Origin of the sequence: Cupriavidus necator, assembly GCF_040578825.1 — a bacterium.
Classification (GTDB): Bacteria; Pseudomonadota; Gammaproteobacteria; order Burkholderiales; family Burkholderiaceae; genus Cupriavidus; species Cupriavidus necator_E.
Genome location: NZ_JBEFLI010000033.1, coordinates 1 through 56,819 on the forward strand (window position 1 = coordinate 1; position 56,819 = coordinate 56,819).

Annotated in this window: 49 protein-coding genes (1 of these 49 running past the window's edge); 30 read left to right on the plus strand and 19 right to left on the minus strand. The window is 67.2% G+C overall.

Going from position 1 to position 56,819, the window contains the following annotated elements:
* Window positions 1-191: 191 nt before the first annotated feature.
* Complete coding sequence (locus AB1I47_RS17425; RefSeq protein ID WP_354684991.1) at window positions 192-1,286, minus strand: alkene reductase; 1,095 nt, start codon at window positions 1,284-1,286, stop codon at window positions 192-194.
* A 128-nt stretch (window positions 1,287-1,414) separates the two neighbouring features.
* Between AB1I47_RS17425 and AB1I47_RS17430 the strand changes: the two genes are divergently transcribed.
* Window positions 1,415-2,332: a LysR family transcriptional regulator gene (locus tag AB1I47_RS17430; RefSeq protein ID WP_354684992.1), complete on the plus strand. Its 918-nt coding sequence runs from the start codon at window positions 1,415-1,417 to the stop codon at window positions 2,330-2,332.
* Here the strand turns inward: AB1I47_RS17430 and AB1I47_RS17435 are convergent.
* Window positions 2,317-2,571, minus strand: coding sequence for a hypothetical protein (locus AB1I47_RS17435; protein WP_354684993.1), 255 nt, complete (start codon window positions 2,569-2,571; stop codon window positions 2,317-2,319). The two genes, AB1I47_RS17430 and AB1I47_RS17435, sit on opposite strands and share 16 nt — an antisense overlap.
* Window positions 2,572-2,650: 79 nt before the next feature.
* On the minus strand, window positions 2,651-3,271 hold the full coding sequence (locus AB1I47_RS17440; RefSeq protein WP_354684994.1) for a flavodoxin family protein: 621 nt from the start codon (window positions 3,269-3,271) through the stop codon (window positions 2,651-2,653).
* 324 nt (window positions 3,272-3,595) lie between these two features.
* Between AB1I47_RS17440 and AB1I47_RS17445 the strand changes: the two genes are divergently transcribed.
* A complete protein-coding gene (locus AB1I47_RS17445) occupies window positions 3,596-5,785 on the plus strand; it encodes a TonB-dependent receptor family protein (protein WP_354684995.1) in 2,190 nt (729 codons plus the stop codon).
* A 28-nt stretch (window positions 5,786-5,813) separates the two neighbouring features.
* On the opposite strand, the gene AB1I47_RS17450 is transcribed toward AB1I47_RS17445, so the two are convergent.
* The 3 genes from AB1I47_RS17450 to AB1I47_RS17460 all read right to left on the minus strand — a co-directional run bounded on the left by AB1I47_RS17450 (window position 5,814) and on the right by AB1I47_RS17460 (window position 10,216).
* Window positions 5,814-6,239: a universal stress protein gene (locus AB1I47_RS17450; protein ID WP_354684996.1), complete on the minus strand. Its 426-nt coding sequence runs from the start codon at window positions 6,237-6,239 to the stop codon at window positions 5,814-5,816.
* 11 nt (window positions 6,240-6,250) lie between these two features.
* Complete coding sequence (locus AB1I47_RS17455; RefSeq protein ID WP_354684997.1) at window positions 6,251-7,270, minus strand: TerC family protein; 1,020 nt, start codon at window positions 7,268-7,270, stop codon at window positions 6,251-6,253.
* 87 nt (window positions 7,271-7,357) lie between these two features.
* On the minus strand, window positions 7,358-10,216 hold the full coding sequence (locus AB1I47_RS17460) for an AMP-binding protein (RefSeq protein ID WP_354684998.1): 2,859 nt from the start codon (window positions 10,214-10,216) through the stop codon (window positions 7,358-7,360).
* Between the two features lie 220 nt (window positions 10,217-10,436).
* Between AB1I47_RS17460 and AB1I47_RS17465 the strand changes: the two genes are divergently transcribed.
* From AB1I47_RS17465 to treF, 4 genes are all read left to right on the plus strand, one after another.
* The gene (locus AB1I47_RS17465) at window positions 10,437-11,069 is read left to right on the plus strand and encodes a TetR family transcriptional regulator (protein ID WP_354684999.1); all 633 of its coding nucleotides are present in this window, start codon (window positions 10,437-10,439) and stop codon (window positions 11,067-11,069) included.
* Complete coding sequence (locus tag AB1I47_RS17470; RefSeq protein ID WP_354685000.1) at window positions 11,045-12,124, plus strand: metal-dependent hydrolase; 1,080 nt, start codon at window positions 11,045-11,047, stop codon at window positions 12,122-12,124. The genes AB1I47_RS17465 and AB1I47_RS17470 overlap by 25 nt, the downstream gene beginning before the upstream one ends.
* Window positions 12,125-12,495: 371 nt before the next feature.
* Window positions 12,496-13,257, plus strand: coding sequence for an SDR family NAD(P)-dependent oxidoreductase (locus AB1I47_RS17475; protein ID WP_354685001.1), 762 nt, complete (start codon window positions 12,496-12,498; stop codon window positions 13,255-13,257).
* 7 nt (window positions 13,258-13,264) lie between these two features.
* Window positions 13,265-15,040, plus strand: coding sequence for an alpha,alpha-trehalase TreF (gene treF, locus AB1I47_RS17480; RefSeq protein WP_354685002.1), 1,776 nt, complete (start codon window positions 13,265-13,267; stop codon window positions 15,038-15,040).
* A 204-nt stretch (window positions 15,041-15,244) separates the two neighbouring features.
* Here the strand turns inward: treF and AB1I47_RS17485 are convergent, their stop codons facing one another.
* Window positions 15,245-15,913, minus strand: a complete 669-nt coding sequence (locus AB1I47_RS17485) for a GntR family transcriptional regulator (RefSeq protein ID WP_354685003.1) — start codon at window positions 15,911-15,913, stop codon at window positions 15,245-15,247.
* Window positions 15,914-16,247: 334 nt separating this feature from the next.
* On the opposite strand from AB1I47_RS17485, the gene AB1I47_RS17490 reads away from it, so the two are divergent.
* From AB1I47_RS17490 to AB1I47_RS17510, 5 genes are read left to right on the plus strand one after another with little or no spacing between them, the layout of a single operon-like run.
* Window positions 16,248-17,534, plus strand: coding sequence for an MFS transporter (locus AB1I47_RS17490; protein WP_354685004.1), 1,287 nt, complete (start codon window positions 16,248-16,250; stop codon window positions 17,532-17,534).
* 4 nt (window positions 17,535-17,538) lie between these two features.
* Window positions 17,539-18,294 carry a LamB/YcsF family protein gene (locus tag AB1I47_RS17495; protein ID WP_354685005.1) on the plus strand — a complete coding sequence of 252 codons (756 nt, stop codon included), beginning with the start codon at window positions 17,539-17,541 and terminating at the stop codon, window positions 18,292-18,294.
* A 38-nt stretch (window positions 18,295-18,332) separates the two neighbouring features.
* Window positions 18,333-19,151, plus strand: a complete 819-nt coding sequence (locus AB1I47_RS17500; protein WP_354685006.1) for a putative hydro-lyase — start codon at window positions 18,333-18,335, stop codon at window positions 19,149-19,151.
* A 27-nt stretch (window positions 19,152-19,178) separates the two neighbouring features.
* Window positions 19,179-20,819, plus strand: coding sequence for a 5-oxoprolinase subunit PxpB (gene pxpB, locus AB1I47_RS17505; RefSeq protein ID WP_354685007.1), 1,641 nt, complete (start codon window positions 19,179-19,181; stop codon window positions 20,817-20,819).
* 29 nt (window positions 20,820-20,848) lie between these two features.
* Entirely contained in the window at window positions 20,849-22,579 is a 1,731-nt protein-coding gene (locus AB1I47_RS17510; protein WP_354685008.1) for an acetyl/propionyl/methylcrotonyl-CoA carboxylase subunit alpha, read from the plus strand.
* A 2-nt stretch (window positions 22,580-22,581) separates the two neighbouring features.
* Here AB1I47_RS17510 and AB1I47_RS17515 read toward each other — a convergent pair whose 3' ends face one another.
* A complete protein-coding gene (locus tag AB1I47_RS17515) occupies window positions 22,582-23,385 on the minus strand; it encodes a BPL-N domain-containing protein (RefSeq protein ID WP_354685009.1) in 804 nt (267 codons plus the stop codon).
* An 11-nt stretch (window positions 23,386-23,396) separates the two neighbouring features.
* Between AB1I47_RS17515 and AB1I47_RS17520 the strand changes: the two genes are divergently transcribed.
* The 3 genes from AB1I47_RS17520 (at window position 23,397) to AB1I47_RS17530 (ending at window position 25,923) form a co-directional block, all read left to right on the plus strand.
* Complete coding sequence (locus AB1I47_RS17520) at window positions 23,397-23,663, plus strand: hypothetical protein (RefSeq protein ID WP_354685010.1); 267 nt, start codon at window positions 23,397-23,399, stop codon at window positions 23,661-23,663.
* A 160-nt stretch (window positions 23,664-23,823) separates the two neighbouring features.
* Window positions 23,824-25,419, plus strand: a complete 1,596-nt coding sequence (locus AB1I47_RS17525) for an MDR family MFS transporter (protein WP_354685011.1) — start codon at window positions 23,824-23,826, stop codon at window positions 25,417-25,419.
* Window positions 25,420-25,452: 33 nt separating this feature from the next.
* Entirely contained in the window at window positions 25,453-25,923 is a 471-nt protein-coding gene (locus AB1I47_RS17530; RefSeq protein WP_354685012.1) for a MarR family winged helix-turn-helix transcriptional regulator, read from the plus strand.
* Window positions 25,924-25,945: 22 nt separating this feature from the next.
* Here AB1I47_RS17530 and AB1I47_RS17535 read toward each other — a convergent pair whose 3' ends face one another.
* Window positions 25,946-26,611 carry a response regulator gene (locus AB1I47_RS17535; protein ID WP_354685013.1) on the minus strand — a complete coding sequence of 222 codons (666 nt, stop codon included), beginning with the start codon at window positions 26,609-26,611 and terminating at the stop codon, window positions 25,946-25,948.
* Between the two features lie 392 nt (window positions 26,612-27,003).
* Window positions 27,004-27,975 (minus strand): LysR family transcriptional regulator, encoded by a 972-nt coding sequence (locus AB1I47_RS17540; protein WP_354685014.1) that lies wholly within the window; start codon window positions 27,973-27,975, stop codon window positions 27,004-27,006.
* A 710-nt stretch (window positions 27,976-28,685) separates the two neighbouring features.
* On the opposite strand from AB1I47_RS17540, the gene AB1I47_RS17545 reads away from it, so the two are divergent.
* From AB1I47_RS17545 to AB1I47_RS17565, 5 genes are all read left to right on the plus strand, one after another.
* Complete coding sequence (locus AB1I47_RS17545) at window positions 28,686-28,976, plus strand: transposase (protein ID WP_354685015.1); 291 nt, start codon at window positions 28,686-28,688, stop codon at window positions 28,974-28,976.
* 77 nt (window positions 28,977-29,053) lie between these two features.
* A complete protein-coding gene (locus tag AB1I47_RS17550; protein ID WP_354685016.1) occupies window positions 29,054-29,440 on the plus strand; it encodes a hypothetical protein in 387 nt (128 codons plus the stop codon).
* 52 nt (window positions 29,441-29,492) lie between these two features.
* Window positions 29,493-30,824, plus strand: coding sequence for a DUF3300 domain-containing protein (locus AB1I47_RS17555; protein ID WP_354685017.1), 1,332 nt, complete (start codon window positions 29,493-29,495; stop codon window positions 30,822-30,824).
* A 3-nt stretch (window positions 30,825-30,827) separates the two neighbouring features.
* The gene (locus AB1I47_RS17560; RefSeq protein WP_354685018.1) at window positions 30,828-31,694 is read left to right on the plus strand and encodes a DUF2950 family protein; all 867 of its coding nucleotides are present in this window, start codon (window positions 30,828-30,830) and stop codon (window positions 31,692-31,694) included.
* A gap of 432 nt (window positions 31,695-32,126) precedes the next feature.
* Window positions 32,127-33,233 (plus strand): extracellular catalytic domain type 1 short-chain-length polyhydroxyalkanoate depolymerase, encoded by a 1,107-nt coding sequence (locus tag AB1I47_RS17565; RefSeq protein WP_354685019.1) that lies wholly within the window; start codon window positions 32,127-32,129, stop codon window positions 33,231-33,233.
* 76 nt (window positions 33,234-33,309) lie between these two features.
* On the opposite strand, the gene AB1I47_RS17570 is transcribed toward AB1I47_RS17565, so the two are convergent.
* Entirely contained in the window at window positions 33,310-34,629 is a 1,320-nt protein-coding gene (locus tag AB1I47_RS17570) for an MFS transporter (RefSeq protein WP_354685020.1), read from the minus strand.
* A 313-nt stretch (window positions 34,630-34,942) separates the two neighbouring features.
* On the opposite strand from AB1I47_RS17570, the gene AB1I47_RS17575 reads away from it, so the two are divergent.
* Together AB1I47_RS17575 and AB1I47_RS17580 are read left to right on the plus strand one after the other, a co-directional pair.
* Window positions 34,943-38,896 (plus strand): DUF748 domain-containing protein, encoded by a 3,954-nt coding sequence (locus AB1I47_RS17575; RefSeq protein ID WP_354685021.1) that lies wholly within the window; start codon window positions 34,943-34,945, stop codon window positions 38,894-38,896.
* Window positions 38,897-39,445: 549 nt separating this feature from the next.
* Window positions 39,446-39,628 (plus strand): rubredoxin, encoded by a 183-nt coding sequence (locus AB1I47_RS17580; protein ID WP_010811065.1) that lies wholly within the window; start codon window positions 39,446-39,448, stop codon window positions 39,626-39,628.
* 61 nt (window positions 39,629-39,689) lie between these two features.
* Here the strand turns inward: AB1I47_RS17580 and AB1I47_RS17585 are convergent, their stop codons facing one another.
* Both AB1I47_RS17585 and AB1I47_RS17590 read right to left on the minus strand, forming a co-directional pair.
* Complete coding sequence (locus AB1I47_RS17585) at window positions 39,690-39,860, minus strand: hypothetical protein (protein WP_354685022.1); 171 nt, start codon at window positions 39,858-39,860, stop codon at window positions 39,690-39,692.
* A gap of 53 nt (window positions 39,861-39,913) precedes the next feature.
* Complete coding sequence (locus AB1I47_RS17590) at window positions 39,914-40,096, minus strand: hypothetical protein (RefSeq protein ID WP_354685023.1); 183 nt, start codon at window positions 40,094-40,096, stop codon at window positions 39,914-39,916.
* Window positions 40,097-40,388: 292 nt separating this feature from the next.
* Between AB1I47_RS17590 and AB1I47_RS17595 the strand changes: the two genes are divergently transcribed.
* From AB1I47_RS17595 to AB1I47_RS17620, 6 genes are all read left to right on the plus strand, one after another.
* Window positions 40,389-40,892, plus strand: a complete 504-nt coding sequence (locus AB1I47_RS17595; protein ID WP_354685024.1) for a hypothetical protein — start codon at window positions 40,389-40,391, stop codon at window positions 40,890-40,892.
* Window positions 40,893-41,216: 324 nt separating this feature from the next.
* Window positions 41,217-42,575, plus strand: a complete 1,359-nt coding sequence (locus AB1I47_RS17600) for a cytochrome c oxidase subunit II (RefSeq protein ID WP_354685025.1) — start codon at window positions 41,217-41,219, stop codon at window positions 42,573-42,575.
* A 13-nt stretch (window positions 42,576-42,588) separates the two neighbouring features.
* Window positions 42,589-44,346: a cytochrome c oxidase subunit I gene (gene ctaD / locus AB1I47_RS17605; protein WP_354685026.1), complete on the plus strand. Its 1,758-nt coding sequence runs from the start codon at window positions 42,589-42,591 to the stop codon at window positions 44,344-44,346.
* Entirely contained in the window at window positions 44,343-44,990 is a 648-nt protein-coding gene (locus tag AB1I47_RS17610; RefSeq protein ID WP_354685027.1) for a cytochrome c oxidase subunit 3 family protein, read from the plus strand. Before ctaD ends, AB1I47_RS17610 begins: the two co-directional genes overlap by 4 nt.
* A 27-nt stretch (window positions 44,991-45,017) precedes the next feature.
* Window positions 45,018-45,725, plus strand: coding sequence for a heme-copper oxidase subunit III family protein (locus AB1I47_RS17615; protein ID WP_354685028.1), 708 nt, complete (start codon window positions 45,018-45,020; stop codon window positions 45,723-45,725).
* Window positions 45,726-45,733: 8 nt separating this feature from the next.
* Window positions 45,734-46,135, plus strand: coding sequence for a cytochrome C oxidase subunit IV family protein (locus tag AB1I47_RS17620; RefSeq protein WP_354685029.1), 402 nt, complete (start codon window positions 45,734-45,736; stop codon window positions 46,133-46,135).
* A gap of 90 nt (window positions 46,136-46,225) precedes the next feature.
* Here AB1I47_RS17620 and AB1I47_RS17625 read toward each other — a convergent pair whose 3' ends face one another.
* Both AB1I47_RS17625 and AB1I47_RS17630 read right to left on the minus strand, forming a co-directional pair.
* Complete coding sequence (locus AB1I47_RS17625) at window positions 46,226-47,653, minus strand: NAD-dependent succinate-semialdehyde dehydrogenase (RefSeq protein WP_354685030.1); 1,428 nt, start codon at window positions 47,651-47,653, stop codon at window positions 46,226-46,228.
* 206 nt (window positions 47,654-47,859) lie between these two features.
* Entirely contained in the window at window positions 47,860-48,642 is a 783-nt protein-coding gene (locus AB1I47_RS17630) for an MHYT domain-containing protein (protein ID WP_354685031.1), read from the minus strand.
* 300 nt (window positions 48,643-48,942) lie between these two features.
* On the opposite strand from AB1I47_RS17630, the gene AB1I47_RS17635 reads away from it, so the two are divergent.
* From AB1I47_RS17635 to AB1I47_RS17645, 3 genes are all read left to right on the plus strand, one after another.
* Entirely contained in the window at window positions 48,943-50,421 is a 1,479-nt protein-coding gene (locus tag AB1I47_RS17635; protein ID WP_354685032.1) for an MATE family efflux transporter, read from the plus strand.
* A 563-nt stretch (window positions 50,422-50,984) separates the two neighbouring features.
* Window positions 50,985-51,446, plus strand: a complete 462-nt coding sequence (locus AB1I47_RS17640) for a tripartite tricarboxylate transporter TctB family protein (protein WP_354685033.1) — start codon at window positions 50,985-50,987, stop codon at window positions 51,444-51,446.
* Between the two features lie 12 nt (window positions 51,447-51,458).
* Complete coding sequence (locus AB1I47_RS17645; protein WP_354685034.1) at window positions 51,459-52,961, plus strand: tripartite tricarboxylate transporter permease; 1,503 nt, start codon at window positions 51,459-51,461, stop codon at window positions 52,959-52,961.
* Between the two features lie 170 nt (window positions 52,962-53,131).
* Here the strand turns inward: AB1I47_RS17645 and AB1I47_RS17650 are convergent, their stop codons facing one another.
* From AB1I47_RS17650 to AB1I47_RS17665, 4 genes are all read right to left on the minus strand, one after another.
* On the minus strand, window positions 53,132-53,911 hold the full coding sequence (locus AB1I47_RS17650; RefSeq protein WP_354685035.1) for a DUF4397 domain-containing protein: 780 nt from the start codon (window positions 53,909-53,911) through the stop codon (window positions 53,132-53,134).
* Between the two features lie 379 nt (window positions 53,912-54,290).
* Window positions 54,291-55,328 carry a PleD family two-component system response regulator gene (locus tag AB1I47_RS17655; protein ID WP_354685036.1) on the minus strand — a complete coding sequence of 346 codons (1,038 nt, stop codon included), beginning with the start codon at window positions 55,326-55,328 and terminating at the stop codon, window positions 54,291-54,293.
* Window positions 55,329-55,382: 54 nt separating this feature from the next.
* Window positions 55,383-56,402, minus strand: coding sequence for a chemotaxis response regulator protein-glutamate methylesterase (gene cheB, locus AB1I47_RS17660; RefSeq protein ID WP_354685037.1), 1,020 nt, complete (start codon window positions 56,400-56,402; stop codon window positions 55,383-55,385).
* Window positions 56,399-56,819 carry the end of a hybrid sensor histidine kinase/response regulator gene (locus AB1I47_RS17665; protein WP_354685038.1) on the minus strand. Its footprint extends 1,898 nt past the window's final position, so the window shows 421 of its 2,319 coding nt (coding positions 1,899-2,319); its start codon lies off the right edge, out of view; its stop codon occupies window positions 56,399-56,401. The genes cheB and AB1I47_RS17665 overlap by 4 nt, the downstream gene beginning before the upstream one ends.

The window sequence follows — 56,819 nt, forward strand, 5'->3', positions numbered from 1 at the left end:
GAACTCTGAGGGGTTTCAGGTTTGGCGCACCAACCACGAAAAACAAGCAATCCTACATTGACGACTCTGCCGGTCGCTATCCCTCTGCATTGTCTTCAGAACAACGTTCCGAGAACATACAAGGGGAGCGTACGCGTGGGCTCGTGGACTTGTTCAGATGCGCGAGCGTCCGATGCGCGGTTGTTGGCTCCTTATGCCGCCACCGCGTAGTCGGTATAACCCCGCTCATCCCCACCAAACAAACTCCGACTATCAAACGCCGCCAACGGCACACCAGCCGCATAGCGCGCCGGCAGGTCGGGATTGGCGATAAACGGCCGCCCGAACGCCACCAGATCCGCCAGCCCCTGCGCCAGGATGCGCTCTGCGCGCGGCTGGTCATACTTCCCCGCGACGATCACGCGGCCGCTGTACGCCTCGCGCAGCGCATGGCGGAAGCCCTCCGGAATCTGCGGCGCGTCGTCCCAGTCGGCTTCGGACAGGTGCAGATACGCCAGCCCCAGCCGATCAAGCCGCTGCGCGAGCTGCAGGATGGTCGGGATGATCTCGGGGCAGTTCATATTGCGCTGCGTGATAAACGGCGCCAGCCGCATGCCGGTGCGCGCCGGGCCGGCTTCGCCCGCGACCGCCGCGGCCACTTCCTCGGCAAAGCGGATGCGGTGCGCCGTCGAGCCGCCGTAGGCATCGGTGCGATGGTTGGAAGTGGTGCGCAGGAACTGGTCGACCAGGTAGCCGTTGGCGCCATGGATCTCCACACCGTCGAAGCCGGCGCGCATCGCGTTGGCCGCGCCGCGGCGGAAGTCCTCGATCACGCCGCGGATATCGGCTTCGGTCAGCGCGCGCGGCAGCGGGCAGTCGACCATGCGGCCGACGCCATCGGCGCCAGCGACCCAGACCTGCGCATCCGGCGACAGCGCCGACGGCGCCACTGGCAAACCATCGGCATGGAAGCTCCCATGCGACATGCGGCCCACGTGCCAGAGCTGCAGCACGATGCGGCCGCCGGCGCGGTGGACGGCGTCGGTCACCAGGCGCCAGCCCTGCACCTGCGCCTCGGTGTAGATGCCCGGCGTAAAGCTGTAGCCCTGGCCCTGGCGCGAGACCTGGGTGGCTTCGCTGACGATCAGTCCGGCGCTGGCGCGCTGCGCGTAATACGACGCCATCAGCGCGTTGGGCACGTCGCCGGGCTGGGTGGTGCGGCAGCGGGTCATCGGCGCCATCACCATGCGGTTGGGCAAGGCCAGCGGGCCGAGGGACAGCGGATGGAACAGCAGGCTTGAGGTCATGGCGGGATCTGGATTGTGACGATGCGCCATCGTCGCACCTGCCTTCTGTTTGAAAAAGCCTGACTCGTTGGCTGCCGCTATCAATTAGTATTTGAAAATCCGATCCGCCCCCCCCCGAGAACCGACCGATGAAGGCCCTGCAAGACCTGGACATCTTCGTGCGCACCGCCGACAGCGGCAGCCTGTCCGCCGCCGCGCGCGCACTGGACCTGACCCCCGCCGCCGCCAGCGCCGCGCTCAAGCGGCTGGAGGCGGAACTGGGCGTGCCGCTGTTCGTACGCTCCACGCGCACCATGCGGCTGACCCAGCATGGCGAACTGCTGCTGGCGCAGGGCCGCCCGGCGCTGGAGGCGCTGCAGCAGATCGGCCAGCAACTGGCGACCGGTGTGCAGGAATTCCGCGGCGCGCTGAAGCTGTCGGCAACGTCGGACCTGGGCCGCAACCTGTTGCTGCCATGGCTCGATGCGTTCCAGGCGCTGCATCCGCAGGTGGAAATCCGGCTGCACCTGTCGGACCGCGTGGCCAATATCTACAGCGAGCCGGTGGACGCCGCCTTTCGCTACGGCGAGCCGCCCGATTCGAACCTGGTGGCGCTGCCGGTCGCACCGGACAATCGCCGCGTGCTGTGCGCGGCGCCGCAATACCTGGCGCAGCACGGCATCCCGGAGACGCCGCATGCGCTGTCGGAGCACAACTGCCTGTGCTACATGTTCGGCGACGAAGTCCACGACCGCTGGCGCTTCTCGCGCGACGGGGCCGAGCCGCTGACGGTGCGCGTCAGGGCCTTCAATGTCTCCAACGACGGCGACGCGGTGCGCCGCTGGGCGCTGCTTGGAAAGGGCATCGCCTACAAGGCTCGCCTCGATGTGGCCGGCGACCTCGCCGCGGGGCGGCTGCGGGCGTTATGCACGGACTGGGGCACCGAGCCCTCGCCGCTGTATATGGTGGTGCCGGGGCGGCGCCAGCTGACACCGTTGCTGCGGGCGCTAAGGGATTTCGTGGCGGAACGCACGGCGCAACTGGCGGCACTTCAGGCCTCGCGGTAGGCAAAGGTGTCGAACCATGAAGCGAGCGTGGCTTGTGCCGGCGCGCTGAGGCTTGCGGCGCCTGGCACCGCCACCGTGCCAGTCCGGCACGCCTGCACGGCGTAGTGCCGCACGCCTTGTGCGGCGAGATCGCGCGCCAGCGCGAGCAGCCGCGCTTCACTGAGCCTGGCAGGATCCCAGGTGGTGCGGCATTCAAACGGGCACGAGGCGCGCAGCAGCAAGGCAAGGCTTGCCTGCACCCGTGGATGGCCGCCAGGCCGGCCGACCAGCGCGTCTGGAAAAACGCCTGCGCGCCCGCCCATAGGGGAGAAAACACTCTCAGGCCGCCTGCTTCAGCGTTTCCAGCGCGCGCCGCCCCGCAGCCAGTTGCTGCGCCACTTCCGCGACACGCGCGCCAAGATGCTCGGCAGTGCGCAGGTCAGCCAGCGGCGGCACCACGTCCGCGCTTTCATCGGCGTTGGATTGCGCGGCCGCACCCAGGAAGAAGCCGTGGCGGTTCAGCGTATCTTCGGTCGACTTGGAGTTGTTGTGGCCCGGGGGCAGGCCCAGGTTGACCCAGTGCATGCCGTGCTGCGCGGCGAAGATCGCCATCTGCTGCAGCGTGGCCAGCTTGTCGCCCGAACGCGAGGCGGCGTTGGTAAAGCCGGCCGCGACCTTGTTGGCCCACTTGCCGCCCTTGGCGAACACATTGCGCGAGGTGGCGTCCATAAAGCCCTTGAACTGCGCCGAGGCGCTGCCCATGTAGGTCGGCGCGCCGAAGATGATGGCATCGACCTGTTCCAGCGTGTCCCAGTGCTGGTCGATGTCTTCCACCGGGATCAGCAGGCTTTGCGCACCGGCGACGCTGCCGGCGCCGCGGGCAACGGCCTGGGCTTGCCTGGCGGTGTGGCCATAGCCGCTGTGGAAGACAATGGCAACGCGGGTGGATTCGGTGTTCATGGTGTCGGCTCCGGTGATGGTTTCAAAAATCTGAATACCCTTATGCTGCATCGCGTAATGGGTTGGTACGGGTGCGGCGGGTGATGAATGCAGTGTAGGGAGTCCGCGGGTCGGTTGCGTAGACGTTCCCACAACTAGTTGTTGAAATTTTCTGAATATAGGCCCGGCGAGTGCCGCAGCGCTTGGAGGCGCGGGTTTTCCCCGCCGCGCCACGCGTGGCAATGACGTTCCGGACACGCTAAAGTTGCGACACATCCACCCGTGCCTGGCGTCCCGTCGCGATTCCCACGGGGGCGCCAGGACCCGCAACCGCTTCCGACAACCATGAGACCAGGCGGCACGCAGCGTTCGGCGGTCCGGCAGCAGCACCGTCCGCTTGTCCCGAACCCGATCGCGATCCCGGCGCGGCAGGCGCTGGCGCTGGCCGTCCTGGCGCTGGCCGGTCCCGGCGCGCATGCCGCGGACGCCTCAGAAGCCGCGGCCACCGCCGAAACCCTGCCCGATGTCGTGGTCAGCGCCACCCGCAGCGAGCAGCGCCGCTTCGACGCGCCCGCCGCGGTGGACAGCGTACCGGTCGACCCGCTGCGCAGTGCCTCGCCGCTGGTGAACCTGTCCGAGGTGCTGGCCGGCGTGCCCGGCGTGGCGGTGCGCGACCGACAGAACTACTCGCAGGACCTGCAGCTCGCGGTGCGCGGCTTCGGCACGCGTTCGACCTTCGGCGAGCGTGGCGTGCGGCTCTATGTCGATGGCATCCCGGCGACCATGCCCGACGGGCAGGGGCAGGCTTCCACCGCCGACCTCGCCAACGCCAGCCGCGTGGAAGTGCTGCGTGGCCCGTTCGCGCAGATGTACGGCAACGCCTCCGGCGGCGTGGTGCAGGTGTTCACGCCGGATCCGCCCAAGGACGGCTTCACCGGCCGCGCCTCGACCGGCTTCGGCTCGGACGGCCAGTGGCAGGCCGGCGTGGCGCTCGCCGGCGGCAATGACCGGCTCGGCGCCACGCTCGATGCCTGGACTTACCAGACCGACGGCTACCGCGACCACAGCGCAGCGCGCCGCTACCAGCTCAATGCGAGGGTGGTCGCGCAGCCCGCGAGCGGCACGCGCGTGTCTGGCCAGTTCAACTACTTCAACCAGCCGCTGGCACAGGACCCGCTCGGCCTCACGCGCGCGCAGGCCGCTGCCAACCCGCGCCAGGCGGTCGCCGCCGCGACCCAGTTCGATACCGGCAAGAACGTCGAACAGGCCCAGGCCGGTGTGGTGGTCGATCACCAGCTCACCGGGACCGACAGCCTCTCCGCGCGCCTCTACGGCGGCACGCGCAACCTGTACCAGCGGCTCGGCTTCAGCGGCGCCGCGCCCACCTCGGCGGGTGGCATCGTCGACCTCGACCGCACCTATGGCGGCGCCGCGCTGTCATGGAGCCGGCGCACCACCGCCAACGGCCTGCCGCTGTTGTGGACCGCGGGACTGGAAGCCAACGGCATGCGCGACGGCCGCCAGGGCTACGTCAACCAGGATGGCAGGCAGGGCGCGCTGCGCCGCGACGAGACCAATACCGCGACCGACCTCGGCGCCTTTGCGCAATTCGACTGGACCTTCCATCCGGCCTGGCAACTGGTGGGCGGCGTGCGCGCCAGCCGGGTACGACTGGGCATTGACGATCGTTTCATCACCGCGGCCAGCCCCGATGACAGTGGCAGCTCCACCTACAGCAACGTCAGCCCGGTGCTCGGGCTGGTGTGGCATGCGCTCGATTCACTGAACGTCTACGCCAACCTCGGCCGGGGCTTCGAGACGCCGACGCTGACCGAGGTTGCCTACGGCCCCGGCGGTGTCGGCAGCAACCTCGGTCTGCAGGCATCGGCCAGCCGCCAGGGCGAGATCGGCATCAAATGGCAGGCGGCAGGGCAGCGGCTGGAGGCGGCGCTGTTCGATGCCAGCAGCCATGACGAAGTGGTGCCGCAATCGAACAATGCCGGCCGCGCCGTCTTCCAGAATGTCAGCGGGGTGCACCGGCGCGGCTTCGAGCTGGGCTGGCGCGGGGGTTTTCTCGGGGAGGTGGGAACACCGGGGCAAGGCGGCGGCAGCCGCATCGAGGCGGGACTGGCCTATACCTGGCTCGATGCGTACTTCGGCGACAGCTTCGTCAACGCCCAGGGCCAGGCCGTGGCCGCCGGCAACCGCCTGCCCGGCACCGCGCGCCACAGCCTGAGCGCGGACCTGTCATGGCGGCCGCTGGCCCCGCTGACGCTGGGCGCGGAGATGCGTGTCGACAGCCGCTTCTATGCCGACGACCTCAATACGCAGTCCGCGCCGGGCTACGCCATCTTCAACCTGCGCGCCGGCTATGAATTTCGAATCGGTCAGACGCGGCTCTACGTCTTTGGCCGCATCGACAACCTCACCGACCGGCGCTATATCGGCTCGGTGATCGTCAACGAGGCCAACGGACGGTATTTCGAGCCGGCGCCTGGACGGCGCTTCTTCCTGGGCCTGCGCGCCGCCCTCTGAGCCGCGCCGCATGGCGGCCAACCGCGCACTAGCTCTTGACCAGCAGCACCGGGCAGTGCGCATGGGCGAGCACGCGCCTGGCCACCGAGCCGACGATGGCATCGAGGAAGCCGCCGCGGCCGTGCGAACCCATCACGATCAGGTTGGCGCCGATAGCGCTCGCATACTCGACGATGAGGGCCGGGGCGAAGCCTGTGAAGCCATGGCGCTCGAAAGCAATGCCCGCTTCGCTCAGGATATCGGCCACCGGCTTCATCGCCATATCGTTCTGTTCGCGATGCCAGGCGTCGATGGTCGCCCGGTCGACGAAGGTCTTGATGTCGCCAGGCACATCCGGTTCGCAGTGCACCACGTGCACGACGAAATCGCGGCTGAGCAGAGGATTCTGTACCAGGTAGCGGGCGGCCGCATTGCTATAGGCCGACCCGTCGGTCGCAAGCACGATCTTGTTCATGGAATTGCTCCTTATGTGCGCCGGTTCCCGGCCCTGTGCTCGCGCGACGCGCAGTGAGCGCCCAGCTCGTCGCCGGCGTGCGCAAGCGTCCGCCTGGCCCTGGCCCGGCTGATCAGGACGGACACCAACAACGTCATGGCCACGGCGCCGAGAGACCAGTGCACCGGCACATGGAACCACGGCTCGGCCAGCATCTTGGCGCCGATGAAGGCAAGCACGATGGCCAGGCCGTACTTCAGGTAGTGGAATTGCTGCGCCAGGTTGGCCAGCAGGAAATACAGGGCCCGCAGCCCCATGATGGCGAAAATGTTCGAGGTGAAGACGATGAAGGGGTCGGTAGTGACGGCGAAGATGGCCGGAATGCTGTCGACGGCAAACACCAGGTCGGTCGCCTCGACCAGCAGCACCACCAGGAACATCGGCGTCGCGTAGCGCAGGCCGTCCATGCGCACGAAGAAGCGCTCGCCGTGATAATCCGGCGTGATCCGCATATGCGCACACAGGAAGCGAACGATGGGATTGCGCGAGAGGTCGGGGGAGCGCCTGGAGACGAACAGCATCTTGATGCCGGTGAACAGCAGGAACACGCCGAACACGTAGAGCATCCATGAGAATTCGCTGATCAGCCATACGCCGACCAGGATCATGACAGCGCGCATCAGGATGGCGCCGACCACGCCGAACAGCAGCACCCTGCGCTGCAACTCCGGCGGCACCGCGAAATAGCCGAAGATCATCGCGAACACGAACATATTGTCGACCGACAGCGACAACTCGATGAGGTAGCCAGTATAGAACTCCAGCACCTTGCGATTCGCCAACTCGCGTCCGGCGCTCTCGGCCAGCAGCCACCAGAGCGCGATGCCGAAGAGCACGGCCAGGGTCGTCCAGACCAGGGTCCAGCCCAGCGCCTCACGCGTCGAAACGCGGTGCGCGTGCCGGCCGCCCAGGACGAAGACGTCCACCACCAGCGTCCCCAGCACCAGGATCAGGAAGCCGGCCCACATCGGGGCGGTGGCAAAGGTATCCATGCCTTCCAGGGGGTGGCCAGCCGGTTCAGGCTAGTGTCCTGCTCCGTCAGCAGATGTCATGGCAAGTTCCTCGCGGCACACGGGACATCAGGCCCGTCTCGGATCCCGGTACGTCATGCGCCGGGCATCCGGCTCGCCGCAATAGTGCAGGATCTCCGCGCGGGCGGTGTTGCGCAGGCGCATCGCGGCCGGCCAGTCATTGCCGTCCGGCCAGAGCGGGTTGCCGAAGACCACGCCGATCGGGCCGCGGCGCGGCAGCCACTGGCCCTCGCGCAGCACCGAACGGGTCCCGCGGATTGCAACGGGCACCACCGGCGCGCCAGCCCGCGCGGCCGCCAGGAAGGCGCCGGAGCGGAACGGCTGCAGTCCCGGCGCGCGCCTGAAAGTGCCTTCGGGGAAGAACAGCGCCGAGTGCCCGGCGCGCACTGCCGCCACCACGCGCTCTACGTCCTCGTGCTCGCGCACGGTGTCGAAGCGGTCGATGAAGTCGGCGCCGATGCTGGTCAGGTAGGCGCCGGGAATGCGCTGGCCCTGCAGTTCGCGCTTGGCGACCATGCACACCGGCGCGGGCAGGGCCGCCACCAGCACGATGCCGTCGAGGTAGCTGGCGTGGTTCGCCACCAGGATGCAGGGGCGCCCGCGCGGCAGGTGTTCCAGCCCTTGCACGAACCACGGTACCCGGGCCAGCCGCAGCAGCAGCCGCGCGGCGCGGTGGCTGAGGGCCCAGCCCCGTTCGGGCCGGTGCAGCGCCACCGAGCCCAGCCAGGTCGCCGGCGCCAGCGCCGCGAACAGCAGCCAGACATAGCCGGCGTATGACAGGCCCGCGGCGGCCTGCCAGCCACGCCGCAACTCTGGCCGCAAGGCCCGCCAGCCAAAACGCGCGATCTGCAGCCAGGGCGCTGCCACGCCGCGGCCAGGGCGTCCGTGCTCGAAGCGCTCGCGACAGGCGGCGCGGCGGATCTTGCCGCTCGACGTCTTCAGGATGGTGTGCGGCGGCACCAGCGCGATATGGTCGGGCGGGATGCCCAGTACGTCGAGGGCGGTCTTCAGCGCCTCCCGGTGCAGCGCGCGGCGCGCCTGCACATCCTTCTCGGCAGTCTCCGCCATCACCACGATGCGCTCGGTGCCGCTCTGCGGATCGGGGCTGCCGAAGACGGCCACGCAGCCCTTGCGTATGCCCGGGATGGCGCCGATGGCCTGCTCCAGCTCGTAGGGATAGATATTGCGGCCGCCGCGCACGATGGTCTCCTTGGCGCGCCCGGTAATGAAGACCTCGTCGGCGGCGATGTAGGCATAGTCGCCGGTGTTCAGCCAGCCGCGGTCGAACAACTGGCGGGTTTGCGCGGGATTGCGGAAATAGCCGCTGGTGGCCGAAGGACCGCGGAACTGCAGCAAGCCCTCGTGCCGCTCGGCCAGTTCGTGGCCGGTGGCGTCGACGATGCGGACTTCGTGGCCGGGGATCGGCCGGCCGCAGGAGGGGAATTCGATGGTGTCGCGCTCGTCGGAGCTCTCGCGGTCACCGGCTGGTACGGCAACGGCAGTGCGCGTGAAAGCGGCACGGTCGATACGGTCGGCCACCAGCCCGCGGCCCAGCGGCGGAAAGGTCAGGCCCAGCGTGGCCTCCGCCAGTCCATACACCGGTGCGGCGGCCTGCGGGCGCAGGCCATAAGCGGCGAAGCGTGCCATGAAGGCGCGCATGGCCGGCAGGCTCACCGGCTCGGCGCCATTGAAGGCGAAGCGCCAGCTTGAGAGGTCCAGCCCGGACAGGTCGGCATTGGTCAGCTTGCGCAGGCACAGTTCGTAGGCAAAGTTGGGGCCGCCGGAAAGCGTGCCGCGGTACTTGTGGATCGCCCAGAGCCAGCGCTCGGGCCGCGCCAGGAAGGCGAGCGGCGACATCACCACCAGCGGGTACGCGTAGTACAGGCTGCCCAGCCACGCGCCGATCAGGCCCATGTCGTGATAGAGCGGCAGCCAGCTGACGAAGACGTCCTGCGAGCTGACGGCCAGCGTCTTGCCCATCGCCCGCAGGCTGGCGAGCAGGTTGGCATGGGTCAGCACCACGCCCTTGGGCGAGCCGGTGCTGCCCGAGGTGTATTGCAGCAGGGCGATGTCGTGCGTGCGCGGCATCGCAGGTTGCTGCTCATGGAGCGCGGCGCCGCCGCTGTCCTCCAGCTCCGCCGGCGTCAGCACGCTGTGCAGCGTTCCCGTGCCGGCCTTGAGCAGTGCCGCCAGGGGCCGGGCCTGCGGCACCGTGATCAGGATCGGGGCCTGTGCATTGGCCAGGATGCCGGCGTGGCGCTGCAGGTGGTCGCCGATCTGCGCCAGCCGCGCCGGTGGATAGAGCGGCACCGGGATGCCGCCCGCCAGCAGCACGCCGCAGAAGCTATAGAAGTACTCGGCGCTGGTGGGCAGCATGATGGCCACGGCCATGCCGGGCTGCAGGCCGTGACCGGCCAGCCCGGCGGCGATGGCCGCGGCGCGGCTGTGCAACTGCGCGAAGCTGATCGTCGTGTCTTCGCCAGCGCCGTCATGCAGGACGATGTGGGTGCGGTCCGGGTGACTGCGCACGTGCCAGCGCAGCACGTCCGGCAAGGTCGCGGCGGCGTCGGGCGCCTGTGACGCCGGCGCAGGGCGGGCGAGCTTCAGGTGCGCGCCGCTGGTTCCCGGCGGCAGGTCCTTGGCGGCGAGCAAGGCGCGCAGCAGCGCGCGCGGGGTGTCGGCCTGGGCCAGCACCTGCTCCGGCAGGCTCACACCGAAGCTGTGCTCGATGCGCGTCAGCAGCTCGGCACGCGTCAGGCTGTCGAAGCCCAGGTCGCCTTCAAGGGCGCTGTCCAGCGAGACCGCTGCCTCGGCTTCGGCCGGCTGGTGCATTGCCGACGACATCTCGCGCACGATGCCGAGCACGGCATCATCGAAGCTTTGGGTGGGAGGCGAATCCTGGCTCATGCAAGGCGGCTTTTTGGATCGCGGCGGGGAGTGACACACACACCCTTAAGATAGGTTGCCCGCGGGAATTGTCGAGGCACGGACCGCTCGCCAGGTGCCGTACTGGATACCAGCCTGGGGCGGCATCGCGCACTTGGGTCAGAAACCGGCCCTGCCCCCGCCTCGGCCTTCCTATGCTGAGAGGTAAGCATGCATGTGGATGCGCGAGGATAGTGAAGCGATGAACGACGATGCAGCCCTGGCCGCCCGAATCCTGGAGGTTGCCCTGATGCTCGCCGAGCGCAAGGGCTGGGATGCGCTGCATCTCCATGACATCGCCGCTTCCATGGACATCGGCCTGGCGGACATATACCGGCACTACCAGCAGAAGGATGACCTGGCCGAGGCCTGGTTCGAACGGGCCGATCTTGCGCTGGTGCGCGCCGCCGCGCGTGAAGGCTGGGGCGCGCTGTCTTACCGTGAGCGCCTCGAGCAGGCCATCCTCGCCTGGCTGGAAGCGCTGGCCCCGCACCGGCGGCTCACCGCCGAAATGCTGCGCTACAAGCTGCAGCCAGAGCACCTGCACCTGCAGCTGCAGGGCCTGCTGGATATCAGCCGCACCGTGCAATGGCTGCGCGAGTCCGCCAGCCTGCCCGACTCCGGCTGGCGCAGGGAGGTGGGAGAGGTTGTGCTGACCGGCATCTTTGTCTCCACCTTCGGCTTCTGGTTGCGCGACAGTTCGCCGGGGGCTTCCCGCACGCAAGCCTGGCTCGAACGGCAGCTGCGCTTCGCCGAGCGCCTGGCCTCGTATCGCCTCCCCGGTTCCGCAGCGGGACCCGCCCAGGCCGGATGGACACGATCACCCATGCGTTGATGGGCGCGCAGGCCGCGCTCGCCATGCCCGGCCGGCGGCTGGACACACGCGAGCGCCTGCTTCTTGGTGCCGCCGCCGGGGCCTTCCCGGATGCCGACTTCCTGGGTTTCCTGATTCATCCGCTGCGCTTCCTTGCGCAGTGGCACCAGGGACCGACGCATTCGCTGCTGCTGCTGCTGCCCGTCTGGGCGGGGTTGCTCACCGCCGTGTGTTGCCTGCTGGTGCGAAGACGGACGGTCTGGCGGGAAGCGCTCGCCATCGGTTGCGTCGGGCTCGCCAGCCACATCGCGCTGGACCTGATCACGGTCTACGGCACCCGCATCCTCTACCCCTGGTCAGAGCGGCGCTTCAGCCTTGGCACCAGCTTCCTGGTGGACCCGCTGCTGAGCGCCATCGTCGTGGCCGGCCTGGCCCTGGCACTGTTCAGGCAAACGCAGCGGCGCCGTTGGGCACTGGCTGGCATGGCGCTGCTCTGCGCCTATGTCGGCGGCCAGGGAGTGCTCAGGGATCGGGCGCTGGAGCTGGGCAACGAATCGTTGCGCGTGGCTGGCATCCAGGCGCAGGAAGTGGACGCGCTGCCCCAGCCGTTTTCCCCGTTCAACTGGAAACTGATCGCCCGCGTGGACACGGGGTACCGCGTCGCCCACATCAACCTGGCCGGACACCCGGCCTGGGTGCCGCCATGGCAAGCGCTGGGAAGCCTGCCCGCCATGGCCAGGGCCTATGTGCCACCAGAGCGCATGGCCTGGACACCGCGGCCACGGCTGCCGGACGCGCCGGCTGAGCGGGCGCTGGCATGGCAGCTCTGGATGCGGCCGGACTTTGCGGACTTCAGGCAATTTGCGGCCTATCCGGCCTTGTCCGCTATCTCGGGCTTGCCGCAGTTGCCCGCGGATGACGCGCCCGCGTGCGTCTGGTTCACCGACTTGCGCTATGACCTGCCCGCGGTGGAAGACGTTTTCCGCTATGGCTATTGCCGCGACAGTGCACAGGCACCATGGCGGCTGCACCGGCTTGCCTACTTCAGCCGGGATGCGTGCCAGCGCCTCGAATAGGAGGCGGTGGGCCAGCCAGAACCTGGAGCAAACCCCAGCGCTGCAACGCGACCTTCCAGCAGTGCTTCGGTGGCGATACCGCGGGTGCTGCCGGCTTCCATGCCACCTTTATCTGCATGGGTTTGATTCCCTGCGCGTCGGGATGGATCTTCATGCAGCTCGGCGTGAAGGAGGCGGCACCGGCGGTGGCGGCGCAGCATGGGGAGAAGGAAGTGTAAGGTCGCAAGCCCGCAGGCTTGCCGCATGCGCCACAACCGCAATGCGTTGCGCTGCGCGAACAGCCATCGCCGAGAACTTCTCGGGAAGGCACCGCTCCTAATGCTCATAAGCCGCCGGCGCCAGCGCCGTCGGCTGACGCATGGAGACGCCCCATGAAGCTGACAGGCAAGACCGCACTCGTGACCGGCAGTGCCAGCGGCATCGGCCGTGCGATCGCGATCCGGCTGGCGCAGGAAGGCGCCGGCGTCGTGCTCGCGGTGCACCGGGACGACGAGCGCGCACAGCAGGCGGCGCAGGCGGTTCGCGATACCGGCGGCAACGCATGGCTGGTGGCGGGCGATGTCGGCCGCGTGGCCGATATCACGCGAATGATGGACCAGGCGCTGGCCGCGGCAGGCGGCATCGATGTGCTGGTCAACAATGCCGGCATCGAGCTCCGCGTTCCTTTCCTCGAGATGACCGAAGCCGACCGCGTGCTCGACATCAACCTGAAGGGACCATGCTTCCTGGCCCAGGCCTTTGCGCGCCACCGGCGCGACGCCGGGGCAGGGGGCAGGATCATCAATATCAGCTCGGTGCACGAGGACCTGTCGTTCCCGCACTTCACCAGCTATTGCGCCAGCAAGGGCGGGCTGCGCATGATGATGCGCAACCTGGCGATCGAGCTGGCGCCGCTCGGCATCACCGTCAACAACATCGCGCCTGGCGCCATCGGCACGGCAATGAACCAGGACGTGCAGGCACAGCCGGCTGCACTGCGCGGCCTGCTGGCCAATATCCCGCTGCGCCGGCTGGGCACGCCGGAGGACGTCGCCGCGCTGGCGGCATTCCTGGCGAGCAGCGACGCGGATTACATTACCGGCGCGACCATGCTGATCGATGGCGGCCTGCTCTGGAACTATGCCGAACAATGATCCCGCCATGGCGCCACAACCGGCGCCGGTTGCGGCCCCGGTAAACGGCGCCTACACGGTGCCGCGCACCGATCCGGCCACGCCCGATGGCGCCGGCGCGGTCGCCGGTCCGTCGGCGGCGCCTGCCAAGGTCCACGCCGTGGCCAGCGCACCGCTGCCCGCGCACCGCGAATGCCCGCCGCCGCATGTGCTGACAAGCTGCGCGCAGGCCGATGCGCTGTCGCCGGCCGCGCGCTATGGCGAACTCTTTGTCGACGTACAGCACAGCGGCCTGTTTGCCGACAGCAAGACCTTTCCGGACTGCGTTCCCATCTGCGACCCCGAGCTGATCGTGGCGCGCTACCGCGCACTGCGCACGATGCCGGGCTTCTGCCTGCCCGATTTCGTGCAGGCGCATTTCAGGCGCGCGTCCGTGCCGGACAGCCACTATGTGTCGGACCCGGCCTGCAAGCTGCGCGAACATATCGAAGGCCTGTGGCCGGTGCTGACGCGCGAGCCCGTTGCGCACCCGCCGCTGTCTTCGCTGTTGCCGCTGCCGCACCGCTATGTGGTGCCCGGCGGGCGCTTCGGCGAGCTGTACTACTGGGATTCGTACTTCACCATGGTGGGCCTGGCGGGCAGCGGCCGCGGCGAATTGCTGGTTGAGATGGCGCAGAACTTCGCCTACCTGATCGACACCTACGGGCTGGTGCCGAACGGCACGCGCAACTACTACCTGAGCCGCTCGCAGCCGCCGGTGTTCGCGCTGATGGTGGACCTGCTCGAACAGGAGCAAGCGGCTCGCGCCATCGACTTCCTGCCGCAGTTGCGGCGCGAATACGCATTCTGGATGGATGGCGCTGAGGGGCTGCGGCCCGGTCACGCGCATCGTCGCGCCATCCGCCTGCCCGACGGCGCGCTGCTCAACCGCTACTGGGATGACCGCCCCTGCCCGCGCGAGGAAGCCTTCCTGGAAGATATGGAGACCGCCGAGCGCAGCGGCCGCCCCCACCATACTGTGTTCCGCGACCTGCGCGCCGCGGCGGAATCCGGCTGGGACTTCAGCTCGCGCTGGCTCGAAACGCCGGCCGCCGCGCAACGGGCCGACCTCGCCACCATCCGTACCACCGCGCTGCTGCCCGTCGACCTGAACGCCTTGCTGTGGCACCTGGAAACACGGCTTGCCGGGCTGTGCCAACAGGTGGGCGATGCTGAAGCCCGCGCGTACCGCGCTGCCGCACAACGGCGCGAGGCCGCCATCATGCAGCACATGTGGGACGATGCGGCCGGCATTTTTGTCGACTACGACTGGTGCCGCGGTGAGCTGCGCTCATGCCTGACCGCCGCCACGGTGATGCCGCTTTACCTCGGTCTTGCGCAGCCCGCGCAAGCACAGGCGGTGGCACAGGCCATCTCCGCACGGCTGCTCGACACGGGCGGCCTGGCCACGACGGAAGCGACGTCGGGCCAGCAATGGGACCATCCCAACGGGTGGGCGCCGCTGCAATGGCTGGCCGTGCGCGGCCTGGCGCGCTACGGCCACGATTCGCTGGCGCGCGAGATCGCGCAACGCTGGCTGGCCACCGTGGCCACCCTCTACACCCACCAATGCAAACTGGTGGAGAAATACCGCATCGAACCCTGCGATGCGCACGCCAAGGGCGGCGGTGGCGGCGAGTATCCGCTGCAGGATGGGTTTGGCTGGACCAATGGCGTGGCGAGTGCGTTAATGCGGCTGTATGGTGAGGTGCCGGCGACTTGCCGGGTCGATGTCGTTGATGACCAGGCGCGCCCATTGTCATGATCCCGATACATGGCGAAAACAACCGGCACACAACACCTTGCTAAATTGAACACTGATCCAAGCAAGCGAAATTACCCATGCCGTTCGATGCAAACACCCCCGTTCGCCACAGGGGCGCCGGATTGGCGGGGCTGCGCGCCACCGGTGCGCAGGCCACCAGATGGGCCTGCATATCGCCGGGCCTGCGCATTTGCGCGCCAGCACTCAACGCCCCTTGAAAACCGGGTGGCGCGCGCAAACCGACAGCACGATCCGCTCGGACTGCACCAGGTAGTCGTTGAGGGCCGCGGCACACTCCGCCAGCTTGCCCGACTCGAACAGCTGCAGGATGTGCTGGTTCATCTCGACATAAGGGCCATGCAGGAATTCCGGATCCTGCAGCAAGCCGAAAGCCAGGCGCAGTTCGGCCAGCAAGTGGGAGAACATCACGTTCAGCCGCTCGCTGTCGGCCAGTTCCACGATGGCCATGTGGAATTCCATATTGGCGGTGCCCGCCCCTTGCCAGTCGCCGTTGTCGCGGCAGCGCAGTCCCGTTTCCACCGCTTCGCGCATGTGCTTCCTGGCCGGATGGCTGGGGTAGGCCTGGGCGATCGCCTGGCATTCGATCATGCGGCGCACGCGGTAGATATCGATGATGGCCGCGATGCTCGGAATCGCCACGGACACGCCGCGGTTGGGTTCGTGCTTGAGCAGCCCTTCCTTGGTCAGCACGCGAAAGGTCTCGCGCAAGGTATTGCGCGAGATCTGCAGGCTTTCGCTTAGCGCGGCTTCCGACAAGCGCTGCCCCGGCGCGAAGTCGCCACGCACGATGCGCTGGCGCATCTGTTCCGTGACCCGCTCGGCCAAATTTCTTACGTCAGTACTGGTGGTCATGTTGGCTTGAATGGGGCCGGCTGGTACCGGCATGCCCCTGTGCCGGGATGGTAGCGCACTTTGTTGAACAATATGCACATGATTGGTGCCAACCGCGCCTTCCCCGCTGGCTTAGGTGTATACCACGATCGATCGAGCCATTTGATTGTTGAACAATACCGCCAAGGTGGTTGAGTAATACATGCCGATATCTCAACGTGGTATGTATTTTGCTAAACAGCGCTGGGGAGCAGCGCCGCTGGATAGCGTTACCGCTCGCTACCGGAACATCGTCGTGACGAAAGCGCGACGAGCCTTGTACACGCTTTATCCATATCGATAGTGAGCGCAAACCATGTGGCTTAAAGAAACAACGCAGACAGAGCGCAAGACGCTCTTTGCCGCCTTCGTCGGCTATGGCGTCGATGCATTCGACTACATGATCTACACCTTCATGATCCCCACCTTCATCCTGGTGTGGGGCATGACCAAGGCCGAGGCCGGCTACATCGCGACGGGCGCGCTGATCAGCTCGGCCGTGGGCGGCTGGCTGGCCGGCATCCTGGCCGACAAATACGGCCGCGTGCGGATCCTGCAGCTGACCGTGCTCTGGTTCAGCTTCTTTACCTTCCTGAGCGGATTCACCCAGTCTCCGGAGCAGCTGTTCGTGACCCGCATGCTGCAAGGCCTCGGGTTCGGCGGCGAATGGTCGGTCGGTTCGGTACTGATCGCCGAGATGATCCGTGCCCGCCACCGCGGCAAGGCCGTGGGCCTGGTGCAAAGCAGCTGGGCCGTCGGCTGGGGCCTGTCGGCGATTGCCTTCTGGGCGATCTATGCCGCGTTCGACCAGCAATACGCATGGCGCGTGCTGTTCTGGACCGGTGTGCTGCCGGCGATCTTTATCCTCTATATCCGCCGCAATATCAGCGAGCCCGCGGTGTATCAGGAAACCAGGGCCAAGCTGGCCCGCACCGGGCAAAGCAATAACTTCATGCTGATCTTCAAGCCTGGCGTGCTGCGCGTCACGGTGCTGGCCAGCCTGCTGGCGACCGGCATGCAAGGTGCCTACTACTCGGTGACGACCTGGCTGCCCACCTACCTGAAGATGGAGCGCAACCTGTCCGTGCTCAACACCAGCGGCTACCTGATGGTGCTGATCGCGGGCTCCTTCGCCGGTTACCTCACCAGTGCCTGGCTGTCCGACCACCTGGGGCGCCGGCGTTGCTTCATGCTGTTCGCGGTGAGCGCGGCCATCCTCGTGATCTGCTATACGCAGCTGCCGATCACCGACGCGGCGATGCTGCTGCTGGGCTTCCCGCTGGGCTTCTTCCTGTCCGGCATCTTCTCGGGCATGGGCGCTTACCTGACGGAGCTCTATCCGAGCCATATCCGCGGCTCCGGGCAAGGTTTTTCCTACAACTTCGGCCGCGCGGTCGGCTCGGTGTTCCCGGCCATGATCGGGCATATGAGCGCGACGATGTCGCTGGGCGTCGCCATCGGGTATCTCGCTGCGGGCGCCTATGGGCTGGTCGTTGTCGCCTGCCTGCTGTTGCCGGAAACGCAGGGGCGCGAACTGCTCGGCGAAGCCGAGGCTGGCACCGAAGGACCGGCTGACGCAGCAACTTCGCGCACGGTAGCCTGACATCATGCAGATCGACCTCAACAGCGACCTGGGCGAAAGCTTTGGCGCATGGAACATGGGCAACGATGCCGCCATGCTGGATATCGTCAGCAGCGCCAACGTGGCCTGCGGTTTCCACGCCGGCGATCCGGCCGGCATCCTGCAGACGCTCAAGGCTGCCAGGGCCCGCGGCGTTGCGGTGGGCGCCCATGTGTCCTACCCCGACCTGCAGGGCTTCGGCCGCCGCAACATGGACGTGGCCAGTGCGGACCTGGTGGCCGGCGTGATCTACCAGATCAGCGCGCTGACGGGAATGGCCGCGACGGTCGGCGCCACGGTGCGCTATGTCAAGCCGCACGGCGCGCTGTACAACACCATCGCCACCGACGAACGCCAGGCGCGCGACGTGATCACCGCCATCCTCAAGGTCGATCCCGAGCTGGTGCTGGTCGCGCTGGCCGGGTCGCCACTGGTGGGCTGGGCGCAAGAGGCCGGCTTGCGCGTCATTGCCGAGGCCTTTGCCGATCGCGCCTACACGCCGCAGGGCACGCTGGTGTCCCGGCGGGAAAAGGGCGCGGTGCTGCACGATGCCGCCGAAGTGGCGCAACGCATGCTGCGGCTGGTGCGTGAAGGCACGGTACAGGCCATCGACGGCAGCGTGGCGCGCGTGGAGGCGCAATCGATCTGCGTGCATGGCGACAGCGACGGCGCGCTGGACATGGCGCGCGCCGTGCGCGAGGCACTCGAGCGCGACGGCGTCAACATCCGCGCGTTCGCCTGAGCCGGCAAGCCGCACCTGAAATCACTGGAGAAACACGCATGCAAGCTTCCGCACCGGAGCGCGCCATGGCCGCCTCAGACGCCATCCGTGCCGCCCGCGCAGCGCGCGCAAGCTATCGCGCCGGCACGGTGCAGCCAACTGCCGGCATTGCGCCGGGCATGACGCAAACCAACATGATCGCGTTGCCGCGCGACTGGGCCTGGGACTTCCTGCTGTACGCGCAGCGCAACCCGAAGGCCTGTCCCGTGCTCGACGTGACCGAGGCGGGCGCATATCAGACCGCGCTCGCGCAAGGGGCTGACCTGCGCACCGATATTCCGCTGTATCGCGTCTGGCGCGACGGCAAGCTGGCGGACGAAGTGGCGGAGGCCACGGCGCTGTGGGCCGCGCAGCCGGACCTGGTCACCTTCCTGATCGGCTGCAGCTTCACCTTTGAAACGCCGCTGCAAGCGGCCGGCATCGAGGTGCGGCATATCGCCGACGGCTGCAACGTGCCGATGTACCGCACCAACCGCCAGTGCCGGCCAGCTGGCCGCCTGCATGGCGAGATGGTGGTGTCCATGCGGCCCATCCCCGCGCATCGGGTTGCCGATGCGGTTTGCATCACCGCTCGCTTTCCGTCGGTGCACGGCGCGCCGGTCCATGTCGGCGATCCGGCCGCGCTGGGCATTGCCGACATCGCCAAGCCCGACTTCGGCGACGCCGTACGGATCGAGCCGGGCGAGATCCCCGTGTTCTGGGCCTGCGGCGTCACGCCCCAGGCGGCCGTGATGGCGTCCGGCGTGCCGTTTGCCGTGACCCATGCGCCGGGCCACATGTTTATCACCGACGTGCCTGACAGCGCGTATCACGTTTAAGACCGCCGGGTCACTGCGGAGCTCGTTTTGCGTTTCCTGCCCGTTACTTCGAATGCGCTGCTGGTGGAGCTGGCCGACCTGGACCAGACGCTGGCCTTGCTGGCCTCGCTGCAGCGCGATCCCCTTCACGGCGTGGCCGAGCTGGTGCCTGCCGCGCGCACCATCCTCGTGCACTTCCGCCCGTCGGCCACCAGCGCCGCCGCGCTGGTGCGGGCCATCGCCGCGCGCGACCTGTCACAGCGCGTCGAGCGCAGCAGCATTTTGGTCGAGATTCCGGTGCGCTATGACGGCGAGGACCTGGCCGAGGTGGCGCAACTGCTGCGCATCACGCCCGAGGAAGTGGTGCGGCGCCACACCGGCAGCGAGTACACCGTTGCCTTCACCGGCTTCGCTCCCGGTTTTGCCTACCTGAGCGGCGGCCATCCCAGCCTCGATGTGCCGCGCCGAAGCACGCCGCGCACGCGCATTCCGGCCGGCGCCGTGGGCCTGGCCGGTACCTTCAGCGGTGTGTATCCGCAGGCCAGCCCCGGTGGCTGGCAGATCATCGGCGTCACGCCGGTGGCAATGTGGGACCTGGGCCGCGCACAGCCCGCGCTGCTGCAGCCCGGCTATCGCGTGCGGTTTGTCGATATCGCCACGCTCGATGACGCATTCGATGCTGGCAGCGTTGGCGGGACGGTGCGCGATGTTTCCCCGGCGGCCGATGTCCGCGGCCACCAAAGCGCCGTGCCCGGCGACGCGGCCCTGAAGGTGAAGGGGACGGGTTTGCTGACCGTGTTCCAGGATCTGGGCCGCCACGGCCAGGCCGGCCAGGGGGTCTCGGCCTCCGGCGCGATGGACCAGGCGGCCCTCAAGACAGCCAACCGGCTGGTGGGCAACCGCAGCGACGGCGCGGCGCTCGAGACCGTGGGCGGCGGCCTGCAACTGCAGAGCCACGGCGAAACCGTGCTGGCGGTCACCGGCGCCGATGCACCGCTGACGGTGCGCACCGCCGATGGCAGGCAATGGAGCGTCCCGAGCCACCAGGCCGTGGCGCTCGCCGATGGCGACACGCTGAGCATTGGCCAGCCCGTCGCCGGCGCCCGCTGCTATGTGGCGGCACGCGGCGGCTTTGCCGTTGCGCCGGTGCTGGGCAGCTGCGCCACCGACACACTGGCCAACGTCGGCCCTGCGCCGCTGAAAGTGGGCGACGTGCTGGGCCTGTTGTCCGCGCCGGCGGGCGCCGTGGTCGGCATGCCAATGTTGCCCGCCCCCGACCTCCCCACCATCGAACAGGACGTGGTGCTCGACGTGGTGCTGGGTCCCCGCACCGACTGGTTCACGCCCGAGTCCGTGGCGCGCCTCGCCGCGCAGCGCTGGCAGGTTACGCCACAGTCCAACCGCGTGGGTTTGCGCCTGGCCGGCGAAATGCCGCTGGAGCGCGCCATCACCGGCGAATTGCCCAGCGAGGGCACCGCCCTCGGCGCGCTGCAGGTGCCGCCGAGCGGCCAGCCCGTGCTGTTCCTGGCCGACCACCCGCTGACCGGCGGCTATCCCGTGATCGGCGCGGTGGCACCCCACCATCTGGACCGCGCTGGCCAGATCCCGGTGGGCGCCTGGCTGCGCTTCAACCCGGTCGGCGCCTTCGAAGAACTGAAATCGACTGAACTGCAGCCGTCTGCCGCCTGAGCGCGCACACCCCAACCGAGATTTGCGTGATGAAAAAAGTCCTGATTGCCAACCGTGGCGAAATCGCCGTTCGCATCATCCGCGCCTGCGCCGACTATGGCGTGGGGTCCGTCGCCGTCTATGCCAACGCCGATATCGACGCACTGCATGCGCGCCTGGCCGACGAGGCTTACGGCCTGGACGGCGACCGCCCGGCGGATACCTACCTGAGCATCCCCAAGCTGCTCGATATCGCGCGCCGCAGCGGTGCCGATGCCGTGCATCCCGGCTACGGCTTCCTGTCGGAAAGCGAAGCCTTTGCCCGGGCGGTGATCGATGCCGGCCTGACCTGGATCGGCCCGTCGCCGGAGACGATCGCCCGGCTCGGCGACAAGGTGGAAGCACGCAAGATCGCTTTGCAGGTCGGCGCCCCGCTGGTCGCCGGCACGCCCGACCCGGTCACGGACGCTAACGAGGTACTGGCCTTTGCCGACAAGCACGGCCTGCCGATCATTATCAAGGCCGCCTTCGGCGGCGGCGGCCGCGGCATGAAGATCGCCTGGCGCATGGATGAGGTGGAGGAGCTGTACGCCTCGGCCGTGCGCGAGGCGGTCACGGCCTTCGGCCGCGGCGAGTGTTTCGTTGAGCAGTTCCTTGACAAGCCGCGCCATATCGAAGCGCAGGTGCTGGCCGACCAGCATGGCAATGTGGTGGTGCTGGGCACGCGCGACTGCTCGCTGCAGCGCCGCAACCAGAAGCTGGTGGAAGAGGCGCCCGCACCGTTCCTGACCGACGCGCAGCGCGCGCGCATCCACGCCGCCGCGCGCGACATCTGCGCCGCCGCCGGCTATACCAGCGCCGGCACCGTCGAATTCCTGCTCAGCACCGGCGGCGCGATTTCCTTCCTGGAGGTCAACACCCGGCTGCAGGTCGAACACCCCGTGACCGAGCAGACCACGGGCGTGGACCTGGTGATCGAGCAACTGCGCGTGGCTGACGGCCTGCCGCTGTCGATCACTGAAACGCCGGCACCGCTGGGCCATGCGATCGAGTTCCGCATCAACGCCGAAGACGTGGGCCGCGGCTTTCTTCCCACGCCCGGCCCGGTGCAGCGCTTCGAGGCCCCGTCGGGTCCCGGCGTGCGCGTGGATTCGGGTGTGCAGTCGGGCTCGGTGGTGCCTGGCACGTTCGATTCGTTGATGGCCAAGCTGATCGTGACCGGTGCGACGCGCGAACAGGCGCTGGCGCGCGCGCGCCGCGCGCTGCGCGAGTTCCGCATTGAAGGCGTGGCGTCGGTGCTGCCGTTCCACCGTGCCGTGATCGACCACGCCGATTTCCTCGGCGCGGATGGCTTCAAGGTGCACACGCGCTGGATCGAGTCCGACTTCGCCGAGCCGCTGGCCGCGGCCGCACGCGCCGAGCCCCAGCACGACGGCAGCCTGCTGCGCACCGCCATCGAGATCGACGGCCGCCGCATGGTGCTCGGCCTGCCGGCGCAACTGCTGCGGGGTCTGGCCGACGCCCCGGCGCAGGGCAGTGCCACGACACCGGCGCAGGCGGCAGCCACCAACGCCGCCGCTCTGCCGTCCCCGATCGCCGGCACCGTGCAGGCCTGGAAGGTCGCAGTCGGCGACGAGGTCAACGAAGGCGACCTGATCGCCGTGATGGAGGCGATGAAGATGGAGATGCAGGTCCACGCGCATCGCGCCGGCCGCGTAACGTGGCAGGCGGCCGCGGGCACCTTCCTGACGGCGGGAACGCGGCTGGCAAATATCGAGTGACTTCAGTCGAGCACAAGCCCCGCATGCGCCAGCACCCGACGAAACACTTCCAGCCGTGCATCGCCGGTTTGCGCCAGCCGTTCGCAGACATGGAGGTGTGCGGACATATCGCTGTGTCCCCGCAGCGCGTCCTTGCATTCCCGCTCGGAGATCTCGAGGTGGACCCCGGTCAGCACCGCGCGGCCCTTGCCGACGCGTGAACTGACAATGGCGGGCGGGGTGCCGTCGATATCCGCATAGACGGCCAGCACTTCCGTGTCGGGCCCCGGTGCGTCGCCGAAGTCAAAACGGCAGCCGCCATGGTAGTGCGTATAGAGCGACACCGGCTCCCCGGTCAGCCTGTCGGTGGTCCGCAGCTCCACCGCGGCCGTGGTGCGCGGCGTGCCGTCATAGAGCCTGCCGCCGGTCAGTTCGGGCAGTGAGCCCACCGCCACCGCATCGACAAAGCTCAGCTCGCGCGGGCCGCAGATGGCGCCCCGGGTGCCGGCATGAAACGCCAGTTCGCGGCACGCGTAGTAAGCCCCTGCACAAATCCCCAGATAGACGCCGCCCTGCTCGACAAAATGCCGGATGCGCGCGTTCGGCGCGCCGTTCAGCAGTGCGCAATAGGGCAGGTCGGCGCCACCCGGCATGACAAACAGCACCGCCTCATCGAACAGCGTGGCGTCGTGCCGGATATCGTCCGCCATGACCGCGCGGATCTCGTAGGCGCCGGCATGGAGCTGGTGCCCGATGGTACGCATCAGGCATGCGGTCCAGTCGGAAGCGCCGGCGTCGACATAGGTGAGGATCTGGGGCCTTTGCATGCGTGGGTCCGTTGTCGTTGTTCCCGACTTTAGCCGTTCCGGAGCGCAAATTCCAAGTCGGGATCATCCCGCGCCAGGATGCCGGAAATCCGGACCGCCTGAACCGTGCATTCAGCGGCACGGCCATCTTGCTTTCATTGCGGCACCTCTTATTTCCACACAGCCGGCTTGATGATCTCGTGATCGATCGCGGCAAGCACATCTTCGACACGTTGGCGGTACGCATCGATGTCCGACGCATGCGCAGCGAGCGAGGGGCGCGTGAGGCGAGATGGTAGGTATCGGATCGATGCGCAACAACCCGGGCTAGTGCAGGTCCTTCCCAAGTTCCGGCGGCTGGAGCCCGGCACACGCCACGTTGCCGCCTGCATCAGTCCTGCATTCCTTCGCGGGTTGTCCTATAATCCTTGACAACGCAACGATTGATCGAGCAACAAAATGACGCCCCAGCCACATAGCGGTCAAGCCAACGGTCAGGTCCTTCCCTTCCGCGAGTCCCTCCTTGCGATGCTGGGCGTGGCCTTTGTGGTGATGCTGGTGGCGCTGGACCAGACCGTGGTCGGCACCGCGCTGCCAACGGTGGTGGCGGAGCTGCAGGGCTTCGAGTACTACGCGTGGGTGGCGACGGCCTACCTGCTGACCTCGGTGATTACCGTGCCGATCTTCGGCAGGTTGGGCGATTACTACGGGCGCAAGCCGTTCGTGCTGGCGTCGATCCTGGTGTTCTTGGTGGCCTCGGCGCTGTGCGGAATGGCGCCGAGCATGCCGTTCCTGGTGCTGGCGCGCGCGCTGCAGGGCATCGGCGGCGGCATGCTGGTGGGCACGGCCTTCGCCTGTATCGCCGACCTGTTCCCGGATTCGCATGTGCGGCTGCGCTGGCAGGTGATGCTCAGCGCGGCGTTCGGCATCGCCAATGCCGTCGGGCCTTCGCTGGGCGGGGTGCTGACTGAGTGGTACGGCTGGCGTGCGGTGTTCTATGTCAACCTGCCGGTGGGTGCGCTGGGGCTGTGGTTTGCGTGGCGCTATCTGCCGCACCTGCGCCAGCAATCGCACAGCGGGCCGATCCGCGTGGACTGGCTCGGCGCCTTGCTGATGGCGGCGGGACTCGGTTGCATGCAGCTCAGCGTGGAATTGCTGCCTGCGCGCGGCTTCGATGCCTATACCGGCGGCCTGCTGGTGCTGGCCGCGGCGGCGCTGGTGGCGCTGTGGCACTGGGAGCAGCGCTGCGCCAACCCGATCCTGCCGGTGGAGATGTTCCGCAACCCGGGGCTGGCGCCGCTGTTCCAGTTGTCGGTGTTCGCGGGTTTCACCATGTTTGCGCTGCTGCTGTATGCACCGCTGCTGTTCCAGGGCGGCTTCGGGTATTCGCCGAAGGAAGCCGGCCTGCTGATCACGCCACTGGTGGTCTGCATCACCCTTGGCAGCATCCTTAACGGCCGCATTGTCACCCGCATCAAACATCCCAATACCATGCTCTATGCGGGCTTCGGCATGCTGGCGATCGCCTGCCTGGGGCTGACGCAGGCGACGCGCGGTATGCCGCATGGCCTGTTGATGGCAATCATGCTGGTGGGCGGCTTCGGGCTGGGGTTTATCATGCCGAACCTGACGGTGTTCGCGCAGCAGACCGCGGGCCGCGAGCATCTTGGCATCGCCACCGCCATGCTGCAGTCGCTGCGCATGGTGGGCGGCATGGTGGGCACGGCGATCGTGGGCACGCTGGTCACGCGCAGCTACACCGGCGGGGTCGATACCGCGCTGGCGGCGGCCAATGCCAGCCAGTGGGCGGCGCGCATGGCCGATCCGCAGGTGCTGATCGACAAGGCGTCGCAGGTGGCGCTGCTGGGCCAGCTCGGCCAGGCCGGGCACAATGGTGCGCTGCTGCTGGAGCAGGCGCGCATGTCGCTGGTCAGCGCCATCCACCTGGGGCTGCTTGCCGCCGCGGTGGCCGCGGCGCTGGGCGTGTGGCTCGCACGCCAGGTGCCGCCGGTGAAGCTGGTGCGCAGCGCGGCGCCGGCCATGGCGGCAGACTAAGATACTGGCCAGCAACGACCCTGAGGAGAACGGATGGAACTGGAGCGACAAAGCGTGGCCGCCTTGCAGCAGTTTGGCCGCACCTATCGCGCCTATGCGGCGGCGTTCGAGCAGCGCCTGGGCCTGCCGCTGGCGCGCTGGCGCATCCTGCACGCGCTGCACCAGCAGCACGATGCGATTGCGCAGAAAGCGCTGGCGGATCGCGTCGGCATGGACCCCGGTGCGTTGACGCGCCAGCTCAAGGCAATGCAGGAACTCGGCTGGGTAGAGCGTTCGACCTCCGAGCGCGATAACCGCGTGACGCATGTGACGTTGTCGCAGGCAGGGCAGGAGCTCGTGGCACAGCTGATGCCGGTGCGCTCTGCCTTCCTGGAAGACGTGCTGGCCGAAGTGTCGGCAGCGACGATGCAGGATTTGTCGCGCGGGCTGGCGCAACTTGAAGCGGGCATCGCCCATGCGCTGGCGCGCAATGCGGAAATGGCCGAAGCGGCCGACGCCGGCTGATATTCCCGCATACCGCTGACGCTTACGAAGCCGTCAGCAGCATGCCGTTGAGCGCCGCAAACTCGAACAGCTCGCGGTCATTGGTGACGCCGAGCTTGTGCATGGCGCAGTTCTTCTGCCGGCTGATGGTCTTGACGCTGCGGCACAGCAGGCTGGCGATCGCGCTGACCGAACGGCCGGCCAGGTACAGCCGTAACACTTCCATCTCGCGCGTGGACAGGCGTTCCGCGCCGGCGAGTCCCGACGCCGGACTGCCCGGATCGGCCTGCGACAACACCTCCATCGCCGACTTGCCGATGTAGTGGAAGCCGCGCTGGATGCGGCATACCATGGTGACCAGCTCCGACAGCGGCGCATCCTTCAGCAGCAGTCCGTGCACCTGCGTGTCGAGGATGGAACGCAGCACCAGCGGGTTGGTGATCATGGTCAGCACGATGACCGCCAGCGAAGGATGGCGTCGCCGCAGGCTGGACAGCAGGCGCAGCCCGTCGCTGTTGCCTTCCTGCTGCACCGGCATGTGGTAATCGGTGATCACGACATCGGGACGCAGCACCTCGACACTGTTCAGCAGCGCCGTTGCGCTGGTCACGCTGCCGCAGACCTCCCACCCGGTCTGGGTCCGCAAGCGGTCGGCAACGGCCGCGCTCACCACAGGATGGTCGTCGGCAATCAGTATCCTCAATGCCATCGGGTTGCTCCTCGGTTCTTGTTGCGGCGGTGCCGGCATGGACCGTATCGATCGTAAGGTCGGTCTTAGTGCAGGGTCTTAAGACCGATCTTAAGAAAACGCCGCACGTCGGTGAACGTGCGGCGCAAGAACGACGCCAGACAACGACGCCTGACAACTGCGTGCATCGCCACGGATCCGGGCCAAACGGGAGACGGCCGAAGCGCGGCAATGCCAGGGCAGGATACCGGCGGCGCTTGTGCGAGAAACTAGGAGAATTCGCAAACCGCGACTGCAGTCGGGCATGCCGGGCCGGGCTCATGGGGCGCGAGTGTAGCGCAGGGGCTGAGCCCGGAAAAATGTCTCAGGATTGCAATAAGCGGCCGGCTGCGAGGAGGGCCGCTGGCAGGCTCTCAGGTAAGTCCCTCAGGCAGACACGCGCTCGCCTTGCGCTGCCGGGCGTCCTTGCGGCGGCCTTCGATGGTCGCGAGCGGGTCGCGCAGCACGGCGCTGCCCACTTCCATGATGTCGCGCAGCACGCCCGGGTCGCGCCCGCGCTCAGGCGACCAGAAATGCAGCGCGGCCCATTCGGGGAAGCTGCTCGGCGGCGCCAGCAAGCGGGCCTTGCGTTCGCGCGTGACCAGCGGCACGTTGAAGTCCAGCACGGGGCAGACGCCGCCGGCCGAATGCATCAGCGTGATCTGCGTATGCCATGACGGCACCACGGTCTCGCGGTGGCCGGGCGTACTGGCCTGCCGGCTCAGGAATGCGCGCAGCGGGCTGCTGGCCTCGCAGTCTTCCTGCAGCAGGATCCATTCGCTTTCACCTTCGTCATAGCGGCCTTCGCGCGTGGCGCTGACCAGCCGGCGCGGCGTGGCCATGATGTTCTGCTGGCGCACATGTTCCGGATCGTGGCCGCCATCGACGATGAAGGCGCAGTCCAGTTCGCCGGCATCGAGGTTGGCGGCGAGCACGGCATCGGCAATCACCGGCCGGGTGATAAAGCTGTCATGCGGAAACTTCTCGCATAGCGAGGTCAGGATCTCGGTGATGACGGGATCGCCGATCGACGATGAAAAGCCGATCGAAACGCGCCGGCCGCCGTCGTGGCGGCGAGGCAGTCCGCATTCTCCGGGGCGCACCAGCAGTTGCCACTTGGCGAGGATCTGGCGCGCGGTCGACTCCAGCCGCAGCGCATGCGGAGTTGGCTCGAGCATGCCGTTGCACTTGACGAACAACGGATCGCCAGTGATCTCGCGCAAGCGCTCGAGGCTGTAGGCAATGGTGGGGACGCGTCCCTGCATGCAGGCCGCCACGGCGTTCAGGTCGCGGTATTCCATGATGAGCACAAAGACGTGCAATAGCTTGGTACTGACGTGCCGCATTCCGACTTCTCCCGATTTCGCGACTTTGTTTGTTTTTTTGGTCTGAAGCAAACGGCGCTGTGCGCCAGAGGCGGCGCAAGACATGGCGCGCAAAGCGGCGCAGAAGCTAGCCAGGCTGCCTTTCTGCCAGCGCCGTGTGGCGCATTGCGAAGGCGTGTGAAATTAAGTTGTTGCCGAGGAATACTAATACACGATTAGGGAAAATCATAGAAACCAGATTTGGGGCCAGTGTTCTGATTTCGCTTTCTTCAGATTTTTCTGAATGCTCTGACATCGCTGGAAATGCGATCCACACGGTCATTGAGATGACACGATTTTTTTGTAAGAAGTGTCTTGCTTCCAGTCCTGCGCATTGCCACGCGCGCGATATTTTCCGGCTGCTGCAGCGATGAAACAAAATGAATTCCAATTTGGGGTGACTGAATCTGGACCAGGATGACGCCATCTGCGGCAGAAAAAACCGCCAGCAAGCCTGACGCAGCGGTTTAAATTACCGGCGTGAAATTCCACCTGTAAAAATCAGAAGACGCTGTGCAATGCCTGGACCCGGCCCACCTGAAGATGTCGTCGTAGCACTGGCACGGGCCTGCATCGGCGCGAAAATTTGCTTGACTCGTCAGCGAAGACACTGAATTGCCTTTTGGCGCGGGGGTGGGCTAACGTACCGCCAGAGTCGGCACGGTCGGGCGCCGTGCATAGCGGAGAGATTCGTGAACAGACGCTATTCAGAAGAACAGATCCGCAGCTACCTGGCCGAAGCGGCCAGCGGCGTGCCGGTGCGTGAGCTGTGCGCACGCTATGGCTTCAGCGATGCCTCGTTCTACGGATGGCGCGCGCGCTACGCGCAGCCGGGCCAGGGCGATGCGCGCGACGGGCGCAAGCTGCGCGACCTGCAGGAAGAGAATGCCCGGCTCAAGGGTATGCTTGCGGACGCGCTGCTCAGGCTAGAGCTGCTGCGCAACCGTACCGGCCGCCGCGATGGCGATGGCAGTGACCGCTAGAGGCGGACGGTTTCCGCAACATACCGTGCCGCGACCCTGCTGTCTCCAGGTATCGCGCACGGTCCTGGAGTATTGGTTTGACGAAGTTCCTGATCAAGGCGGGCGTGCTGGCATGCGCCGCGATGGTAGTGGTTCCGGCGCTGGCCGCCGGCAATGCAGCGAGCAACGCCGCTGCGGCCGCGGCAGCAGGCACGCCGATGGTGGCACCGCCACCGCCGCGGATGCTGGATGAAGCCACGGCGGTGGTGGAAGGACCGGATGGCACTTTGTCGGCGTCGCAGCGGCAGCACTGCCAGTCGTTGCTCGACAAGATCAACGCACTGCCCGCGGGGCCGCAGTGGGCCGAGGGCAAATCGTCGGTGACCACCGCCGACGGGCGCACGTATCCGGCGCTCGAACGCCAGGCCGATCGCAAGCGCCTGGAAGAAGCGTATCGGCAGGAGTGCACGCAGCAACGTCGCTGAGTGCGCAAACCGGGCAGCAGGCTGTCACCTGCGCTGATTGTGGGGAGCGAACATGCAACGTTTCAGACATCTCTTCGCATGGTGCCTCGCACTGATGCTGGCCGCGCCGCTCGCGGGCGCGCAGGCGCAGACCAAACCCGGCAATGCGCAGCTCGACCAGCTCGCCGCGCCGATTGCGCTGTATCCGGATGCGCTGCTGTCGCAGGTGCTGATGGCGGCCACGTATCCGGCTGACGTTGCCGCCGCGGCGCAATGGTCCAAATCCAATCCGGGGCTGTCGGGGGATGCCGCAACCAAGGCGGTCGCCAGCCAGTCCTGGGATCCCAGCGTGCAGTCGCTCGCGGCGTTCCCGTCGGTGCTCGACATGATGGGCCGGCAGCCGCAATGGGTGCAGTCGCTCGGCGACGCCTTCCTGGCCCAGCCCAACGATGTGATGGACTCGGTCCAGCGCCTGCGCACGCAGGCGCAGAAGGCCGGTACGCTGAAGACCACGGAACAGCAGAAGGTGGTCACGCAGACCACGGGCGGCACCACGGTTGTGCAGATCGAGCCGGCCAACCCGCAGGTAGTCTATGTGCCCACCTACAACCCGACGGTGGTCTACGGCGCGTGGCCGTATCCGAGCTACCCGCCGGCCTACTATCCGCCGCCGCCCGGTTCCGTGTTTGCCACGTCCCTGGTGGCGGGCATCGGTTTCGGGCTGGGCGTGGCGGCCGTCGACGCGATGTGGGGCGGGTTCGACTGGGGCCGTCATGACGTCAATATCAACGTCAACCGCTACAACAACATCAACGTCAACCAGCGCCTGGACGTCAACCGGACCAACGTGAGCTGGCAGCACAATCCCGCCAACCGCGGCAATGTGCCGTACAACAACCCGGCGGTGCGCAACCGTTTTGATCAGCAGCGCCAGGCAGGCCTGGCCAACCGGCAGCTCGGCAGTCAACGACTGGGCGCCGGCGGCGTGCAGCACCAGCCTTCGGCGCGCGACCAGGCGCGCGACCGCGCGGCGCAATCTTTCCAGGGCCGCACCGGCCAGTCCATTCCCGGCCATGCCGGCGGGCTGGCCGAGCGCTCGCGCGTCGGTGCGGGCGGCAACACCGTGCAGAATCCTCGGCCGGCGGGCGCCGACCGCCAGCGCGCCGACCAGGCCCAGGCGCGCGACCGCGCGCGCAATGCCAACCGCGACAGTGCGCTGCACGATGCCGGCAACGGCGAGCGCGTGCGCCAGCAGAACCAGCGTGCATCGCTGTCGCAGCGCGAGGCCCCGCAGGCGCACCCGGCCGCCTTCAGCCAGGGCGGCGGCTTGCGCGAGCCGGGCGGCGGTGCCGAGCGCCTGCGTGGCGGTGGCGGCGGCGAACATTTCGGCCATGGTCGGAGGTAAATCATGACGCGCATGACGGGCAATTCCTTCCCTGCGGCCGGATGGCGCGCGCTGGCCGCCGCGGCACTGTGCGCGGGTCTCTGTGCAAGCCTGCCGGCGCTGGCACAGCAGGTCTTTCCCAGCCCCGATGCCGCGGCCGAGGCGCTGGGCGATGCGATCGCGCGCAGCGACGACGACGCACTCGGCCGCGTGCTCGGCAAACAGTACCGTTCGCTGGTGCCGCCCGGCGGCATCGATCAGGACGACCTCTATGAGTTTCTCGGTGCCTGGGCGCGCCACCATGCGGTGAAGACCGACGGCGAGCGCCGTGCGCACGTGGAGGTCGGCCAAAGCGGCTGGACCTTCCCGGCGCCGCTGGTGCGGCACAACGATGGCTGGGCCTTCGACCTGCGCGCCGGCAAGCAGGAAGTGCGCCGCCGCCATCTGGGCCGCAACGAGCTGGTCACGCTGGAGGCGCTGCAGGTGCTGGCCGACGCGCAGCAGCGCTATGCCGCGCAGGCAGGGCAGGGCCGCTATGCCACGAAGCTGGTCAGCACGCCGGGCAAGACCGACGGCCTGTACTGGCCCGCGGCCAGCGAGCAGGACGCCAGCCCGATCGGCCCCGATGCGCTGGCGATGGGCCCGGACACGCCCCCGGCCGATGCCTTCTACGGCTATTACTACCGCCTGCTGCCGCCAGCGCGTGGTAGCGATGCCAAATTCGGCTTTATTGCCTGGCCCGCCCGCTACGGCGTGACCGGTGTGCATACCTTCCTGCTCGGCAGCGATGACGTGTTCTACGAGCGCAACCTGGGTGCGGGCACCGCAGCGCGCGCCAAGGCGATTCGCAGCTTCTCGCCCGAGGGCTGGCAGCGCGTGGCCGACCGCTGAGCGGCCAGTTCTCCTGTCGCCAGCCCTGGCTTGCCGGTTCAGGCAAGCCAGGGCTTTTAGCCTCGGCACAGTGATCGGCCCGCACTGAGAATCCTCTGACCTGAGGCCAGTCACGCGCCGATTCATAGACATGCTCCGCATGGCGCAAGGAGCGGACCGTCAGCGCGGCTTGACACTTAGCTGCGTTAGAACAAGTCATCGGCAATCTCACTGATCTGCCTGCGATCCGCATGCTTTCGTGAGCTTTCTTGCGCCTTTTGCCATTTCTGAGAAATCGCCGGAGGCAGGGAAAAATGTAACGTTAAGTTTACTGTGGCGCATCTCAGACAGCCCGGCCTGGTTCGCGTGACCGCCACGTCGACTATGGTATGCTGCGACGCAACAATAAACGCACCCCGGGGGGGAGATTCCGTCATACGACCAGGAGTCCTCATGACCAAAAGCCTTGCCGCTGACTGGCACGCGCGTATCCGGCGATTGGGCCGCTCGCAGGCCCGCACGGAAGCCCAGGTAAAGTCCTGGCTGGACCGCATGGATTCGCTGAATCCACTGACCCCGGCACGCCCCATTGAGGCGCCCGCCAGGTCCCGCACGCCTCGCGCGCCGCGGGCACCGTTGCATACCCCGTCGCATCCGCTGCCTGGCGTGTGGCAGGCGCACCGCCTGCGCCTGGCGCCCCTGCCTGGCGAACTGGTGCCGCAGCTCTCCTATCACCTCTATATCCCGTCCAAGGCACATCGCGGCCCGTTGCCGGTGGTCGTTCTGCTGCATGGCTGTCGCCAGACGCCGGATGACCTGTCCGCCGGCACCCGCATGAATGCACTGGCCGAGCGCGAGGGCTTCATCGTTGCCTATCCGCAACAGCCGCTGCGGCGCCAGGTGCAGCGCTGCTGGCAATGGTTCGACCTGGCCGCTGCCGAAGGCGGCCGGGAAGCCCAGGCAGTCGCCGCCCTGGTCGACGCCCTGGCAGCGCGCCACGATGTGCGCGAGCGCGAGATCTACCTGGCTGGGATGTCGGCCGGCGCGGCCATGGCCGCGGTGGTGGCGCTGCGCTATCCGGGCAAGGTGGCCGCCGCGGCGATGCATTCCGGCGTGGTCATCGGCGCGGCCGATAATCCGCGCGCAGGCTTGAGGGCGATGCAGGAGGGCTCGTCCGCCGAACCGTCATGGCTGCTTGACGCCGCCGGCGTGACAACCGGGGGTCCGGAGATGCCGGCGCTGGTGATCCACGGCCTGGCCGACGACGCGGTGCACCCGCTCAATGGCCGGCTGCTGGCGCGGCAGTTCCTGGCCTATAACGGGCTGGAAGACCGGCTGGCCGGGGTGCCCGCGCCACCGTTGGACGTCGCGGACGAACGCACGGGGCGCTCGCACCAGTACCGTTTCGGCCGCTGGAGCCGCGACCTGGTGACGCTGGTGGAAGTGGAGGGCCTGGGACACGCCTGGAGCGGCGGCGACGCCGGCTATCACTACCACAGCGATATCGGGCCGGACGCCAGCGCGCTGATGTGGCAGTTCTTCCGCCAGCATCGGCGCTGAGGGGAAATACAAACGAAAAAGGGAGGGCGCCAGGCCCTCCCCGGATGCTGGCAAAGCTGTCGCCAGACTGCCGGTATCAACCCCGCGACCGGTCCTTCACAAACAGCGCCGTCACCATCCCCAGCACGCACAGCGCCACGACATAATGCGCCGGCGCCAGCGGATCCTGCTTGAGCATCAGCGTGACCACCATCGGCGTCAGACCGCCGAAGATCGCATAAGCCACGTTGTACGAGAACGACATCCCCGAGAAGCGCACCTGCGCCGGAAACGCATTGACCAGCACGAACGGCACCGCGCCGATGGTGCCCACCAGGAAGCCCGCCAGCGCGTAGAGCGGCAGCAGCAGATCCGGGCGCGTGAAGATCGTGGTGTAGAAGGTGTACGAGCAGATCGCCAGCAGCAGGCCGCCGAAGAACAGCGTGCGGCGTGCGCCGATGCGGTCGGCCAGCGCGCCGGAAACGATGCAGCCCACCGTCAGGCACAGCGTGGCGACGCTGTTGGCGACCAGCGCGGTGCGCGCGTCATAGCCATACAGCTTCTGCAGGAAGGTGGGCGTCATCAGGATCACCACCACGATGCCGGCCGACAGCATCCACGTCAGCAGCATCGACACCGCCACGCTGCCGCCGTGGTCGCGCATCACGGACTTCAGCGGCATCTCGGCGGCGAGCGCCTTGCGCTGCTGCAGCTCGGCAAACACCGGCGTCTCATGCAGCCAGCGGCGCAGGTACATCGAGGCAATGCCGAACACGCCGCCGATCAGGAAGGGCAGGCGCCAGCCATAATCGGCCAGCTCGGTCGGGGTGAAGAGGGTGTTGATGCCGGTGGCCACCAGCGAGCCCAGCAGGATGCCCGCGGTCAGGCCGGCGGTCAGCGTGCCGCAGGCGTAGCCGACATGGCGCGCCGGCACGTGCTCCGACACGAAAACCCAGGCGCCCGGCACTTCGCCGCCAACAGCCGCGCCTTGCAGGATGCGCAGCACCAGCAGCAGCACCGGCGCGGCCAGGCCGATCGACGGGTAGGTGGGCATCAGCCCCATCAGCAGCGTCGGCACCGACATCAGCAGGATGGAGAGGGTGAACATCTTCTTGCGGCCGAGCAGGTCGCCGAAGTGGGCCATGATGATGCCGCCCAGCGGCCGGGCCAGGTAGCCGGCCGCGAAGATGCCGAAGGTCTGCAGCTGGCGCAGCCAGTCCGGCACCGACGGCGGGAAGAACAATTGCCCGATCACCGTCGCGAAAAAGACGAAGATGATGAAGTCGTAGAACTCGAGCGCGCCGCCGAGTGCGGCAAGGGAAAGCGTCTTGTAATCCTGGCCGGTCAGCGGGCGCGCACTGGCACTGGTATGGCCTGGCGCGCCGACACCTGCGGCGGTACTGCTGGTGGTGGACATGAATGGACTCGCATGGAAGGGATCGCATGCGAAGCGCGCAACACGGAATACGTGGCGGGTGTGGCCGGAGGGTAACAGCGCAGGTGAGGCAGGCACAGTGTGGCGGGTAAGCCGCAGGCTTGCGACGAAACGCTTCGCAAAGCCCGTAAAGATACCAGATCGGCCTGTCAGCCATAGTCTGCGTCCTTGAACAGACAGCTTTGCCTTCTTTGCTTTGTACGAAAGCGTTGCGATAATGTCGGGCAAAAAGTGAAATCCGGGGCACAAACTGTCGTGCAACTCCGGTAAGCGGGGTCAGATCTTCTGGAACGTCATGGCTTTCAAGCAATCCATCCAGGCAGTGGCCGCCACGCCGCGCGGCCGCCTGGCTACCCGTGTCGTCGGCGGCGTGGTGGCCGCGCTCGCGGTGTTCGGGCTGGCTGGCTACTTTGGCGGCCCGCCGCTGCTTAAATATCTGGTCGAAAAGAACGCGACCGAAGCGCTCGGGCGCAAGGTCACGCTGGGCAAGGCCCAGGTGCGGCCATTCGGACTGGCGGCGACGCTGTCCGACCTGACCATCTACGAGCGCGACGGCAAGACGCCCGCGCTGACGCTGGGCCAGGTCGAGGCCAATACGTCGATGGCATCGGTGTGGCACCTGGCGCCGGTGGTCGACAACCTGCATGTCGATCGGCTGGCGGTGCACGTGGTGCGCGGCGCCGACGGCCGCATGAGCTTTGCCGATATCCAGGACAAGTTCGCGGCCCTGCCGCCCAAGCCGGCCGATGCCGAGCCGGCGCGCTTCTCGGTCAACAATATCGCCGTGACCGGCAGCACCTTCCGCTATGACGACAAGCTGCTCGATACCAGCCTGCGCGTCGACAACCTGACGCTGACGCTGCCGTTCCTGTCCAACCTGCCGCATGATGTCGAGATCGTTACGCGCCCGACGCTGAGCGCGCAGGTCAACGGCACGCCGCTGGCGCTCGACGGCGAGGTGCTGCCCTTTGCCGATTCGCGCCAGACGCGGCTGAACGTCAACCTCGACGCGCTCGACGTGTCGCGGCTGATGGCTTTCGCGCCGCCGCTGCGCGATGCCGAGGTCAAGGCTGGCAAGCTCGATACGCGCCTGACGGTGGCATTCCGCCAGCAGAAGGGCACGCAGGAGATGCTGCTGACGGGAACGGCCGCGCTGCGCGATGCGGATATCCGCACGCGCGCCGGCCAGCCGCTGCTCAAGACTGGCCGCCTGGCGGTGGATATTGGCAAGCTTGAACCCCTTGCGCACCGCGCGCAGCTGCGCAGCGTGGAGATCGAAGGGCTGGGCGTTGAAGCCGCGCGGCGCGCGGACGGCACGCTGAACCTGGCGACGGCGTTCCTGCCGCAGGCGGTCAGCAAGTCCACCGATGGCGTCGCGCCCGCGCCCGCGCCGGCATCGGCACCCGCCGCGGCGTCTGGCGCGCAGGCGCCGGCAGTGGCGAAGAAAGATGAGCCGTGGCGCTACGCGGTCGATCGCATCGTGGTGAAGCAGGCGAAGCTTGGGTTTGAAGATGCATTGGCGCCGTCCGGCCCCGGCAAGCTGACGCTCGGCCCGCTCGACGCCGAGGTCAAGGGCTTCGCCGGCACCGAGGGCGACAAGCCGGCCCGCATCGAGGCCACGCTGACCGTGGCCGACGGCCAGACGCTGCACCATACCGGCGACCTGCTGCTGCGCGACGGCACGCTGGCCGGCACGCTGGAAACCGCCGGCCTGCGCCCGCAAGGGTTTGCCGCATGGTGGCCGCGCGAGCTGCGCAGCCAGTTCGGCGAAACCGCGGTCAATGCCGAGCTGCATTACCGCATGGCGTGGGGCACGCCGCAGTTCCAGTTCGTGCTGGAGAAGTCGCGGCTGGAGCTGGCGCCGCTCTACGTCGCCACGCGCGAGCCGGTGACGATGCCGGTTTCCGCGGCGGCACGCGCCGCCAGCGACACGCAGGGGCAAGCCGACCGCGCTGGCCACCGCGCGCGTGAGTCCAGCGACGATCGCAACGGCGCCAACCTGCCGCTGCTGCGCGCGCAAAAACTGGTGCTCGAAGGCATCCAGTTCGACCTCGCCAGGCAGACCTTCGCCACCAGCCAGGTCACGCTGGCGCAGCCGCAGGTCTCCGCCACGCGCGACCATCGCGGCGAACTGATCGAGATGGCGCGGCTGTGGGCCGCCGAATCCACGCAGCAGGCGCGCGCCACGCCGCGCCGCGCTGCACCGGCGCCCACTGCTGCCAGCACCACCGGCACCACCAACGGCACGCAACCCCCAGGCGTCTGGAACGCCAATATCGGCAAGGTTATCGTCGAAGGCGGCAGCGCGCGCCTGGCGGACTACCAGCCGGCCGAAGCCAATCGCGGCCGCCCGGTGATCCACCAGTTCCGCAATATTGCGCTGAGTACCGGCGCCATCGCCTGGCCGCTGACGCCGGCGGCGGTGCCGGTCAAGCTGCATGCCGAGTCCGGCAAGCGCGGCGTGATCGGCATCGATGGCTCGGTGCTGCCGGCCGTCCCGGCCAGCCGCCTGCAGCTCGACCTGCAGCAGGTGGAAATAAGCCCGCTGCAACCATATCTTGCGGATCGCTTCAACGCCGCGCTGCGCAGCGGCACGCTGACGGTCAAGGGCAAGCTCAATGTCGATGCGCCCACCGGCAAGCCGGTCGCCGCACAGTTTGCCGGCAATGTGCAGACCGGCAACGTGCGCACGATCGACCGCGTCAGCGGCGACGACTTCCTGCGCTGGCGTTCGCTGGCGGTGTCGGGCATCGACTTCGCGATGGACGAAAGCAAGGGCCCGATGCGCGTGAGCCTGGGCAACGTCGCGCTCAATGACTTCTACGCGCGCGTGATCCTGAACGCCAACGGGCGCCTCAACCTGCAGGACGTAATGGCCGGCGGCGCGGCCAAGGGCGAGGCGGCGCCGTCCACCAGCCTGACGCAGGCCAACCCCGCCTCGGCGCCGGCAGCGCCGCCGGTACAGGCCGGCGACACCCGCACCGCGCAGCTCGAGCAGAAGCCGGGCGGTCCCAAGCCGCAGGTGCGCATCGGCGGGGTCTCGGTCCGCCAGGGCAACATCAATTTCTCGGACTTCTTCGTCAGGCCCAACTACACCGCCAACCTGACCGGCATGAAGGGTTCGGTGTCCAAGGTGTCGTCGGGCGACCCCACGCCGGCTGATCTCCTGCTGGACGGCCGTATCGATGATGATGCCCCGGTCAATATCAGCGGCAAGATCAACCCGCTCGGCGAGCAACTGTTCCTGGACATCGCCGCCAAGGCCTCCGGCGTGGAGCTCACGCGGCTGACGCCGTACGCCGCCAAGTACGCCGGCTATCCGATCACCAAGGGCAAGCTGACCGTCGACGTGGCCTACAAGATCGACAACGGCAAGCTCGATGCGCGCAACCACCTCTTCCTCGACCAGCTCACCTTCGGCGAGCGCGTCGACAGCCCGGATGCGACCAAGCTGCCGGTGCTGCTGGCGGTGTCGCTGCTGAAGGACCGCAATGGCGTGATCGATGTGAACCTGCCGGTGTCGGGCTCTTTGTCGGATCCGGAATTCAGCATCGGCGGCGTGATCGTGCGCGTGCTCGTCAACCTGCTGACCAAGGCCATCACGTCGCCGTTCTCGCTGATTGGTTCGGCCTTCGGCGGCGCGGGCGGCGGCGAAGAGCTGGGCTATGTCGAATTCGCGCCCGGCACCGCGTCGCTGACGCCCGCGGCAAAGGACAAGATCGGCAAGCTTGGCCAGGCGCTCAACGACCGGCCCGCGCTGCGGCTGGAAATCAGCGGTCGCATCGACCCCGCCACCGACGAGGCCGGCGCGCGCCGCGCCTGGCTGGATGCGCGCGTGACCGAGCAGAAGCGCCGCGACCTGCGCGCCAGCGCCCAGGCTGGCGATGAAGCCGGCGACGGCGAAGCAGGCGAGCAGGGCGCCGAGATCAAGGTATCGAAGCAGGAGTACCCGAAATACCTGGAAGAAGTCTACAAGCGCGCCTCGATGAAGAAGCCGCGCAACTTCATCGGCTTTACCAAGTCCTTGCCGGCCGAGGAAATGGAAAAGCTGCTGATGGCCAATGCCACCGTCACCGAGGCCGACCTCCGGCGCCTGGCCGAACAGCGTGCGCTGGTGGTCAAGCAGGCGCTGGAGCGCGAGGGGAAGGTGCCGGAAAGCCGCCTGTTCCTGACCGCGCCGAAGCTCGGCATCGACGGCATCAAGGACAAGGGGGCGCCCAACCGGGTGGACTTCGCCGTTCGGGGGTAGGCCGTTCCCTGATCAGGCCGCCCGCCGTATGGCGGGCGGCGCCAAACGCGGAGAAGCCGAGCTTCGATGGGTCATGTGTCAGACCCCGAAGAATCGGAGCTTCCGGAGTCCGACGAGTCGGAAGAGGTCGATTCCGAGGAATGGGATCGATCCGACCAAAGGGAGCGTTCAAACTCGCGCGCGGCCATGGCGACCGGTTCAGCAACACTGGTTTCGTGTCGATCCCCAATCTGCGCAAGTTCACCGAGCTGAGCGACGAAGACATGAACGCGCAGCTGATCAGCGACGAACTGCTGAAGTGGTTTGCGCAAAGCTCCAAATAGCCAGTGCCTGGCGGGATGCCCCGGCCAATGAGCGGGGCCGTACCGCACCGGGCATGGCGCGCGAATGACGGCGGCGTTACAAAGTTGCGCCAGCACTAAGGGGGCGAAGCCCCTGCCGGTGCCGTACGGCGCAGGTGCAACAGGCCTGCCCCGGAAAACCGGTATGATTCCGCCCGGACAATCCGTTCCATAGCCCAATCAGGAGTGTGTTTTGCAGCAGGATCAAATGGAAGCCGCCGTCGCCTACAAGACCTGGGTGTGCGTGATCTGCGGCTGGGTTTACGACGAGGAACAAGGCTGGCCCGAAGACGGCATCGCCCCCGGCACGCGCTGGGAAGATATCCCTGAAGACTGGCGCTGCCCGGAATGCGACGTCGGCAAGGCCGAGTTCGCGATGATCGAGCTGTAACGCAACAGGCGCTTTTGCAGCGCCTGGGGAAGTGGGTGAAGCGGGACGAAGCAGCTCCGCCCTAGCCGTAGTGCCGGCGCGGCGCCTGCCTGCACAAGCCGGCACGGCGGCGCTGTTGCGCCGCGCAGCGCCGGTAGCGCATCCGGTACGGATGGCTGCAGCGCCAGATCGCCTGCAGCACGGTCACGAACAGCAATGCCGCCATGACGGCGGCAATCAGGCCGAGCGACATCGCGGCCCTCCTCTCCAGAAATACCCTGCCTGACAGCCCGCGTTGCGCGGGCGTCAGATCAGTATCGGCAATGCCTCCAGCACCAGCACCGCGATCAGCGCGCCGATCAGGGCGCCGATGGTCCGGCAACTGATGCGCAGGTATCTGGCGGTCACCGGGATCGAGCCCATGGCGATCACGCCCACCAGCGCCATCGGAATCAGGAATACAAGATCATGCGCGGTGATGTGCAGCATGGCGGTCTCCTGTCTCTCTCTTTTGTGCATCCAGTATAGGCAGTGTGTGCCCGATACAAGGCCGCGCGCATCGGGATTGTCCCGTATCGCGCACGGCAGCCAGCACGCGAGTACCGGTGCACGCACATCCCGGCCGCTCTCGGCCGCAGGGCGTTGCGCGGCGCACGCACTCCATGCGTTTTTCGCGGTCCGTCGCGCGAGGATCGAACCACGTGTCCTATGCTGATCAGATACGCGGGGCCGGTTCCCAACGATGTCCATGCCCCGCCATTTGAGAGAGACGGAGGTGGTTATGGAACTACATATGCAATCGCACCATTACGTGCGGCGGCAGCCGGACTGGACCGCGGCCGCGGTGTCAGGGCTGGCTGCCGGGGCGTTGCTGCTGGTGCTGGAGCTGTTCTGGTCGTCGATGGTGTCGGGCGTCAACCCGTGGGTCGCCACGCGCATGATCGCGGCGATCGTGATGGGGCGCGAGGTATTGCAGACGTCGCTGTTCAGCGTCGGCACCGTGGCCGCCGCGCTGATCATCCACTTCGTGCTGGGCGCGGTGCTCGGCATGATCCTGGCAGCGATCATCGCGCCATTCACGCTCGACTCCAGCCTTGGCATGGCGATGCTGGCCGGCGCGGTGTTCGGGCTGGTGGTCTACTTCTTCAACTTCTATGTGATGACGCGCGCGTTCCCGTGGTTTATGGAAGTGCGCGGCTGGCATACCTTTATCGGCCACCTGATCTTCGGTGTGGCCGCGGCGGCGTGCTACTGGAAGCTGGAAAGCAAGGACGTGTCGCACTGAACGCACACAGCGACCACACTGCGCGGCCACACACTGCGCCCGCATGGATGCCGCACTGCGCCGGCATGGCGATTTAGCCGCTCGCATTTGCCACTACACGGGCCCGCGCGCGGCGTCCGCGGCGGCGGAACCAGCGTTCCGTCCGCCGCTTTTTCCTGGCGCGCCCTGGTGCGCGTGCCACATTCATCGCTGCAGAAACGCCTGGTGCGATGCCGCATGCGGCCCCTGCCGTGTCGCCTTGCAGTGACCTGACGACATGCACTAGTCTTATCTCTACCTGCGTGACTTGCGCATCCCTCGCCGCACGCGAGGAGGAGGGTGGATATGGCGATTGCCATCGCACTCGTCGTCATCGTCGTCGCTTCGGTGCTCTTCCATTTCATGAGCCCGTGGTGGGCGACCCCGCTGGCGTCCAACTGGAAGCAGATGGACGACACGCTGACCATTACCCTTGTCATCACCGGGCTCTTCTTCGTCGTCATCAACCTGTTTATCGGCTATATCGTCTGGCGCTACCGGCACCAGGCGCCGCACCCCAATGGCGGCACTGGCCACCGCGCTGCTTACCAGCCGGAGAACACCAGGCTGGAACTGTGGCTGATCGCGGGCACCACGCTGGGCGTCGTGCTGCTGCTGGCGCCGGGCCTGTTCGTCTACGCCGACTATGTGCGGCCGCCGCGCGAAGCGATGGTGATGGAAGTGGTGGGGCAGCAGTGGTCCTGGGCGTTCCGCTTTCCCGGCAAGAGCGGCGAGCTGGGGGCCTCCGATCCGCGCTTTGTCACCGGCACCAATCCACTCGGGCTCGACCCCGACGATCCGCGCGGGCTCGACAATATCGTTATCGTCGGGCCGGAGGTGCACCTGCCGCTGAACCGGCCGGTCAAGGTGCTGCTGCGCTCCAAGGACGTGCTGCACGATTTCTACGTGCCGCCGTTTCGCGCGCGCATGAACATGGTGCCGGGCATGGTCACGTCGTTCTGGTTCACGCCGACGCAGCCGGGGCGCTTCGATATCCTGTGCGCGCAGCTTTGCGGCGTGGGGCACTACAACATGCGCGGCACGGTAGTGGTGGAAGAGCCGGCGGCCTATGAGGCCTGGCTGGCGAAGCAACAGACCTTTGCGATGACGCTGGCCCGGGCAGCCGCGCCGCCGGCCGCGATGGCCGCCGCCGCGCCGGACGCCGCCGGCGACGCCGGCACCATCGAGAAGGGCCGGGCGCTCGCGCAGAGCAAGGGCTGCACCGCCTGCCACAGCATCGACGGCAATCCGGGCGTGGGGCCGACGTGGAAGGGGCTGTACGGCAAGACCGAAACCTTTGCGGACGGCAGCAGCGCCCGGGTGGATGATGCCTTCCTGCACAAGGAGATCGCCGACCCGAACGCGCGGCTGGTGAAGGGCTTCGGGCCGGTGATGCCGAAGCTGCCGATGAGCGAGGACGAGATCGCGGCACTGACCGCGTACATCAAGTCCGCCGGCAACGGCGCGGCCACTAGCGGCGCCGTTGCGCCGGTAGCGCCCGCGGATGTCCCTGCCGGCCCCGCGGCCGACACCAGTGCCGCCACCACGGCAGCCGCCGGCACCGCCGCGCCCGCGGCGACCCCCGGCGCCGCGTCCGGTACCTATACGACTTCGACGGCCGTGGCCGTGCCGCCCACCGCGGCGCCCGCACCGGCCAGGAAGTAAGGAGGAGACCCGCATGGCTTACGCCGACGATGCCGCCCATCATGCGCCGCAGAGCTTCTGGACCCGCTACGTCTGGAGCCAGGACCACAAGGTGATCGCCGTGCAGTACACCATCGTGGCGATCGTGGTGGGGCTGGTGGGGGTGGCGCTGTCCAACCTGATGCGGATGCAGCTGGGCTTCCCGGGGCGCTTCGAGTTCATCGACGTCAACCGCTACTACCAGTTCGTCACCATGCACGGCATGATCATGGTGATCTACCTGCTGACCGCGCTGTTCCTGGGCGGCTTCGGCAACTACCTGATTCCGCTGATGGTGGGGGCGCGCGACATGGTGTTCCCCTTCCTGAACATGCTCAGCTTCTGGGTCTACCTGCTGTCGGTGATCGTGCTGCTGGCGAGCTTCTTCGTGCCGGGCGGACCCACCGGCGCGGGCTGGACGCTGTACCCGCCGCAAGCCATCCTGCCAGGCACGCCAGGCCATGACTGGGGCATCATCCTGATGCTGGTGTCGCTGGCGATCTTTATCGTCGCGGCCACCATGGGCGGCCTCAACTACGTCACCACGGTGCTGCAGGCGCGCACCGAAGGGATGACGCTGCTGCGCATGCCGCTGTCGGTATGGGGCATTTTCATGGCCACCATCCTGGCGCTGCTGGCGTTCCCGGCGCTGTTCGTGTCGGCGGTGATGATGCTGCTCGACAAGACCATGGGCACCAGCTTCTTCATGCCGGCGATGGTGTCGATGGGGCAGCAGCTGCAGTACAAGGGCGGCAGCCCGCTGCTGTTCCAGCACCTGTTCTGGTTCTTCGGCCACCCAGAGGTGTATATCGTGGCGCTGCCGGCGTTCGGCATCGTCTCGGACCTGGTCAGCGTGCATTCGCGCAAGAGCATCTTCGGCTATCGCACCATGGTATGGGCGATCCTGGCGATCGGCGTGCTGTCGGTGGTGGTGTGGGCGCACCACATGTTCGTCAGCGGCATGAACCCGTACTTCGGCTTCTTCTTCGCCACCACCACGCTGGTCATCGCCATCCCCACCGCGATCAAGGTCTACAACTGGGTCATCACGCTATGGCGCGGCGATATCCATTTCTCGGTGCCGATGCTGTTTGCCATCGCCTTTATCAGCACCTTCGTGATCGGCGGTCTGACCGGGCTGTTCCTGGGCAACGTCAGCGTGGATATCCCGCTGTCCAACACGTATTTCGTGGTGGCGCACTTCCATATGGTGATGGGGGTGTCGCCGATCCTGGTGGTGTTCGGCGGCATCTACCACTGGTACCCGAAGGTGACCGGCCGCATGCTCGATGACACCATGGGCCACACGCATTTCTGGATCACCTTTATCGGCACCTACGCCATCTTCTTCCCGATGCACTACCTGGGCGTGCTGGGCATGCCGCGCCGCTACTACGCCTGGGAGAACTACGCCTTTATCCCGGAATCGGCGCATGTGATGAACATGTATATCTCGGTGGCGGCCTTCGTGGTCGCCGTGGCGCAATTGCTGTTTGTGTTCAACCTGATCTGGAGCCTGCGCTATGGCCGCAAGGCCGACGGCAACCCGTGGCGCGCCGCCTCGCTGGAATGGCAGACGCCGCAGACGCCGCCCGTGCACGGCAACTGGGGCCCGCACCTGCCGGTGGTGTACCGCTGGGCCTATGCCTACAGCGTGCCGGGCGCGCGCGAGGACTTTATCGCGCAGAACGCGCCGCCCGAGCAGGGTGGATCGGAGCCTGAACCGCACGCCAGCCGCGGAGCCGTCGTATGAATGCCGAAGCCCTCTACAAGGTCAGCCGCGACGACTTTGGCGGCAACCCGTCCGGCGAGAACGCCGCCAACCACCGCCGGCGCGGAGGCGCGCCCGCCAGCATCGGCCTGTGGGTGTTCATGGGCGTGGTGACCTCGCTGTTCGCGCTGTTCCTGACGGCCTATGCGCTGCGCATGGACAGCCCGGACTGGCATCGCATCGCGCTGCCGTGGCAGGTGTGGCTGTCGACCGCGCTGCTGGCCGCGGGCAGCGTGGCGATGGCAGTGAGCGCGCGCGCCGCGCGCCAGGGCAATATGGCCACGGCGCGGCATGCGCTGCGCCTGGGCGGACTGGGCGCGGCAGGCTTCGTTGTGTCGCAGCTATGGGCGTGGCAGGCGCTGGGAACGATGCAGGTGCTGCCGGCAGGCAATCCCGCGGGCAGCTTCTTCTACCTGCTGACGGCGATGCACGGCCTGCATGTGCTGGGCGGCCTGGCGGGCTGGGGCTTCGCGGTAGCGGCGCGGGGCAGCGGCGAGGGCGCGGTGCTGCGCATGACGCTGTGCGCGCGCTACTGGCACTTTCTGCTGGCGGTGTGGGTGGTGCTGCTGGCGGCGCTGGGGTGGCTCACGCCCGAGCTGGTGCGCTATATCTGCGGCACGGCGTAGCGCGGGGCAGCAACAAGGGGGACCGGCATGTCAACGCAACTGTCTTCACCATCGGCCACGCCGGCCGTGGCGCCGCCGCCGCCGCTGGGCGGGCTGCGCGGCATGCTGGCCGACTGGTCGTCGGACCAGCAGGCGTTCAAGGTGTCGTGGGGCAAGGCCATGATGTGGATCTTCCTGCTGTCCGACACCTTTGTCTTCAGCTGCTTCCTGACCGGCTACATGACCGTGCGGATGTCAACCACGGTGCCGTGGCCGAACCCCAGCGAGGTGTTCGCGCTGCATGTGGGCGGCGCCGATATCCCGCTGCTGCTGATCGCCATCATGACCTTCGTGCTGATCACCAGCAGCGGCACCATGGCGATGGCGGTCAACTACGCCTACCGGCGTGCGCGCAGGGAATGCGCAATTCTGATGCTGGTGACCGCGCTGTTCGGCATGCTGTTCGTCGGCATGCAGGCGTTCGAATGGACCAAGCTGATCGTCGACGAGGGCGTGCGCCCGTGGACCAACCCGATGGGCGCGGCGCAGTTCGGCTCGACGTTCTTCATGATCACGGGCTTCCACGGCCTGCACGTGTCGTGCGGCGTGATCTACCTGCTGGTGGTCGCCACGCGCGTGCTGCGCGGACGCTACGAGGCCACCGGCAACTACCAGATCGTCGAGATCGCCGGCCTGTACTGGCACTTCGTTGACCTGGTATGGGTGTTTATCTTTGCGTTGTTCTATCTCTGGTGAGGGCGGCCATGGCTTCAACTCCCGCAACTCCCGCAACTCCTGCAACTCCTGCAACGCCGGAAGGCTCCACGCACGAGCCCGGCCACGATGCCGGCCATGCCGCGGCACACGGCCAGCAGCATCCCATCGGGCTGTACCTGAAGATCTGGCTGCTGCTGTTCGTGCTGTCGACGCTGTCGTACATGGTCGACTACTTCCACGTCACCGGCTACCTGCGCTGGGCGCTGATTCTGATTTTCATGGGGCTCAAGGCGGGGCTGATCGTGGCGGTGTTCATGCATATGGCATGGGAGCGGATGGCGCTGATCTGCGCCATCCTGGTCCCGCCGATGTGCCTGCTGGTGCTGGTCTGGCTGATGGCGGAAGAAGCGAACTATACGTTCCTTACGCGCGGCGCGTTCTTCCGCTGAAGGGGAGGCGCCGCCGGCTCCGGGAGCGGGCCGGCGGCAGGCCGCCTTGCTGTGCCGTGCGCGCGGGCGGCGGCGCTCAGACCCGTGCGCTCACGCCTGCGTAATGAACTTGGTCACCAGGTAGCCATCGAAGGTCTCCTGGCCGCCTTCGCTGCCAATGCCGGAGTCTTTGATGCCACCGAACGGCGTCTCGGCCAGCGCCATGCCGAAGTGGTTGATGTTGACCATGCCCGCCTCCAGCCCGTTGGAGACTTCGGTGGCGGTCTTCAGCGAGTTGGTGAACACATACGACGCCAGGCCATAGGGCAGGCTGTTGGCACGGCGCAGCACCTCGGCGGTGTCCTTGAAGCGCGTCACCGGCGCCACCGGGCCGAACGGCTCGTCGGTCATCAGGCGCGAATCGTCGGGCAGGTCGGTGACCACGGTGGGCGCGAAGAAGTAGCCCTTGTCACCCAGGCGCGCGCCACCGGCCACCACCTTGCCGCCACGCTGGCTGGCATCGTCCAGGAACTGCTCCATCGACAGCACGCGGCGCTCGTGCGCCAGCGGCCCCATCTGCGTGCCGTCCTCCAGGCCGTTGCCCACCTTGATCGAGCCGATCACCTCGGTAAAGCGCGCCAGGAACTTGTCATAGGCCTTCTCCTGGACGTAGAAGCGCGTCGGCGATACGCATACCTGGCCGGCGTTGCGCAGCTTGAAGCGCGCCAGCATCTCGGCGGCGGGCTCGATATCGGCATCGTCGAACACCAGCACCGGGGAATGGCCGCCCAGCTCCATCGTCACGCGCTTCATGTGCGCGCCGGCCAGGGCCGCCAGTTGCTTGCCAACCGGCACCGAGCCGGTGAACGAGATCTTGCGCACAATCGGCGATTCGATCAGGTAGGTCGAGATCTCGCCCGGCACGCCCCACACGATGTTGAGCACGCCCGGCGGCAGGCCGGCGTCATGGAACAGTTGCGCCAGCGCCACCACCGCGCTGGGCGAATCCTCCGGGCCCTTCAGGATCAGCGTGCAGCCGGCGCCCAGCGCCGACACGATCTTGCGGATGGCCTGGTTGAACGGGAAATTCCACGGCGTAAAGGCCGCGCACACGCCGATCGGCTCGCGCACTACGATCTGGCGCACATTGGGCTGGCGCGGCGGGATCACGCGGCCGTAGATGCGGCGGCATTCCTCGGCGTGCCAGTCGGCGTGCTCGGCGCAGATCATCACTTCGCCAACGGCTTCGGCGAGCGGCTTGCCCTGGTCCAGCGTGATATTGCGGCCGATCTCCTTCGCGCGCTCGCGCGTCAGCTCGCCCACGCGGCGCAGGATCTTCGAGCGCTCCAGCGGCGAGGTCTTCTTCCAGCTTTCAAAGGCGCGCTGGGCGGCGGCGAGCGCCCGGTCAAGGTCGGCGCGGGTGGCGTGCGGCAGCTTGCCCAGCACCTCTTGCGTGGCCGGGTTGATGACGTCCTGCTCGCGCCTGTCGCCTCCCTTGATGAATTCACCGTCGATATAGAGCGCGAGATCCTGGTACATGCGTGTTCTCCTGGTGGGCCTGAGGCGTTCGTTGGGCGTTGCGGCGCGGCAGCGGAGGGGCGCGCCCCCCGGCCGCGGCCGGCAGTGAAACCGCAAGCTTACCCCGACTGCGGCGATCATGCAGTGGGCCATGCGCCTGTGCGGGCGCATGAGGGGCCAGGATGTGCGGCAAGGTCCGCGCCGCGGCGGGCGCGTTTGTGTCCGCGTCAGGCGGTGTCGCGCGGCCGCACGGCGGCTTCGGCGCCGGCGCGGGTGGCTTCCACCACCAGGATCACCAGCAGCGTGATCAGCGTCAGGCCGAACACCGCATAGCCGATGCTGTCGCCCTCGATCGCGAACAGGCTCGGCGCGTAGGTGGGGCTGGTGCAGACCATGGTGCCCGCCGACATGCCGGTGTAGTGCATGCCGCAGACCGCCACGCCCATCACCACCGCCGCGGCAAGCTGCTTGCCGCCGGTCTTGACCGTGGTGGCCAGCCACAACGCCACCACCGACACCACCACCGCGATCACCGCGGACAGCGCGATCACGCCCAGGTCCCAGTCGAAGCGCGTATTGGAGCGGATCGCCGCCATGCCGGTGTAGTGCATCGCCACCACGCCGAGGCCGGTCAAAACTCCGCCCTTGATCACGTTGTCGGAGCGGCTGCCGCGCGGGCGCGAGGCGATTGCCAGCCCGGTCCCGGCTAGCACCATCACCACCAGCAGCGACGCCAGCGTCAGGAACAGGCCGAACTCGCGGTGCGTGGGGGTCTGGTAGGCGACCATGCCGATAAAGTGCATCGACCAGACCGCGCCGCCGCCCAGCGCCACGCTGGCGCACAGCAGCCGGTCCACGTCCAGGCGGCCATCGGGCAGCCGCACGCGCCGCGACCAGCGCAGCCCGACATAGGCGCCGCAGACCGAGATAAAAAAGGACAGGCCAACCATGGGCCAGTCATAGGCGAACGGCACCAGGGCGCCGGGAACAGGCTGAAAACCGACAAACATGACCCCACCTCCTTGTTATGACTGCGCGTTGTGATTGCGTCTGGAGGAAAGCGCGCAGGGCGCTACGGGCCGGGTGTCCTGTCCGGCAGGGCGCCTGGGGCGCGCTGTCCCCGCGCCGAGTATGCCGCGCATGGCCGCCGCGGCGGAATAACTCATTCAGGTAAAAAGCGCGCCGCGGCGCCGGCCGCGCGTGCTTGTGGCGTCCCCTGCGCAGGGATAGACTGGCCGGATTTCCCCCGATCTCCCATCCCGACACCGTTGCGGCGCGCCCTGTGCGGGCGCCCGCGGCGCGCCACGCCCATGAAGCCAGACGCCAGACTGACCACCGGCCCGATCGGCCGCACCTTGCTGCTGTTCTCGCTGCCGGTGCTCGGCAGCAATATCCTGCAGTCGCTCAACGCCTCGATCAATTCGGTCTGGGTCGGCCGCTTCCTCGGCGAGGCGGCACTGACGGCGACCTCCAACGCCAACATCATCCTGTTCTTCCTGCTGGGGGTGGTGTTCGGCATCAGCATGGCCAACACCATCATGATCGGCCAGGCGGTCGGCGCGCACGACGTCGAAGAGGCGCGCCGCGTGGTCGGCACCAGCACCACGTTCTTTGTCGCGCTGTCGGTGCTGGCAACGGTGCTCGGCTTTGTCTACACGCCCGATATCCTGGCCGCCATGCACACGCCGGAGGACGCCGCGCCGCTAGCGGTGACCTACCTGCGCATCATCTTCCTGGCGCTGCCGTTCATGTATTTCTACAACTTCGTGATGATGACGCTGCGCGGCGCCGGCGACTCGCGCACGCCGTTCTGGTTCATGCTGCTGTCGGTAGTGCTGGATGTGGTGCTCAACCCGGTACTGATCTTCGGGGTCGGGCCGATTCCGGCGCTGGGCATCGCCGGCTCGGCGCTGGCCACGCTGATCGCGCAACTGGTGAGCCTGGCGGCGATGATGCTGCTGCTGTACCGGCGCCGCCATTTCCTGCTGCTGCATCGCGCCCAACTGGCACTGCTGTGGCCCGATCCGGCGATCCTGCGTGCGCTGGTGGTGAAGGGCCTGCCGATGGGGCTGCAGATGGTGGTGATCTCGTCGTCGGCGATCGTGATGATGGCGCTGGTCAACGCCTATGGCTCCCAGACCACTGCAGCCTACGGCGTGGCCTCGCAGCTCTGGACCTATGTGCAGATGCCCGCGCTGGCCGTCGGTGCCAGCGTGTCGTCGATGGTGGCGCAGAACGTCGGCGCGGGACTGTGGCAGCGCGTGACGCGCATCACGCGCGTGGGGCTGATGTTCAATGTGGCGATGACCGGCGCGCTGGTGGGGCTGATCTACCTGTTCAACCGGCATTCGCTCGGACTCTTCCTCGGCACCGACGGCGTGGCCATTGGTATCGCGCAGCATATCAACGTGGTGGTGCTATGGTCGTTCATCCTGTTCGGCTTCACCATCGTGATCTTCGGCACGGTGCGCGCCACCGGCGCGGTGATGGCGCCGCTGGTGATCCTGTTCCTGTCGATGTGGGTGATTCGCTTGCCGTTTGCGTGGGCGCTGGGCGAGCGCATCGGTGCCGACGCGATCTGGTGGAGTTTTCCGCTGGGGTCGGTGGTGTCGCTGGTGCTGGCGCTCGGGTATTACCGGTTTGGCAACTGGCGGCGCAGCCATATCCTGCCGGCGGGTGAGGCAGGTGGGCAGGCGCCGGATACCAGCATGGGGACGCCTTGTGAGGATGCGGGGGTGGTGGCGGAGGAACCGGAAGCGCGCACGCCCGAGACGGAAGGCGTCCGGTGATGTGTCAGGTTTCGGCGCAGCAGTAGTGTTCGATCGCTGCGGGTTTGCTTCCCTCTCCCGCAAGCGGGAGAGGGAGAACGCAATCAGTGATCGAATGCGCCGAAGCAAAACGGCAGCCGAAAGAACATTTCTCACTGAAAGCCGTTCGAAAGATCCCTGTGTCATCTTGTCATCGCTGGCACTCCCTCCCAGCCCACGCGTGTCTTGTCCCCAAGGCTGTGATGACGCGTCTTTCCGGCCGCGCCTTGCATGGATGCAAGTGCGCGTGCCGTCTTGTTTTCTGCGGCATTGCTGCCGCTAGTTCCGCATCGTCTCTCCCAAGGCATTGCCGTAAAAATACATCACAACAATGATGTATCGGATCGCGCTCGCCCGCAGCATTCCCCTTGTTTTTAAGCCCCATCGGTAAATACCCCTAAACCAGGACAAATGAAAGGCGCCTGAAAGATCGCATCTCTAACGTTCGCATCAACGTCGGGAACCATGCCTCATTGCATGCGACATTGCGCCCGAGCCAGCGCGCAACCCGGCACGGCAGTTCGTGAACTTTGAGGAGAATCATTATGCGCATACGCAGCCAGAAGGACTTTGCCTCCGGCCTGATGTTCGTACTGGTCGGCCTGGGCTTTTCCTGGGTCGCACGTGGCTATTCCATGGGAACGGCCGCAAAGATGGGACCCGGTTATTTCCCCTTCCTGCTCGGACTGGTGCTCGCCGTGCTCGGCGCGGTGGTGCTGCTGTCTTCGCTGTCGTCCCAGGGCGAGGAAGACCATCTCGCGCGCTGGGACCTGAAGACGCTGTTGTGGATCCTGGGCTCGGTGGTGCTGTTCGGACTGCTGCTCAAGCCGCTGGGCATGGTGCTGTCGGTCTTCGTGCTGGTGATGGTGTCATCGATGGCCAGCCATGAGTTCAGCTGGAAGGGTTCGCTGCTCAACGCCGTGGTGCTGGTGCTGATCAGCCTGGGCGCGTTCGTCTACGGCATCAACCTGCAGATGCCGGTATGGCCTGCCTTTATCACCGGTTAAGGAGCGCCGACCATGGAATTGTTTGACCACCTTGCGCTGGGCTTCTCCACCGCGCTTTCGCTGCAGAACCTTGCCTACGCCTTCCTTGGCTGCGTGCTCGGGACGCTGATCGGCGTGCTGCCGGGCCTGGGGCCGCTGGCCACCATCGCCATGCTGCTGCCGATCACCTACACGCTGCCGCCGGTGGCAGCGCTGATCATGCTGGCCGGTATCTACTACGGCGCCCAGTACGGGGGCTCGACCACGGCCATCCTGGTGAACCTGCCGGGCGAGTCGTCGTCGGTGGTGACCACCATCGACGGCTATCAGATGGCAAGACGAGGGCGGGCAGGGGTGGCGCTGGCCACCGCGGGCCTGGGCTCGTTCTTCGCCGGCTGTGTGGCCACGCTGATCCTGGCCGCGTTCGCCACGCCGCTGTCGGAACTCGCGTTCAAGTTCGGTCCGGCCGAATACTTCTCGCTGATGGTGCTGGGCCTGATCGGCGCGGTGGTGCTGGCTTCGGGCTCGCTGCCCAAGGCGATCTCGATGATCGTGCTGGGCTTGCTGCTCGGCCTGATCGGCACCGACGTGAACTCTGGCGCCGCGCGCTTCTCGTTCGACGTGCCGGAGTTGACCGACGGCATCGACTTCGTCGCGCTGGCGATGGGCATGTTCGGCTTTGCCGAGATCATCGCCAACCTGGAGCAGAAGGAAGCGCGCGAGACCTTCACCAACCGCGTGACCAACCTGTTCCCCAGCCGGGAAGACTTCCGGCGCATGATCCCGGCCGTGTTGCGCGGCACCGCGCTGGGCTCGGCACTGGGCATCCTGCCGGGCGGCGGTGCCGCGCTGGCTTCGTTCGCGGCGTACTCGCTGGAGAAGAAGACCTCGAAGTACTCGCACGAGTTCGGCAAGGGCGCGATCGAAGGCGTGGCCGGTCCGGAATCGGCCAACAATGCCGCGGCGCAGACCTCGTTTATCCCGCTGCTGACGCTGGGCATCCCCCCCAATGCGGTGATGGCGCTGATGGTGGGGGCGATGACCATCCACAACATCCAGCCCGGCCCGCAGGTGATGTCGAGCAATCCGGCGCTGTTCTGGGGCCTGATTGCTTCGATGTGGATCGGGAACCTGATGCTGATCATCCTGAACCTGCCGATGATCGGCATCTGGGTGAAGCTGCTGACCGTGCCGTACCGCTTCCTGTACCCGGCGATCCTGGTGTTCTGCGGCATCGGCGTGTACTCGGTCAACAACCAGACCTTCGACGTGTTCATGGCCGCCGGCTTTGGCGTGATCGGCTACCTGTTCCTGAAACTCAAGTGCGAGCCAGCGCCGCTGTTGCTGGGCTTCGTGCTGGGGCCGATGATGGAAGAGAACTTCCGCCGCTCGCTGCTGCTGTCGCGTGGTGACTTCAGCGTGTTCGTGACGCGTCCGCTGTCGGTCGGCCTGCTGATCGCAGCCGCCGCGCTGGTGGCGGTGGTGGCCCTGCCGTCGATCAAGGCCAAGCGCGAAGAGGCGTTCCAGGAAGAATAACGCCGCGCACGCCGCCGGGAGCGCGCCGTCCAACGACTCAGGTAACACATCAGGCAGGGCGGCGCACACACCGCAAGCGGGCATGAAAAAAGGCCGGTCCACCGGACCGGCCCCTGCCTTGCCGCCCGCACGCATGGTGCGGACGGCATTAAACCTGCTGCTCAGCGCGCTTACTGCGTGACCAGTTCCAGGCCGGCCTGCGACTCATCGTTGCCGCGTGCCACCAGCACCTTGATCCGGTTCGGCACGGTCGCGCCGATGCCGTCCACCGGGATCGTGGTGATCAGCCAGTCGGCGTTGTTGTCGATCGTCAATGCGCCGGAGTCGAAGATCACCGTCTTGGTCCCCGCCGTAGTGATGCGCAGGCGATAGGTGCCGCCATCCAGTTCAAGCGAGTCCTGGCCGGAAGCCGGCGAGGCCTGCTTGTAGGCTACCGCGCCGAAGGTCGGCCCGACCGAGTTGATGTCGATCGCCGGCATGGTCAGGTAGATATCGACGTTCTGCGCATTGAACGAGGCATTCAGGCTGCGCACTTGCGCCTTGTGCGACAGCAGGCCCTTGCCGAACGGGTCGTCGATCGTCAGCACTTCCGCGCCGGTAGCGCCGGGCAGTGCCACCGCGGTGTACTTGTGGCCGGTGGCGGCAACGAACGAGGTGCGGCCAAGTTCCGTCTGCGTGCCTGCGACATTGAACGAGATCAGCTGGTTGCCGGTTTCGACATTGAAGTAGGTCGAGACGAATTTGTACGGCTTGTTGACGAAGCTGGTCAGCGTGCCGTTCTGCAGCACGTCGACATTCGGGCCGCCGGTCACCGCATGGATTGCCCGCACGGAAGGCTTGCTCAGCCCTACGCGATCATCGATGCCGTCATCGCCGCCGCCACAAGCCGACAGCACTGCCGTTGCGGCCAGGGCGAGGCCGAGGATAAGACTGGTCTTGGATCGGAACATGGGTCACCTCTCACCGTTGGATTCAGAGACGAGCTGGCCCATGCCCCCGCGCGGGGCGCGCCGGTCGCGTGGCCAGTTTGGTTTCTGCTTTTACAGGCGCCGCCTGTGCGCACGCCTGCCGTGATCAAACGATAGGTATCAAGTCTGTTACCAGACAGGCGCGGGGCTCCGAATTCCATGTCGGACGATTCCGACAGGACGTGATGCGTGTAGGGGCGGAGAGCCGGCGAAGCCAGTCGGCGCATAGCCGCGCGGGCGAGAGGAAGTTTGGCGACGCGGCGCCATCAGTGTGTAACCGGTTGTTGCAACGGGTGTTCTGGCTATGACTTGCTGCGCTGCCGTACGGTTCCGCAGCCTGGTTTCAAACTGCCGTTTCCATTCACGGCAACGACATCATCACCTGGTTGCGGCCATTGCGCTTGGCCTGGTAGAGGCCGGCATCCGCCGCTTCCACCAGCCGGCTGGCGGGCTGATCCGGTTGCGGCACCATCACCGCGCCGCCGATGCTGACGGTCACGCAGTCGCTGGTGGCCGAGCCGCTGTGGGCGATGCGCAGCGCCTCGACCGCGCGCCGCACCTTCTCGGCCAGCAGTCGCACGCCGCCCGGCGAGGTGGACGGCAGCACCATCGAGAACTCTTCTCCGCCAAAGCGCGCGGGCAGGTCGGTCGCGCGCGTGCAGTTGTCGCGGATGACGCTGGCGACGCGGCGCAGCACTTCATCGCCGGCGACATGGCCATAGGTGTCGTTGTACGCCTTGAAGCTGTCGACATCGATCATCAGCAGCGCCACCTGCGTCTGCTCACGCTGCGCGCGGCGCCATTCGGCACCGAGGTATTCGTCGAAGTAGCGGCGGTTGGACAGCGCGGTCAGGCCGTCGGAGTTGGTCAGCCGCTGCAGTTCCAGGTTGGTCTCGAGCAGTTGCTGCTGGCTTTGCCGCAGCGCGCGGTAGGCCTCGTCGCGCTGGAGCAGGTTCAGGTACGAGCGCGAATGGTAGCGGATGCGCGCGATCAGCTCGATGCTGTCGGGCAGCTTGACCAGGTAGTCGTTGGCGCCGGCCGAGAACGCCGCGCTCTTCATCGCCGCTTCTTCCTTGGTCGACAGCACGATGATCGGGATGTCGCGCGTGGCCGGGTTTTCGCGATAGCGCCTGACCAGCGTCAGGCCGTCCACGCCCGGCATCACCAGGTCCTGCAGGATCACCGTGGGCTTGGTGCGCTGCGCCACCGCCACCGCCTCGTCCGGCTGCGAGCAGTAGTGGAAGTCGATGTCGGACTCGGTCGACAGCGCCCGGCGCACCGCTTCGCCGACCATGGCCTGGTCGTCCACCAGCAGCACCATGGCGGGGTAGTTCTGCTTGTCGGCGGACGGCGCGTCCGGTAAGGACGGGATGGCTGGCGCGGAGGGGTCGGGTTGCATGATCAGGTCCTGGGTGTTGCGGTCCCGGTGCCGCCCGGGACATTAGAAATTCGTTCAGGGCAGCGCCATGCGGCCACAGGCCTGCAGCAGGCGTGGCGCGATACGCGCCAGCGGCAGGATCTCGGCGGCGGCGCCCATGGCCGCGGCGGCCTTGGGCATGCCGTACACGGCGCTGGTGGCGCGGTCCTGGGCGATGGTCAGGAAACCGCGCTCGCGCATGGCCTTCAGGCCCAGCGCGCCGTCGCGGCCCATGCCGGTCAGCAGCACGCCGACCACGTCGCCGCGCCAGTGCTCCACCACGCTTTCGAAAAAGACATCGATGGAAGGCCGGTACAGGTAGTCGCATGGTTGCTCGGTATAGACCATGCGCGTGGGGCCGGTCAGGCGCAGGTGGTCATTGGTGCCGGCCAGCAGCACCGTGCCGGCCTGCGGCGTGTCACCGGGGCGGGCGATGCGCACCGGCAGCGCGCACTGGCCGTCGAGCCAGTCGGCCATGCCGGCGGCAAAGGCCTCGTCGACATGCTGCACGATCACCACCGCCGCGCCAAAGTCCGCCGGCAGCGCGCCCAGCAGCGTGACCAGTGCGGCCGGGCCGCCAGCCGACGCGCCGATCGCCACCAGCCGCGGCGCCGCCACCGCGCGCGGCGCCGCCGTCAGCGTGTGCTGCGGCGCCACGCGCCCGGCCAGCAGGCGGCCGATATTGCGCAGCTTGCGCAGCAGCGGGCCGGCGGCAAGCTTGGCATCGGGCTCCGCCAGCGTGGGCGTGTCGACCGCATCGATGGCGCCGTGGCCCATCGCGTCGAACACCTGCGAGGCGTTGCGGCCCAGGTCCATGGTCACCACCACGATCGCGCAGGGCGTGGCGGCCATGATGCGGCGCGTGGCCTCGACCCCGTCCATCACCGGCATCAGCAGGTCCATCAGGATCAGGTCGGGAGTCTGGCTGGCGGCCATCTGCACCGCCTGCGCGCCGTCGCCGGCGACCCAGGCGATCTCGAACGCGGGGTCCAGCGCAAGCGCCCGGCGCAGCGCGGCCACCGCGAGCGGCGAGTCGTTGACGATGCCGATTTTCATGTCCGTGCCTCGCCGATCAGGTCCTGCACTGCGTCGAGCAGCGCGGCGTCGTGGAAACTGCCCTTGGCCAGATAATAATCAGCGCCCGCTTCCAGGCCGCGCTGGCGGTCCTGCTCGCGGTCCTTGTACGACACCACCATCACGGGCAGCCGCCGCAGCGCGGCGTCCTGCCGGATCCGGCGCACCAGCTCGATGCCGTCCATGCGCGGCATGTCGATATCGGTGATGACCAGGTCGAAGGGCTCGGCGCGCAGCACGTTCCAGCCGTCCATGCCGTCGACCGCCACCGCCACGTCGTAGCCGCGCCCGGCCAGCAGCTTGCGCTGCAGCTCGCGCACGGTGAGCGAGTCGTCCACCACTAGCACGCGCCGGGCGCGCACCTGCACGGTGGCCGCGGCGGCCTGGCGCACGCCCGTG

Bases quoted from the DNA above. Each gene is read 5' to 3' on its own strand.
- AB1I47_RS17425 (WP_354684991.1), bottom strand. From the start codon at position 1,286: ATGACCTCAAGCCTGCTGTTCCATCCGCTGTCCCTCGGCCCGCTGGCC.
- AB1I47_RS17430 (WP_354684992.1), top strand. From the start codon at position 1,415: ATGAAGGCCCTGCAAGACCTGGACATCTTCGTGCGCACCGCCGACAGC.
- AB1I47_RS17440 (WP_354684994.1), bottom strand. From the start codon at position 3,271: ATGAACACCGAATCCACCCGCGTTGCCATTGTCTTCCACAGCGGCTAT.
- AB1I47_RS17445 (WP_354684995.1), top strand. From the start codon at position 3,596: ATGAGACCAGGCGGCACGCAGCGTTCGGCGGTCCGGCAGCAGCACCGT.
- AB1I47_RS17450 (WP_354684996.1), bottom strand. From the start codon at position 6,239: ATGAACAAGATCGTGCTTGCGACCGACGGGTCGGCCTATAGCAATGCG.
- AB1I47_RS17455 (WP_354684997.1), bottom strand. From the start codon at position 7,270: ATGGATACCTTTGCCACCGCCCCGATGTGGGCCGGCTTCCTGATCCTG.
- AB1I47_RS17460 (WP_354684998.1), bottom strand. From the start codon at position 10,216: ATGAGCCAGGATTCGCCTCCCACCCAAAGCTTCGATGATGCCGTGCTC.
- AB1I47_RS17465 (WP_354684999.1), top strand. From the start codon at position 10,437: ATGAACGACGATGCAGCCCTGGCCGCCCGAATCCTGGAGGTTGCCCTG.
- AB1I47_RS17470 (WP_354685000.1), top strand. From the start codon at position 11,045: ATGGACACGATCACCCATGCGTTGATGGGCGCGCAGGCCGCGCTCGCC.
- AB1I47_RS17475 (WP_354685001.1), top strand. From the start codon at position 12,496: ATGAAGCTGACAGGCAAGACCGCACTCGTGACCGGCAGTGCCAGCGGC.
- treF (WP_354685002.1), top strand. From the start codon at position 13,265: ATGGCGCCACAACCGGCGCCGGTTGCGGCCCCGGTAAACGGCGCCTAC.
- AB1I47_RS17485 (WP_354685003.1), bottom strand. From the start codon at position 15,913: ATGACCACCAGTACTGACGTAAGAAATTTGGCCGAGCGGGTCACGGAA.
- AB1I47_RS17490 (WP_354685004.1), top strand. From the start codon at position 16,248: ATGTGGCTTAAAGAAACAACGCAGACAGAGCGCAAGACGCTCTTTGCC.
- AB1I47_RS17495 (WP_354685005.1), top strand. From the start codon at position 17,539: ATGCAGATCGACCTCAACAGCGACCTGGGCGAAAGCTTTGGCGCATGG.
- AB1I47_RS17500 (WP_354685006.1), top strand. From the start codon at position 18,333: ATGCAAGCTTCCGCACCGGAGCGCGCCATGGCCGCCTCAGACGCCATC.
- AB1I47_RS17510 (WP_354685008.1), top strand. From the start codon at position 20,849: ATGAAAAAAGTCCTGATTGCCAACCGTGGCGAAATCGCCGTTCGCATC.
- AB1I47_RS17515 (WP_354685009.1), bottom strand. From the start codon at position 23,385: ATGCAAAGGCCCCAGATCCTCACCTATGTCGACGCCGGCGCTTCCGAC.
- AB1I47_RS17525 (WP_354685011.1), top strand. From the start codon at position 23,824: ATGACGCCCCAGCCACATAGCGGTCAAGCCAACGGTCAGGTCCTTCCC.
- AB1I47_RS17530 (WP_354685012.1), top strand. From the start codon at position 25,453: ATGGAACTGGAGCGACAAAGCGTGGCCGCCTTGCAGCAGTTTGGCCGC.
- AB1I47_RS17535 (WP_354685013.1), bottom strand. From the start codon at position 26,611: ATGGCATTGAGGATACTGATTGCCGACGACCATCCTGTGGTGAGCGCG.
- AB1I47_RS17540 (WP_354685014.1), bottom strand. From the start codon at position 27,975: ATGCGGCACGTCAGTACCAAGCTATTGCACGTCTTTGTGCTCATCATG.
- AB1I47_RS17555 (WP_354685017.1), top strand. From the start codon at position 29,493: ATGCAACGTTTCAGACATCTCTTCGCATGGTGCCTCGCACTGATGCTG.
- AB1I47_RS17560 (WP_354685018.1), top strand. From the start codon at position 30,828: ATGACGCGCATGACGGGCAATTCCTTCCCTGCGGCCGGATGGCGCGCG.
- AB1I47_RS17565 (WP_354685019.1), top strand. From the start codon at position 32,127: ATGACCAAAAGCCTTGCCGCTGACTGGCACGCGCGTATCCGGCGATTG.
- AB1I47_RS17570 (WP_354685020.1), bottom strand. From the start codon at position 34,629: ATGTCCACCACCAGCAGTACCGCCGCAGGTGTCGGCGCGCCAGGCCAT.
- AB1I47_RS17575 (WP_354685021.1), top strand. From the start codon at position 34,943: ATGGCTTTCAAGCAATCCATCCAGGCAGTGGCCGCCACGCCGCGCGGC.
- AB1I47_RS17580 (WP_010811065.1), top strand. From the start codon at position 39,446: ATGGAAGCCGCCGTCGCCTACAAGACCTGGGTGTGCGTGATCTGCGGC.
- AB1I47_RS17585 (WP_354685022.1), bottom strand. From the start codon at position 39,860: ATGTCGCTCGGCCTGATTGCCGCCGTCATGGCGGCATTGCTGTTCGTG.
- AB1I47_RS17590 (WP_354685023.1), bottom strand. From the start codon at position 40,096: ATGCTGCACATCACCGCGCATGATCTTGTATTCCTGATTCCGATGGCG.
- AB1I47_RS17595 (WP_354685024.1), top strand. From the start codon at position 40,389: ATGGAACTACATATGCAATCGCACCATTACGTGCGGCGGCAGCCGGAC.
- AB1I47_RS17600 (WP_354685025.1), top strand. From the start codon at position 41,217: ATGGCGATTGCCATCGCACTCGTCGTCATCGTCGTCGCTTCGGTGCTC.
- ctaD (WP_354685026.1), top strand. From the start codon at position 42,589: ATGGCTTACGCCGACGATGCCGCCCATCATGCGCCGCAGAGCTTCTGG.
- AB1I47_RS17610 (WP_354685027.1), top strand. From the start codon at position 44,343: ATGAATGCCGAAGCCCTCTACAAGGTCAGCCGCGACGACTTTGGCGGC.
- AB1I47_RS17615 (WP_354685028.1), top strand. From the start codon at position 45,018: ATGTCAACGCAACTGTCTTCACCATCGGCCACGCCGGCCGTGGCGCCG.
- AB1I47_RS17620 (WP_354685029.1), top strand. From the start codon at position 45,734: ATGGCTTCAACTCCCGCAACTCCCGCAACTCCTGCAACTCCTGCAACG.
- AB1I47_RS17625 (WP_354685030.1), bottom strand. From the start codon at position 47,653: ATGTACCAGGATCTCGCGCTCTATATCGACGGTGAATTCATCAAGGGA.
- AB1I47_RS17630 (WP_354685031.1), bottom strand. From the start codon at position 48,642: ATGTTTGTCGGTTTTCAGCCTGTTCCCGGCGCCCTGGTGCCGTTCGCC.
- AB1I47_RS17635 (WP_354685032.1), top strand. From the start codon at position 48,943: ATGAAGCCAGACGCCAGACTGACCACCGGCCCGATCGGCCGCACCTTG.
- AB1I47_RS17640 (WP_354685033.1), top strand. From the start codon at position 50,985: ATGCGCATACGCAGCCAGAAGGACTTTGCCTCCGGCCTGATGTTCGTA.
- AB1I47_RS17645 (WP_354685034.1), top strand. From the start codon at position 51,459: ATGGAATTGTTTGACCACCTTGCGCTGGGCTTCTCCACCGCGCTTTCG.
- AB1I47_RS17650 (WP_354685035.1), bottom strand. From the start codon at position 53,911: ATGTTCCGATCCAAGACCAGTCTTATCCTCGGCCTCGCCCTGGCCGCA.
- AB1I47_RS17655 (WP_354685036.1), bottom strand. From the start codon at position 55,328: ATGCAACCCGACCCCTCCGCGCCAGCCATCCCGTCCTTACCGGACGCG.
- cheB (WP_354685037.1), bottom strand. From the start codon at position 56,402: ATGAAAATCGGCATCGTCAACGACTCGCCGCTCGCGGTGGCCGCGCTG.